Origin of the sequence: Methylobacterium longum (assembly GCF_022179385.1) — a bacterium.
GTDB lineage: Bacteria > Pseudomonadota > Alphaproteobacteria > Rhizobiales > Beijerinckiaceae > Methylobacterium > Methylobacterium longum.
Genome location: NZ_BPQS01000043.1, coordinates 1 through 42,797, shown reverse-complemented (window position 1 = coordinate 42,797; position 42,797 = coordinate 1). Strand labels below are relative to the sequence as shown.

The following is a 42,797-nucleotide window of genomic DNA, read 5'->3' as shown; positions in this document are numbered from 1 at the left end:
TGCCGCCCTCGCCGCGGTTGTCGGCGCGCAGGATCAGCACCGCGTATTTCAGCGACACGATCAGGATCAGCGACCACAGGATCAGCGACACTGCGCCGGTGGCCGCCGCCGGCACCGCGGCGCCGCCCGCCGTCGCCGCCTTCACCGCCTCCTTGAACGCGTAGAGCGGGCTCGTGCCGATGTCGCCGTACACCACGCCCAGCGCGCCGAGCATCAGCGCCGCCCCGGGGCCGTGCCGGACCGCGCCGGGCTTGCGCGCGACCGGCGCGGCCGGAAGATCGACCGCCGGGGCAGCCGCGGAATGCAGGGCTTGGCTCACGGGCAGGTCCGATCGGTCGCTTCGCTGTTGCGCGAAACCCTAGCGCGTCAGTCGCGCGGCGATAGACTCCGGATTTCTCCGATGCGACCACGACGAAGACTTGTCACTCGAACGTGATGACAGTGGAACGACGGTGCCGGTGGACCCCGCCGATCAGGCCGCGTCGAGGCCCAGATCGATGATCGCCGCCGAGTGGGTGATCCAGCCGCAGGAGATCAGGTCGACGCCTGATGCCGCCACCGCCCCCACCGTCTCGCGGGTGATCCGACCGGAGGCCTCGGAGAGCGCGCGGCCGTCGATCATCGCCACCGCGCGGGTGAGCTGATCGGGGCCCATATTGTCGAGGAGCACGGCGTCGATCCCGACCGCGAGCGCCTCCGCCAGCTGCTCCAGGCTGTCGACCTCGCACTCGATCTTCACGAGATGGCCGGCCCTGGCCCGGGCCCGCGCGATCGCCGGGACGATGCCGCCGGCCACCGCCACGTGGTTGTCCTTGATCAGCACCGCGTCGTCGAGGCCGAACCGGTGATTCGAGCCGCCGCCGGCCCGCACCGCGTGCTTCTCCAGGGCGCGCAGGCCCGGCGTGGTCTTGCGGGTGCAGACGATCGAGGCCTTGCCGTGCGGGCGGGCCGCCTCGACGAGGCCGTGGGTTGCGGTGGCGACGCCCGACATGCGGCAGAGCAGGTTGAGCGCGACGCGCTCGGCGGTGAGGATCGCCCGGGCCGGGCCTTCGAGGCGCAGCACCACGTCGCCCGGAGCGACGCGCGCGCCGTCGCCGCGCTCGACCGTGACGGTCACGGCCGGGTCCACCAGCGCGAACGCGATGGCGGCGGCGTCGGTGCCCGAGATGACGCCGTCCTGGCGGGAGGCGATCACGCCGCGCATGTGCACACCCGGGGGTACGATGGCGTCGGTGGTGATGTCGCCGGCCCGGCCGAGATCCTCAAGCAGGGCGGCGCGCACCACCGGCTCCACCAAGAGCCGCGGCAGGTGCAGGATCTCGTCGGAGAGGACCGATCGGGTCATGGCGTCAGGGCCTCCTCGGCGGCCGCCCGGCCGCGCTCCGCCGCCCGGAGATCGGCCAGCGTCGTCTCGGTGTGGGTCGCGGCGCCGAGATGCGGATGGTCGCTGCGCCAGTGGGCGCCGCGGCTTTCCCGGCGCTCCAGCGCGCCATGGGCGATCAGCAGCGCCACCAGCGCCGCGTCGCAGGTTTCCGCCGCGGGCGCCAGGGCGCCCACCGCTCCGGCCAGACCGGCCGCGTCGCGCACGACGCCGACTTGGCGCTCCATCAAGGTGCGGATCACCGGCAGGTCGCCGGCGGCGCGGACGGAAATGACCTGGGGCATGATGGCGGCCGGCGGCGGCGCGTCGAGCCCTTCGGCGATGAAGCGGGCGTAGGCGAGGCCCTCCAGCAGGGAGTTGCTGGCGAGACGGTTGGCGCCGTGCAGGCCCGTGGAGGCGACCTCGCCGCAGGCGTAGAGGCCCGGCACCGAGGTGGCGCCGTGCCCGTCCACCTTCACGCCGCCCATGTGGTAGTGCGCCGCCGGGCGGACCGGGATCGGCTCCACGGCCGGGTCGATGCCGGCCGCGGCGCAGAGGCCCGCCACCGTCGGGAAGCGCGTCGGCATCGCGGCGCCGAGCGTGCCGCGGGCGTCGAGATAGACCCTGCGGCCCCGCTGCAGCGCCTGGAAGATACCGCGGGCGACGACGTCGCGCGGAGCGAGATCGCCGCCCGCGATGCCGGCCATCACGGGGGCGCCGGTCTCGTCGATCAGCCGGGCGCCCTCCCCGCGCAGGGCTTCGGTCGCGAGCGGCATCGGGTCGGCGCCGGCCGCGATGGCGGTCGGGTGGAACTGCACGAACTCCATGTCGCGCAGGACCGCACCGGCCCGGGCGGCGAGGGCCAGCCCGCGGCCGACCGCGCCCGGCGGGTTGGTGGTCGCCGCGTAGAGGGCGCCGACGCCCCCGGTGGCCAGCACCACGGCGCGGGCCGGGATGCGGAACAGGGCGCCGTCGCGCTCGGCGACGATGCCGGCTACCGCGCCGTTCGTGTCGCGGAGCAGGTCGCAGGCGCGCGCCGTGACGATCTCGACGGAGGGTGCGGCCAGCACGGCCCGCACCAGCCCTTCGAGGACCCGCGCCCCGGTGGCGTCGCCACCGGAGCGGACGATGCGGCGGCGGCCGTGCGCGGCCTCCAGCCCCAGGGCGAGCGCGGCATCGCCGGTCCGATCGAACGGCACGCCGATCCGCACCAGCCAGTCGATCAACCCGGGGCCTTCCTGCGCGACCCGGAGCGCCACGTCCGGCTCGGTCAGCCCGGCGCCGGCCGCTTCCGTGTCGGCCGCGTGCAACGCGGCCGCGTCGTCGGCGCCCACCGTGGCGGCGATGCCGCCCTGTGCCCAGCCGGTGGCGGTGCCGGAGCCGAGAAGCGATGCGGTGACGAGCGTCACCGGGCGAGGCGCGAGGCGCAGCGCGACGCTGAGACCCGCGACGCCACCGCCGACCACGACGACGCGGTCGGCGGTGTTGGGGGAGAACGCGTTCATCGCGTCCGCACCTGGAGCATGCGCTCCACCGCAGCGCGGGCCCGGTCGGCAAGCGCCGGATCAACGGTGACCTCGTGGGTCATCGTCTCCAGGGCGCGGCGGATGTTGCCTAAGCTCATCCGCTTCATGTGCGGGCACATGTTGCAGGGCTTGATGAACTCGATATCGGGGTTCTGCGCCGCGATGTTGTCGGCCATGGAGCATTCGGTGACGAGCACCACCTGCTTCGGCCGCTTCTGGACCACGAAATCCATCATCATCGCGGTGGAGCCGGAGAAGTCCGATTCCGCCACCACGTCCGGCGGGCATTCCGGGTGCGCGATCACGGTCACGCCGGGATAGCTCTCGCGGACGTCGCGGATGTCGGCGGGGGTGAAGCGCTCGTGCACCTCGCAGTGCCCGGCCCAGGTCAGGATCTCGACCTCCGGGATCTCGGCCTGGACGTTCTGCGCCAGGAACTCGTCCGGGATCATCAGCACACGGGGGGCGTTCAGCGACTTCACCACCGCGACGGCGTTGCCGGATGTGCAGCACAGGTCCGACTCGGCCTTCACGGCCGCCGAGGTGTTCACGTAGGTCACGATCGGCACGCCCGGGTACTTGGCCCGCAAGCCGCGCACGTCCGCGGCGGTGATCGAATCGGCCAGCGAGCAGCCCGCGCCCATGTCGGGAATCAGCACGGTCTTGGCCGGGTTCAGGAGCTTGGCGGTCTCGGCCATGAAGTGGACGCCCGCCAGCACGATCACGTCGGCATCGACCGTCACCGCCTCGCGGGCCAGCGCGAGGCTATCGCCGACGATGTCGGCCACCGTGTGGAAGATCTCGGGCGCCTGATAGTTATGTGCCAGGATCACGGCGTTGCGCTCGCGCTTCAGGCGCAGGATCGCCTCGATGTCGGGGGCCAGGGCGGGCCATTCGATCGCCGGCACGTGCCGGCTGACACGGGCATAGAGATCGGGCAGCGGCAGCCCCGGGATGGGCCTGCGCGAGACGGGGGCAATGGTCGCCGTCATGGCGTCCTCCATTATGCTCAGTTTGAGCATTGTGCCGTCTAACTTATGGGGGCCCGGGGCGGCTGTCCAGATATGCTAGGTGTGAGCATAAATCTTTTGCGGCGCGATGTTATGCTGCGCTGCCGAAGGCGAATCCCGTCAGCAGAAGGTCGCGGGGTCGGGCCCGATCCGGCCGTCGGTCCGGTTCAGGCAGGCAATCCGCTCCATGTCGTCCGCTCCGAGTTCGAAATCGAACAGCGCACTGTTCTCAAGGATGCGTTCGGGACGTGCGGTCTTGGGGATCGCAACGCAGCCGATCTGAACCTGCCAGCGCAGCACCACCTGGGCCGGCGTCCGTCCGTGCGCCTTCGCGATCGCGAGAATGACCGGGTCGTTCAGCTCCTTGCCCTGCCCCAGCGGACTCCAAGACTCGGTCACGATTCCGTGACGCGCATGGTCGGCGCGCGGATCCACGCGCTGGAAGCGCGGGTGGAGCTCGATCTGGTTCACCGCGGGCGCGACGCCGGTCTCGCCGATCAACGTGGCGATGTGTTCAGGAGTGAAGTTCGAGACGCCGATCGACTTGGCCCGGCCTTCCTCGCGGAGCTGGATCAACGCCTTCCAGGTCTCGACGAACAGGCGCCGCTGCGGGCACGGCCAGTGGATCAGGTAGAGGTCGACATACGGCAGGCCGAGCCGCTTCAGGCTCTCGTCGAAGGCCCGCCGCGCCTCGTCGCGCCCCTGGCGATCATTCCAGAGTTTGGTGGTGAGGAAGATCTCTTCCCGCCCTACCCCGCCGTCACGGATGCCGCGGCCGACGCCCGCCTCGTTGCCGTAGGCGGCCGCGGTGTCGATCAGGCGGTAGCCCGCCTGAAGCGCCCGACCGACAAGGTCCGGCGCCTGCGCGTCCGAGAGCTGCCAGCAGCCGTAGCCGATCTGCGGGATGCGGCGCGCATCGTTGAGCGGGAGTGTCGGGGCGGCGACGGCCATAGGGCGAGGTTCCGGTGACGGTGTCCGATCAACCCAAACGCTCGCAGCGCGACCCGTTCCGGAACATCCCGTCATTGCGAGCGCAGCGAGGCGATCCCGGGCGACGCCGCGCTCACGGTTGCCGGGCTGCGCTGGACCACGATGCTTGATCGGGCTCGCAGGGCGGGCGACGTCTGCCCGGAGGCTTCAGCGGAAACCGGGATGAGGCGTCATCCCGGGCTCGCCCGCAATACCTCGAAATAGCGGCGGTGATCGCACCCGAGGTGCGTCAACACCGTACACATCCAGTCCCTCCTGCGTCGGCTCAAGGCCCGCGGGCGGCAAGCGACCCCTGCCCGCACCACGGTATGCCTGGGGAAGGGGCGGCGCACCGGCCTGGGATGCGCCGCCCCGATCGTGATCGGCCAGCCGATCAGTTCAACGTCGCGTGGACCGGCCGGCGCTCGGTGCCGACCGTGACGTCGCCGATCATCAGGCCCATCGGACCCACGCGGACCGGCACCGTCTCCCCGTCGTGGACCCTGCCGGACAGCACCAGCTCGGCCAGCGGATCCTGGACGTTTTTCTGGATCACCCGCTTCAGCGGCCGCGCCCCGTAGGCCGGGTCGTAGCCCTTGTCGGCGAGCCAGCTCTTGGCGTCCTCATCCACCGTGAGATTGATCTTGCGATCGTCCAGGAGCTTCTGCAGCCGCCCGAGCTGGATCTCGACGATCGCCCCCATCTCCGACCGCGCGAGGCGATGGAACAGGATGATCTCGTCGACCCGGTTCAGGAATTCCGGCCGGAAGTGACCCCGCACCACGCCCATGACCTCGTCGCGGACCGCGTCGGTGTCCTGGCCCGCGGGCTGGTTCACCAGATACTCGGACCCGAGATTCGAGGTCATGATCAGCAGGGTGTTGCGGAAGTCGACCGTCCGCCCCTGGCCGTCGGTGAGCCGCCCGTCGTCGAGAACCTGCAGCAGGACGTTGAACACGTCCGGATGCGCCTTCTCGACCTCGTCGAACAGCACGACCTGATAGGGCCGGCGCCGCACGGCCTCGGTGAGGGCGCCGCCCTCCTCGTAGCCGACATAGCCCGGAGGCGCGCCGATCAGCCGGGCGACCGCGTGCTTCTCCATGTACTCGGACATGTCGATGCGCACCAGCGCCGTGTCGTCGTCGAACAGGAAGCCGGCCAGAGCCTTGGTCAGCTCGGTCTTGCCCACCCCCGTCGGCCCGAGGAACATGAACGAGCCGATCGGCCGGTTCGGATCCTGCAGCCCGGCGCGGGCGCGCCGGACCGCAGTCGAGACCGCCTCGACCGCCTCGCGCTGGCCGACAACGCGCTTGGCGAGCGCCTCCTCCATGGCCAGTAGCTTCTCGCGCTCGCCCTCCAGCATCTTGTCCACCGGCACGCCGGTCCAGCGGGAGACCACCCCGGCGACGTGGGCCGGGGTGACCGCCTCCTCCATCATGGCGTCGCGGCCAGTCTCCGACTTCGCTTCGATCTCGGCGAGCTGCTTCTCCAGACCGGGTATGACTCCGTAGGCGAGCTCCCCCGCGCGCTGGTACTGGCCCTGGCGCTGCGCCGCCGCGAGGTCGTTGCGGGCCTCGTCGAGCTTCTTCTTGAGGCCGGCGGCGGTGCCGAGCTTGTCCTTCTCGGCCTTCCAGCGGGCGGTGATCGCCGCCGAGCGCTCCTCCAGGTCGCCGAGTTCCTTCTCCAGCCGGACCAGCCGGTCGCGGGAGGCGGAATCGGTCTCCTTCTTGAGGGCCTCGGCCTCGATCTTCAGCCGGACGATCTCGCGGTCGACGTTGTCGAGTTCCTCGGGCTTGGAATCGACCTGCATGCGCAGGCGCGAGCCGGCCTCGTCAACGAGGTCGATCGCCTTGTCGGGCAGGAACCGGTCGGTGATGTAGCGGTTCGACAGCGTCGCGGCCGCCACCAGGGCCGCATCCTGGATGCGCACGCCGTGGTGCTGCTCGTACTTCTCCTTCAATCCGCGCAGGATCGAGACCGTGTCCTCCACGGTCGGCTCCGACACGAAGACCGGCTGGAAGCGCCGGGCGAGCGCCGCGTCCTTCTCGACGTGCTTGCGGTACTCGTCCAGCGTGGTCGCGCCGACGCAATGCAGCTCGCCGCGGGCGAGCGCCGGCTTCAGCAGGTTCGAGGCGTCCATCGCCCCGTCGGCCTTCCCGGCGCCGACCAGCGTGTGCATCTCGTCGATGAACAGGATGATCCCGCCCTCGGCCGCCGTGACCTCGGAGAGCACGCCCTTCAGCCGCTCCTCGAACTCGCCGCGATACTTCGCGCCGGCGATCAGCGCGCCCATGTCGAGGGCGAGCAGGCTCTTGTCGCGCAGGCTCTCGGGCACGTCGCCGTTGACGATGCGCAGGGCCAGACCCTCGACGATCGCGGTCTTGCCGACGCCGGGTTCGCCGATGAGGACCGGGTTGTTCTTGGTGCGCCGGGACAGGACCTGGATGGTCCGCCGGATCTCCTCGTCGCGGCCGATCACCGGGTCGAGCTTGCCCTCCCGGGCGGCCTCGGTGAGGTCGCGGGCGTACTTCTTGAGCGCGTCGTAGGCGTTCTCGGCCGAGGCGTTGTCGGCGGTGCGGCCCTTGCGCAGCGCGTTGATGGCGGCGTTCAGCGAGGCGGGGGTGACGCCCGCCGCCTGGAGCGACCGGCCGGCCTCGGAATCCTTCTCCACCGCCAGGGCGAGGAGCAGCCGCTCCACCGTGACGTAGGAATCGCCCGCCTTCTCGGCGGCCTTCTCGGCGGTGTCGAACAGGCGCATCAGCTCGCGCGTGGCCTGCGGGGCCGCGGCGTTGCCGGAGACCTTCGGCTGCTTGGCGAGCCACTGCTCGGTCTGGGCCAGCGCCACGCGCGACTGGCCGCCGGCGCGGTCGATCAGGCCGGCGCACAGGCCCTCCGGATCGTCGAGCAGCACCTTGAGCAGGTGACCCGGCTGAAGCTGGGGATGTCCCTCGCGCGTCGCGAGGTTCTGAGCCGCCTGCACGAAGCCGCGGGCGCGCTCGGTGTACTTTTCGAAATTCATGCACAACCCTCCCGTACCGGCATCCGCCGCCCGATGAGAGGCGCGGCGCCACCGAAACGTCGCCCTCCGGCTATCCGCCGCGCGAGGACCCCGGCGCCGCTGGTGGCCGCCGGTAGACCCGATGTGGTGTTGCAAATGGGCACCACAAGGGGCCGCGAAGCTCTTGCGCGACGGATCAATTCAGGGGCACGCTTTGCGCATGACCGCATTGATTCATGTCAGCGCCCTGTACCGCTATCCCGTGAAGGGCTTGAGCCCCGAGCCCATCGATCGGGCCGACCTCGAGACCAGCGGCTTCTTCCCGGGCGACCGGCTCTACGCCATCGAGAACGGCCCCTCGGGCTTCAACGCCGTGGCGTACCGGCATCAGCCGAAGACCAAGTACCTGATGCTCATGCGCGACGAGGCGCTCGCCCGCCTGCGCACTCGCTACGACGACGCCACGGCGACGCTCACCGTGGACGGGCACGGCGAGCCTCAGGCCTTTCGCCTTGACACCGAGGCCGGCCGCGAGGGACTGGCCGACCTGATGCGGCGGTTCGTCCCCGAGAGCCTGCGGGGGGACCCGAAGGTGCTCGCCGCCCCGCCGCAGCACCGGTTCACGGATTCGCCGACCGGCTACGTGTCGCTGATCAACCGGGCGAGCGTGGCGGCGGTCGAGGATTATCTCGGCGCGCCCGTGGATCCGCTGCGGTTCCGCGGCAACCTGCTGGTCGAGGGGCTCGCGCCCTTCGCCGAGTTGGAGATGGTCGGGCAGGTCGTCGAGGCGCCGAGCGGGCTGCGGCTCAAGATCACCAAGCGTACGGTGCGTTGCGCGGCCACCAACGTCGATCCGGTGAGCGGCGTGCGGGACTGCGACATCCCTTGGACCCTGGATGCCCGGCTCGGCCACCGGGACCTCGGCGTCTACGCCGAGGTGATCGCCGGCGGCGCGCTCTCGAGGGGCGACGCGTTGCGGGTGGTCGGGTGATCGATCAGGGCGATCTGTCGAACCCGATCCCGTCTTCCTGAAGCGCGCACCGGCGGGCCTTCATGCTGCCCTCCAGGATGGCGCGACATCCGGCGGCCTCCTTCGAGGCCTCCGCCGCGTTCGGCCTCTCCGGATGAGGGAGAGACTCTGTTCGCCCGTCGTAACGGCCCTCAGAGCCGCGACACGTAGGCTGCCAGATCCTTGATGTCGGCCTCGCTCAGCCCCTGCGCGACCTCGTTCATCGCCGGATCGTAGCCGGGCCGGGCGTTCGACTTGTAGCCGGCGAGCGCCTTGGCAAGGTACTCCTCCCGCTGCGCCCGGATCCGCGGGATCGCGTCGCGGCCGGCAAGGTCGGAGCCGTGGCAGGAAGTGCACTGGTGCTTGGCGACGAGTGCCTGAGCCCGGTCGGCCAGGGCTGGATCGGCGGGCGTTCCGCTCCGGCTCGGTGGCGGCAGCGTCGCCACCGCGTCGGCATAGGCCCGCAGGTCGTCGTCGGAGAAACCGGCGGCGACGTCGTTCATGGGGGGCGCCTCGCGCTGCTTCTCCCGGAACTGGAAGAGCTGCGTGACCACGTAGTCCGGGAGCTGACCGCCGAGGGAGGGCACCCCCTCGGTTTCGGAGGTGCCGTTTCCGTGGCAGCCGATGCAGGGCGCGAGGCGCTCCTGCATCGCCGCATCGGGCGCGGCGAGCGCCGCGCCGGCCACCAGCGTGCCGAGGGCGGTCGCCGGACCCCGGATCGCCCGCTGAATCCCGCCCATCACTTGCCGTAGCTGACGCGGTAGATCGCGCCGTTGTAGTCGTCCGAGACGAGGAGCGATCCGTCCTTCGCGACGAGGACATCGACCGGACGGCCGACATACTTGTTGTCCTGGAGGAAGCCGGTCAGGAACGGCTCGACCGCGGCGACTCTGCCGTCCGAACCGGGCTTGGCCATGACCACGTCGCCGCCGAGCTTGGTGGTGCGGTTCCAGGAGCCGTGCCGGGCGACGAAGATCGCGTCCCGGTACGCATCCGGGAACTGCGTGCCGGTGTAGAACCGCAGGCCGAGCGAGGCCGTGTGCGCGCCCAGGAGCGCCGCCGGCGCCGTGAATTCCGAGCAGGAATGGCCCCAGCCGTATTCGGGATCGGTGAAGGTGCCCTGGTGGCAGAACGGGTAGCCGAAATGCTGCTTACCCGGCTCGGTGATGACGTTCAGCTCGTCGTTCGGGATGTCCTCCGACACCCAATCGCGGCCGTTGTCGGTGAACCAGAGCTGCTTGGTCTTCGGGTTCCAGTCGAAGCCGACCGTGTTGCGCACGCCGCGGGCGATGACTTCGGCGTTCTTGCCGTCGAGGTCCATGCGCCGGATCTGCGCGTGGGTATCCGGCGGAACCAGGATGTTGCCGGGCGCGCCGATCGGCACGTAGAGCTTGTTGTCCGGCCCGATGGCGATGAACTTCCAGCCGTGCGCCTCGTCCTTGGGAAGGTCGTCGTAGACCAGGACCGGCTTCGCCGCGCCGTCGAGGTGGTTGGCGATGTCGTCGTAGCGCCAGATCTTCGAGAGTTCGGCGACGTAGAGGGCGCCGTCGTGGAACGCAACGCCGTTCGGCCGGTGGAGGCCCGTCGCGATGGTCTTGACCTCGCGCTTCCCGTCCTGGCCCGCCTGGGGCAGCACGGCGTAGACCTTGCCGACCGTGCGGGTACCGACGAACAGCGTCCCGTCCGGCGCCTGGGTCATCTCGCGGGCATTGGCGAGGCCGCTGGCATAGACCTCGACGTGGAAGCCCTCCGGCACCTTGAGCTTGTCCAGCGGCAGCTTGGCGACCGGCGTCGCGAGCGGCGGCCCCGCAACGGGCGCGAGCTTCGCGGCCGCGCCGCCCTCCGGACGGCCGTACAGGGCATCGCCGCGTTCGACCGCCTTCACGCTCGCCGGCGGCGCGGCGGAGGCGGGCGTCTCCTGCGCGTGCGCGGCGTATGATCCTGCGGCGCCCAAGCCAAGACAGGCCAGGGCAGCGGCGAGGGAACGGGTCGCGGTCGGCTTGCGGATCGACGTCATGATGTCTCCCGATGCGGTCGGCTTCTCGGCCCACCGCTTTTGCTGAACTCTTTATTCAACGATCTGTCCGACGACGCGACCCGTCGCATGGAAACGCGCGCGACAGCTCGATGCCGACGTAACCCGGCGCGGGATCGTGGCAGCCTGAGGGACCCTGTCGCTCCCGGACCGGCGGACCGGATCGGCGATCCCGGCGGTTCCAGGCCGTGCAGCCGACGGTGCTCCGGAATCGCGGATCTGGCCCGGTTGTCTCCGGCGGTCCTCAGATCAGCCGGCACGCGATGCACGCCCTCGCCTTGCGTTTTGCCGAACGATCTCCGAAAACGCCCCCCGTCCGGGAAGCTTAGGCTTGGCCGGGGATCACGGCCGCGGGCCGGATCCCGGCCGATACGGCGTTCCGATCCGGTTCGAGGACACGGTTCGATGATCGATTACGCGCAGGCGCGGCGGATGATGGTCGACTGCCAGTTGCGGACCTTCGACGTGAACGACAACTCGGTGCTCGATGCCTTCGACACCGTCGCGCGCGAGGCGTTCGTGCCGAAGGGCCGTGAGGCCTTCGCGTATATCGACCAGACCTTGAACCTCGGCGATGCGACCGGCGAGACTCGCTGCATGCCGGCCCCGATGGTGTTGGCGCGGATGATCCAGGCCCTCCGGATCCGCCCGGGCGTGACCGCGCTCGATGTTGCCAGCGGCACTGGCTACGCGACGGAAATCATGACGCGGCTCGGCGCGCAGGTCACCGCCCTCGAATCGGTGCCGGATCTCGCCGCAGAGGCCCGCGCCCGCCTCGGCGCCACGGCCCAGGTTGCGGAGGGTCCGATCGCCTCCGGCGCGCCCGATCGGGCTCCCTTCGACGTGATCCTGATCAATGGTCGCGTCGAGGTTCGGCCGCAGACCCTCCTGGACCAGCTCAAGGACGAAGGCCGTCTCGTGTGCGTGATGGGTCCCCATCGCAACGCCAAGGTGACGCTGTTCGTGCGCGCCGGCGACGCCTTCGGGGCCCGTCCGCTGTTCGACGCCTCGCTGCCCGGTCTGGAGGCCTTCGCGGCGGAAGCCGGCTTCGCGTTCTGAGGACCGGCCCCGCTCAACTCAGGCGGTAATCGGTCATGCGGGCGCGTCGGGCACTCCGGCGGTAGGCCATCACCGAGTCCGGCCACAGGGTCGTGTTGCGCCCGCTCGCGTCCAGGTACCAGCTGCGGCAGCCGCCGGCCTGCCAGATGCTGTCGGCCATCCGGCTGCGGATCCGGTCGAGGAAGCGCGTCTGCGCCTCCGGGCGGACTTCGATGGCCCGCCTGCCGGTGCGCAGGGCTGTCAGGCAGTCGAGCACGTGCTGCACCTGGATCTCGATCATCGACACGACCGAGTTGTGGCCGAGACCTGAATTCGGCCCGAGCAGCATGAAGTAGTTCGGAAAGCCGGCGACCGAGATGCCCTGATAGGCGCCCATGCCGTCGGACCACGCATCCTTCAGCCGCAGGCCGTCGCGGCCGACGAGGTTCATCCGCGTGAAAGTTCCGGTGACGTCGAAGCCGGTGGCGTAGACGATCACGTCGAGATCGTGGATCCGGCCGGCTTCCGTGGTGAGGCCGGCCTCGGTGATCCGGGCGATGCCGTCCGTCTCCAGGGTGACGTTCGGGCGCTGGAGCGTCGGGTAATACTCGTCCGAGATCAGGACGCGCTTGCAGCCGAGCCGGTAGTCGGGCGTGAGCTTCGCCCGCAGGTCCTTGTCGCGCACGGCCTTAGCGAGATGCCGGCGGGCGAGCGCCTCGGCCTGCCCGGTGAGCTTCGAGACCTTGGTGAAGCCCAGGAAGGCGCGGACCTCGTGGAGCCAGAACAACCGGGCCCGTTCGAGCCGCCGGACCAGCGGCAGGCGCCGGTAGCGCGACCGCGTGATCTCAGGAATGGCGTGGTCGTGCTTGGGCATGATCCAGGGCGGCGTGCGCTGGAACAGCGTCAGGTGGGCGGCGACCTTGGCGAGCTCTGGGACCACTTGGATCGCGCTCGCCCCCGTGCCGATGATGCCGACGCGCTTGCCCGCGAGGTCGACGGAATGGTCCCAGGCCGCCGTGTGGAAGGCCGGGCCCTTGAAGGCGCCGCGGCCCGGAATATCCGGGTAGGCCGGGTGGTGCAGGCCGCCCATGCCGGAGACGATCGCGCGCGTCAGGATCGGCCCGCGGTCGGTCTTCACCCGCCAGAGGGCACGCGCCTCGTCCCAGGCCGCACCCATGAACGTCGTCCCGAGCCGGATCAGCGGCAGCAGCCCGTTTCGTTCGGCGGTCTCCCGCAGGTAGGCCAGGATTTCCGGCTGCGGGGCGTACATCCGGCTCCAGTCGGCCTTCGGAGCGAAGGACAGGGAGTAGAGGTGCGAGGGGATGTCGCAGGCCGCTCCCGGATAGGTGTTGTCGTGCCACGTGCCGCCGAGGCCGTCGCCCTTCTCGATCACCTGAAACGGCCCGATCCCGGCCTGCCGGCACCGGATCGCCATCGCGAGGCCGGAGAAGCCGGCGCCGACGATCAGGACAGCGAGCGGTGCGGAAGCGGGCTCTGTCATCGCACGGGGCTCCCGGTGGGTGCATGGGGTGTCGGCGCGTGCGCGTTCAGGAACGCGGCGGCCTCGTCGAGGGAGGCGCGGGCCTCCGGCAGCATGCCGGCCGCGAACTGCCACGCGTGCGAGACGACGGGAAAGACTTTCAGCGACGTCTCGACACCCGCTGCCCGCGCCCGTTCCGCCATTCGGACGGAATCGTCGCGGAGGACCTCGCGCTCGCCGACATGGAACAGCAGCGGGGGAAAACCGGTGAGATCGCCGTGGACCGGCGAGATCCGCGGATCAGCCGGATCGGCATCGCCGAGATACATCGACCGGATCGCCGTGAGCGCCTTCGGATCGAACATCGCGTCCCGCCACGCGTTCGTGACGCGCGATCCGTCCTCGGAGATGAAATCGGTCGCGGGCGAGAACAGGGCGGCGGCCCAGGGCATCGGCAGGTCCAGGGCGCGGGCCTCGCCCATCAGCACCAGAGCAAGGTTCCCGCCCGCCGATTCGCCCGCCACGCAGGCGGCGCCCTCGGCGCTGAAGGCGCGCCAGACGGCCACGGCATCCTCAACCGCCGCCGGGAACGGATGCTCGGGGGCGAGGCGGTAGTCAGGGGCGAAGATCGTGAAACCGCGGTTCGCCAGGGCTCCCGTCACCGGCCGGTGCGTGCGCGACGAGCAGGCGATGAAGCCACCGCCGTGGATGTACAGCATCCGCCGGCCGTGTCCGGCCTTTGGCCGGACCCACTCGCCGCGCACGCCTCCGACGATGCCCGCCTCGTAGGTGACGCCCTTCGGATCCGGGAAGGTCGGCGCCTCGAAGATCCGGCGGAAGGCGGCGACATCGCGCGCGCGCGCGAGAGGGCCGCGGACCCGGTTCCGGATCATGTAGGCGCCGATATAGGCGCGCAGGCTGGCCATTTCAGAGCGTCCCGCCGGAGAGCCGCACGATCGCGCTCCAGTAGCCGGCCGGCATCAAGCGCTGGATCAGTGCCCCGTTCCGGGCGTCCTTGCCGATGACGAGGCGCGGCGCACGGACCTCGATGCCGCGGATGATCGCGGCCGCGGCGTCGGCAGGGGCCAGCGTCAGGAGCTTGCCGAAGGCCTCCCGGGCCTTCTCGTCCTCGACGGCGGCGCGCTGGGCGGCCTCGGGATCGGTCGGAGGACGCCGGCCGCGGGCGTTGCGCGAGATGGCGGTGGCGACGCCGCCGGGATGGACCACCGTGACCCCGAGCCCGGTGCCGGCATATTCGTGCCGCAGAGCCTCCGAGAAACCCCGCACGCCGAACTTGCTCGTGCAGTAGGCCACCTGTCCGGGCGGCGCGATCAGCCCGAACAGGCTCGACAGGTTGACGATCTGCGCCGCGGACCGTGTACGCAGCATCGGCAGGAACGCGTGGCACATCCGCACGACGGCGCGCAGGTTGATGTCCAGCAACCACTCGAAGTCTTCGAGATCCGTCTCGTCGAAGCGGCCGCCGAGGGCGACGCCCGCGTTGTTGATCAGGACGTCGACGTGGCCGAACCGGTCCGCCGCCCAGGCCGGAAGCGCGCGGATCGCCTCCGCATCCGCGAGATCGACGATTCGGGTCTCGATTGCAGCGCCGCTCTGCCGGGCCTTGGCGGCGACCGCCTCGAGGCCGACGGCGTCCCGATCCACCAGCAGGAGTCGGCAGCCCCGGGTCGCGAGGCCTTCCGCCAGGGCGGCGCCGATGCCGCTTGCGGCGCCGGTGATCAGCGCGACCGCGCCGGCGAGCTGAAATTTCTGCGCCACGTCGCGCCTCCCGAGTGGCAAGTTGGTGCGGACCCAGTCGCCTGGGATAGCCCCGGCATCGCGGATTGTCTAGGGTGAACACCCTAGACGAGGTTTGACACGATGGCGCGCGGCCGCAGGCCTGCAACACCGATGGAATGCGAGAGCCCGCCCGGCCGCGCCGCGCCGCGCACGCGCGACCGGATCCTGACGGTGAGCCTGGCCCTGTTCAACACCCGCGGGCTGGGACGGGTGACGACAGCCGAGATCGCCGCCGCTGCGGGGATCCGCGAAGGCAATCTGCAGTACCACTTTCCGCGCAAGAGCAACTTGGTGGAAGCGATGTTCGCGTCTTTCGAGGTCGAGGCGATCGCAGTTGCCGGCCGGCTGCCGGCGGATCCGGCCGCGCTCCTCGCCTACCAGCGCGCATGGTTCGATCTGATCTGGCGCTATCGCTGCGTCTATCGCGACGGCATAGCCATGGTGGAGATCGCTCCGGCGCTCCGCCCGCGGATCCACGTCCTACGGGCCGAGACCCAGGCGCTGGCCCGCGGCGTCTTCGAGGCGGCCGTGCGGGCGGGGCGGCTGCGGATCGGCCCGGAGGCCCTGGGGCGACTCATCGACAATGCCTGGATCGTGTCCAGTCACTGGATGAGCCATCGCCTTCAGGGCGGAGCCGCACTGACCGAGGCCGACCGCGACTGGGGTTTCGCGCAGGTCCGTGATCTCTTCGCCCCTTATCTGGTCGCACGCGACTCGGATTGACGCGGTCTGGCCCGGACTTTCCATAGGTCGAGGGCACCCTCCAAGCCGAAGGACGTGATGCTCGACCGCCTAGTCCATGCCGGCCTCAGCCTCCTTCTGCTCCTCGCCGTCGCGGTGCTGTTCTCCACGAACCGGCGGGCGATCCGCCCCCGTCTCGTGCTCACCGCGCTGGCGCTGCAGGTGGGGCTCGGCGCCCTGATCCTGTTCCTGCCGGCCGGGCAGGCGGGATTGTCGGCGACGGCCGACGTCGTCGTGACCGTGCTGTCCTACGGCGACCGCGGCACCGCCTTCCTGTTCGGGGGGCTCGTGGAGCCGAAGATGTTCGAGCTGTTCGGTGGCTCGGGCTTCATCCTGGCGCTGCGGGTGCTGCCGCAGATCCTCTACGTCTCCGCGCTGATCGGCGTATTCTACCACCTGGGCCTGATGCAGGCGCTCGCCCGGGGGCTCGGCGCGGTGCTGCGGCGGATCCTCGGCACGTCGCCGATCGAGTCGTTCTCGGCGGTGATCACGATCGCCATCGGCCAGAGCGAGATCGCCGTCGCCCTGCGCCCGTTCCTCGCCCGCCTGACGGGGGCCGAGCTGTTCGCCGTGATGTCGAGCGGCGCCGCGTCCACCGCCGGGTCGATCCTGGCCGGCTACGCGGCGCTGGGCGTGCCGATGACCTACCTGCTCGCCGCCTCCGTGATGGCGGTGCCGGGCGGCCTGCTCTACGCCAAGATCCTGATGCCCTCGACCGAGCCGACGCGGATCATCACCACCCGGGTCGAGTTCGGGGAGGTGCGGGCGGCCAACATCATCGAGGCGGCCGCCGACGGCACGCAGAAGGGCCTGATCGTAGCGGTCTCGGTCGGCGCCATGCTGATCGCCTTCGTCGGGCTGATCGCACTCGCGGACGGTGTCTTCGGCTATCTCGGCAACGCGATCGGCTACCCCGCCGCGTCGTTCGAGGGCGTGCTCGGCTGGGCGCTCGCGCCCCTGGCTTGGCTGTTCGGCGTGCCGTGGGAGAACGCGACCCTGGTGGGCGGGGCGATCGGCCAGAAACTCGTGTTCAACGAGTTCCTGGCCTACGCCAACCTGTCCCCGACGCTGAAGGCCGGCACCCTCGATCCGCGAACGCAGGCGATCCTCTGCTTCGCGCTCTGCGGATTCGCCAACTTCGCCTCGATCGCAATCCAGCTCGCGAGCTTCTCCAGTCTCGTGCCGGAGCGGCGGTCGGAAGTCGCCCGCTACGGAGTGCGGGCGATCCTGGCGGGAACACTCTCGAACCTGACGAGCGCGGTGATCGCGGGCCTGTTCGTGGCGTGAGGTATCGGGCAGGCGGTATGGTCGCGTCGGCCGCCTGCGCGCTGTCCGCCAAGTCCGTGTCCGCTCGTCCGGCAGGCGGTGCGCGCCTGCACGCGGATCAACGGTTCAGGTTTTTGAACGGAGCGTCAAACCGGGATGTGACGGCACGGACGGGGATTCGGGTGATCGAATCGCGGCCGAAGATCGATGCCCCGCGGAACCCAGACCGCCCTACGGCGGCGCCCGCGGCGGGTCCGGAAACCGGTGTCGCACGCGGCGCCATCTCGAGCACCAGGCTCGATCTCGGACCGCAAGTTTTCGGCGCGCCCTTCCGGGTCAGAGACGTGCGGGGCGACCACATCGGTCCGACAGTCAGGGTTCCGTCCCGGAACACGCGCATAAAAAAAGCGCCGCTTCGAATGAAGCGGCGCCGCGAAACGTCCTGTCGGAGACTTAGTTGAAGGTGTCGATCTCAGCCGACTCGTAGCTGGTGACTTCCATGCCGACGCAGATCTCGGACACGATCGGGGCAGACCAAGCCATGATATTCTCCACTTAAGGTTTAAAGGTTGAGAACGAAGTCGCTAAGGCCGAGGAGCGATGCGCGCCGCGGCCCGGTGGCGACTCAGTTGAAGGTGTCGATCTCGGCCGACTCGTAGCTGGTGACTTCCATGCCGACGCAGATCTCGGACACGATCGGGGCAGACCAAGCCATGGCGTCTCTCCTCGCTGTTGCTGGACGTCATATAGGCAATATCTTGGACGCAATACAAGCGAGCACAACACTTATATTTCTCATAGGGAGCCCCGCGCGAAAGCCGGAGAAAGCCCTGGTGCGGCCGTGCGACACCGGGCGCGGACCGGTCCGGCAAGGCCCCGGAAAGCCCCCGGTAGGAACGCTTTCGGCTTGACGGACAATCCACGCGGGCGCACGACGCACCCGCGCGTCGCCGTCCTCGGCGTCGCCGCCCCCTTTCAGCAGCGACCAGCGAAGCGACGTGCCCGACCGATCGTGCCTGCCGTGCCCGGCCACGCGCCGTCATCCCGCCTGAGCCGCTGAGAGGCCTGGCCGCGGGGCGACCGACGCGGCGGCCGGCCACGGCCTTGACCAGGAAGACCGGCGGCACGTCGCCTCGTAACTTACGAGGCGAGGCCATGAACGAGATCGCGCCCTTCGATACGCGAGTCGATCCCTCGGTACTGGCCGCGCGCCTCTCGGATGAGCGCGCTCCCGACATCGTCGAGGCCCTGAACGAGGAAGCCCCGGAGGTCGCCGCCGCCATCCTGCTCGGACTGCCGATGGAGCGGGCGGTCGAGGTGCTCGACCAGCCCGAACTCGACTGCGCCGCCGACATCATCGAGATGCTGCCCCGCGACCGGGTGGCGGGCTACCTGTCGGGCATGTCGGCCGACAGGGTCACGGACGTGTTCCGCGAGATCGAGGAACCGGGCCGCTCCGACCTGCGCGCCCGACTCGACGCCGAGACCCGCGGCGCCGTCGACCGGCTCTCGGCCTACGGCGAGGAGACGGTGGGCTCGCTGATGACCACCGAATTCGTCACCGTGCCGGGCACCTGGACGGTAGGCCAGACCCTCGAACACATCCGGCACGTCGAGAAGACCCGCGAGACCATCTACGCGATCTTCGTGCTCGACCCGCGCACCCGCGCGCTCACCAAGGCGGTGCCTCTGCGGCGGCTGATCTCGGGGGATCCGAGTGACAACGTCCTCAGCGTCGCCCCGGGCCGGCGGCCGCTCGCCGTCTCGCCCACCGCGAGCCGCGAGGAGGCGGCCCGGCTGATCTCCAAGTACGACCTCCTGGCCCTGCCGGTGGTCGACGCGGTCGGCCACGTGATCGGCATCGTCACGGTCGACGACATGATCGACGCGATGATCGAGAAGCAGACGCAGGACGTGCAGCGGTTCGGCGGCATGGAGGCGCTGCCCGAGCCCTACATGGATATCGGCTTCTTCACGATGATCCGGAAGCGGGCCGGCTGGCTGTGCGCGCTGTTCCTGTCGGAGATGCTCACCGCCTCGGCCATGCAGGGCTTCGAGGGGGAGCTGGAGAAGGCGATCGTCCTGACGCTGTTCATCCCGCTGATCATGAGTTCGGGCGGCAATTCCGGCTCGCAGGCGACCTCGCTGCTGATCCGGGCCCTTGCCCTACACCAGATCCGCCTGCGCGACTGGTGGCGGGTTGCGCTGCGGGAGCTGCCCACCGGCATCGTCCTCGGCGGCATCCTCGGCGTGATCGCGGTCGTCCGGATCGTCGCGTGGCAGAAGTTCGGTCTCTACGATTACGGCGAGCACTGGCCGCTGGTCGCAGCGACGGTGGGCGCGGCGCTCGTCGGGATCGTGACCTTCGGCTCGCTCGCCGGCTCGATGCTGCCCTTCCTGCTCCAGCGGATCGGCTTCGATCCGGCCACCGCCTCCGCGCCGTTCGTGGCGACGCTGGTCGATGTCACCGGGCTCGTCATCTACTTCTCGGTGGCGCTGCTGATCCTGCGCGGGACCCTGCTGTAGGGATGTCCGTCGCAGCGCGGGCGCGCGCTCCCGTTGCAGCCGTACGCCGCCCGGGTTGGCCGCCGGCGCTGATGGCGCAGCGCGGGTCGATACGCCGGGGCAGCCGATCGCCGTTGCCGGGAGGATGGTGTCGTCCGTGCCACGCCTTCACCGGAGAAACCCGGCCTCAGCCCGCCACCGCCGCTGCCAATCGCTTCCGCTGCACCTTGCCGTTCGCCGTACGCGGGAGGGCGTCGAGGAAACGGATCTCGCGCGGGCGCTTGTAGGCGGCGAGCCGATCGGCGCACCACGCGAGCAGGGCCGCCGCGTCGGGCTCGGCATCGGGCTGCAGCACCACGAAGCCGCAGATGACCGAAACATCCGCCCGCACCGGCAACTCCGCGACGCCGACCTCCGCCACGGAGGGATGGGCCGACAGGACCACCTCCACCTCGTTGGGCGACACGCGGTAGCCCATGGCCTTCATCAGGTCGTTGTTGCGGCCCGCGAACCAGAGGTAGCCGTCATCGTCGAGCCGGGCGAGGTCGCCGCCCGTGAACCAGTCGCCCCGCATCACCTCCGCCTCCTCCTCGGGGCGATTCCAGTAGCCGAGCATCAGCGCCGGCTCCGAACGGTGGACGGCGAGCAGGCCGGTCTCGCCGGAGGCGAGCGGCACGGGCTCGCCCTCCCTCGGCAGGATCGCCACCCGCCGGCCGAGCTGCGGCTTGCCGGGCGAGCCGGGTCGTACCGGGACGGTCGGGCCGCTGGAGATGTAGGTCGAGATCTCGCTCATCCCGAGCGCCTCGTAGAGGGGCTTGCCGGTGGCCTGCGTCCAGGCGTCGAGCAGTTCCACCGGGAGCGGTTCGCCGGCTGTGCAGCCGTGGCGTAGGCTCGACAGGTCGTGCGCGCTGAGATCGCCGTATTTGAGAATCTGGCGGTAGAGCGTCGGGACGGCGGCGAACAGGGTGGCGCGGTACTGCGCGATCAGGCGCGGCCAGACGGCGGGATCGCGCGGACCGTTGTAGAGCACCGCGGTGGCGCCCACGGACCAGGGGTCGCTCAGGCCCACACCCAGCGTGTAGGTCCAGTTCATGGTTCCGGCATGCAGCATCACGTCGGCTTCAGTGAGCCCGAGCCAGTGGTCGAGCATCGGCCGCCGGCCGTAGGCGGCGCGGTGGGCGTGGAGCACGCCCTTCGGCCGGCTGGTCGTGCCGGATGTGTAGATCAGCATCGCCGGATCGTCGGCGGCGGTATCGGCGTAGTCGGGCAGCTTCGGGCCGGCCTTCAGGGCGGCGATCGCGGCGGCATCGAGGAGCAGGCGGCCGTCCAGAGCCTCGGGCGCGACGGTGCAGCCGCCTCCGACCACCACGGCGGCCGCACCGGAATTCTCCAGCAGGAACGCCGCCTCGTCCTCGGTGAGGAGCGGCGAGGACGGGAGGGCCACGAGCCCGGCAGCCAGTGCGCCGAAATAGACGAGGACGTAATCGGCCTCGTTGCCCATCCGGATCATCACCCGGTCGCCGGGCTTGAGTCCAAGACCGAGCAGGCCCGCCGCGATGGCGCGCACCGAACGCTCGACCGTGCCGAAGCTGAGGCTGTCTTCCGTGCCGTCCCCGACCAGGATCAGGGCGGTCTTGTCGGGACGCAGACGCGCGTTCTCGGCGAGACAATACCGCGCGGCGTTGAAGCGCGCGGGCGGACGGCGGTCTTCGGACAGGCTCTCGGGCACCGGGCGCTCCCCCGCGTTCGGGCTTTTGGCCGGGTGTCCCGCCTGGGCGTGTTTCCGTCAACCTTCGACGTCTGGCCAGCGCGCGGCGAGCCCCGTGTCGGGTCCGGGGTCGCCTTCCGCGGGCGCTGCACGCGTCGGCACGAGGGGCCGGCGTCCCATCCTGCGCCGCCTGCCCCGGACGGGTGGAGCGATCCGGGACCTCGCGCAGAACGCGCGGCGTGAAGCGGCTCCGGATCTACGTCCGCCGCTGGGCCTGCGCCTCCTGCTCCTCGAACCCCTTCAGCATCTTGTCGAGCGTCAGCGGGTACTCGCGGACCCGGATCCCGGTGGCGTTGTGGATGGCATTGGCGAGGGCGGCGCCGGCCCCGCAGATGCCGAGCTCGCCGAGACCCTTGCTCTTGAGCGGGTTCGCCTTGTCGTCGAGTTCCGGCAGGAACACCGCGTCGATCTCCGGAAGGTCGGCGTGGACCGGCACATGGTACTCGGCCATGTCGTGGTTGACGAAGTAGCTGTAGCGGGGATCGACCACCGCATCCTCCATCAGCGCCGCGCCGACCCCGAAGGTCATGCCGCCGATCGCTTGGCTGCGGGCGGTCTTGGCATTGAGGATGCGCCCGCCGGTGAAGACCCCGAGCATCCGCCGCAGCCGAATCTCGCCGGTATCGGCATCGACGCCGACCTCCGCGAAGTGGGCGCCGTAGGAATACTGCGAGAACTTCTGCTTCATCTCGCCGGGCTTGATCTCGCCGGAGGCCTCCAGCCCGGACTTGGCGAGGTCGGTGAGCGCCTCCGTGCGGTTGCCGGACGTGACCGCGCCGTCGCGGAATACGGCACCGTCCGGGTTGAGATCGCCGGCCTTGAGCAGGGCCTGGCGGAGGTTGTCGCAGGCGACGTACAGCGCCGAGCCCGCCGAGGCGGCACCGAACGAGCCGCCCGAGCCCGCCGCGAAGGGAAAGTCGGTATCGCCCAACTCGACCCGCACGCGCTCGGGCGGCAGCCCCAGCATCTCGCCGGCGATCTGGGTGAGGATCGTGTACGTGCCGGTGCCGGGATCGGTCATGGCCATCCGCACCACCAGCACGCCGTCCGGTCCGAGCCGCACCTTCGCGGAGGACGGCATCAGCGGGTTGAGGCGGGCGGCGGCCGACATGCCCAGTCCGACGAGCCAATTGCCTTCGCGGCGGCTGCCCGCCGCCTGCCGCTTGTCCCAGCCGAACAGGCGGGCGCCCTCGCGCATGCAGGGGACGAGCTGGCGGGTTGAGAACGGCACCTTCTTCTCGGGATCCTCGGCCGGCTCGTTGCGCACCCGCAGCTCGATCGGGTCGACCTTCAGCTGCTCGGCGAGCTCGTCCATGGCGCACTCGAAGGCGAGCTGGCCGACAGCCTCGCCGGGGGCGCGCATCGCCGAGGCGATCGGCATGTTGAGGTTCACGAGCCGGTGGCGGGTCACCCGGTTCTGGGCCGCGTAGAGCGAGCGGGTGACGTTGGCGGAGGTCTCGAAGAAGCCGTCGCCCTCGGCGGTGTCGGACCACGATTCGTGGCTGATCGCCGACAGGCGCCCGTTCTGGTCGGCGCCCAGCCGGATCCGCTGGATCGTGTCGGTGCGGTGGGTGGCGACGTGGAATTCCTGCTGCCGGGTCAGCGCCACCTTGACGGGCCGTCGGATGACTTTCGAGGCCAAGATCGCCAGCGTCGCCTCCGGCTGGACCTGCAGCTTCGAACCGAAACCGCCGCCGATATAGGGGCTGACGATCCGGACCTTCTCGGGCGGCAGCTTCAGCACGGAACCCAGCGCCTTCTGGCCCCGGTTCGGCATCTGATTGGACGTGTGCAGCACGACGCCGTCACCCTCCCACGACGCGATGGTGGCGTGCGGCTCCATCTGCGTGTGGATCTGGTTCGGCGTGACGTATTCCACGTCGAGCTTCACCGGCGCGGACGCGAAGGCCGTATCGAAGTCGCCGAGCTTGGAATCCGGCGGCGAGTTGACCGGCTTCGGCTCGTAGGCCGCCGCGAGGTTGTCCTTGAGGAGGCCCTTGGGCTTGCTCGCATCGTACTGGACCTTGACCAGCATGGCGGCCGCCCGGGCCTGCTCGAAGGTCTCGGCCACCACGAAGGCGACGGGCTGCCCGTAGAACCGAACGTCCCGGCCCTGGAGTTGCGGCGTGACCTGCTCCTTCTTCTCGCCCTGCTCCGGCACGTTCTCGTGGGTCAGGACCAGGATCGTGCCCGGCGCCTTGCGGGCGGCCTCGGCGTCGATCGACCGGATCGTGCCGGACGCGATGGTCGCCGGCACGATGAAGCCGTAGGCCGGGTCCTTCAGCGCCCGGATCTCGTAGGCGTAGGGCGCGTGACCCGTGACCTTGAGCTTGCCCTCGACCCGGCTCAGCGGCTTGCCGACAAGACCGTCGGGACGGTCGTCGAGCGGGGTCCGGCCGATCGGCTGGTTCATTTCCATGGGAATGGTCCTTGCCGAGATTCTACGCGCGGGTCGCCTGCGCCACGACGGCGCGCAGGGTCCGCCGGGTCAGCGGGATCTTGAAGTCGTTGCTGCCGTAACCGCGGGCGCCCTTCAGCACGGCGTCGGCGGCGGCATCCGCCGAGCCGGTCTGCACGAGGGCGGCCTCGGCCTCGGCGACCCGCCACGGCTTGTGCGCCAACCCGCCGAAGGCGAGCCGCGCCGCGCCGGGTCGGCCGTTCTCGCCGCCCACGATCACGGCCGCCACCGACACGGTCGCGAAGGCGTAGGAGGCTCGGTCGCGGACCTTGCGGTAGATGTGCATCCCCGCCACGGGCTTCGGCAGCGTCACGGCGGTGATGATCTCACCCTTGCGGAGATCCGTCTCGATCTGCGGCGTGTCGCCGGGGAGCCGGTGGAAGTCAGCGATCGGGATGGCGCGCGGCTGCCCGTCCGGATTCATGGTCTCGACGGTGGCGTCGAGCGCCCGCATGGCCACCGCCATGTCGGACGGATTGGTGGCGATGCAGGACTCGCTCGCGCCGACCACCGCCATGATGCGGTTGAACCCGCCGATCGCCGAGCAGCCGGAGCCGGGCTCGCGCTTGTTGCAGGGCATGGCCGTGTCGTAGAAATAGTAGCAGCGCGTCCGCTGAAGCAGGTTCCCGGCGGTGGTCGCCTTGTTGCGCAGCTGGCCCGATGCGCCGGCCAGCAGCGCCTTCGCCAACACGGCGTAGTCCTTCCGGACCCGCGTGTCCGCGGCGAGGTCGGAGTTGCGCACCAGCGCGCCGACGCGCAGGCCGCCCTCCGGCGTGGCCTCGACGGTGTTCAACGGCAACCGATTGACGTCGATCAGGGTCGCCGGTGTCTCGACCTGAAGCTTCATCAGGTCGAGGAGGTTGGTGCCGCCCGCGATGAACTTGGCATTCGGCCGCTCGGCCGCGAGCTTGGCGGCGTCCTGAACCGTAGCCGGACGTTCGTAGGTGAAAGCCTTCATGTCCGCCCCTTCAGAGGTTGCTGGCGGCGGTGTCGCGGATGGCCGCGACGATGTTGGGATAGGCGCTGCAGCGGCAGATGTTGCCGCTCATCCGCTCGCGGATCTCCGCGTCGCTGAGCGTCGGGGTCGCGGCCATATCCTCGGTGACGTGGCTCGGCCAGCCGGCCTTGGCCTCATTCAGCATGCCGACCGACGAGCAGATCTGGCCCGGCGTGCAGTATCCGCACTGGAAGCCGTCGTGCTCCAGGAAGGCCGCCTGCATCGGGTGAAGCTTGTCGCCGTCCGCGAGGCCCTCGATCGTGGTGATCTGATCGCCCTCGTGCATCGCCGCGAGGGTCAGGCAGGAATTGATCCGCCGGCCGTCCACCAGCACCGTGCAGGCGCCGCACTGGCCGTGGTCGCAGCCCTTCTTGGTGCCGGTGAGAGCCAGATGCTCGCGCAGGGCATCGAGCAGCGTCGTGCGCGTGTCGAGGACGAGATCCTGCGGCGTGCCGTTGACGGTGAGCCGCACCGGCATCGTCTGCGGAGCCGGATCGCCGGGTGCGGCGAGGGCGGGCGCCGGCCGATAACCGAGAGCGCCCAGCACACCGGCTGCCGCGCAGCCCTCCACCACGGCACGCCGCGTCAGGGCGAACGGCTTCTTCGGAGTCGCGTCTGTCATGCTGCTGTCCCGCCCATGCGTGACGCAACCGGGCGCGACGCAATCTGGAATCCGGTGTGCCAACGTCGGGTCGATGGATTAGATCCGCTCCAGACTGCGCCCCTTCACCGCGGCCACGTCGCGTTCCGGGGGCTGCCAGTCGCGATCCTGCGGCCTTCGTCATCGCGAGCGCAGCGACCCGGCGGAGCGCCATCTCGATCGGGGTGGCGCGGCCGGGTGGCTTCGCGTCGCTGGCAAAACGATGAGGCCGAACTGGTTGGCCGCCCCGTGCGCGACCCGTCAGGGCCTCAGGCCCGCGTCGATGCCGGCTCGGCCAGCCGGATCGCCGCGGCCAGATCGGCCGCCTGCGCCCGGTCCCGGCAGACCATCCACAGGTCGTCGTGAGCGGAGAGTGAAGCGTCGAACAGGTCGACGAGGGCGGCCGGTGGATCGGCGAGATCGGGCCAGTGATAGAGGTGGAAGCCCAGAGCCTCGAAGAGCGGGAGGAGCGGCGCCAGATCCCAGAGCCTGTGGTTGCTCAAGGTTGCGTCGAGCCGGCCGGTTGCGAGAAGCGCGGCGTCGGCGATGGCGCCGCCCTCCCCCCAGGGAAACCAGCCTCGACCGTAATCCAGGGTGAAACGCTGGGCCGCCACGGCGAGCCAGCCCACGTGGCCGGTGCGGCCGATCCTTCGTTCGAGCGGCCGCAAGCCCTCGGCCTGGCGTCCGCCCCGGGTCGGCGCCCAAAAGGCTTGGCCCTCGGACGCGGCCAGCAGGATGCCCTGCGCCGCCTCGGCCGGCTCGGCGCGAACGGGGTGCGAACGGTCCTCGTTCCAGGCGGGCAGGCTCATCACGCAGGCCCGGGGCCAGCTGGCCCGGCAGGCCGCCACCATCACGCCCCAGCCCGGAAGGCCGCCCGCGAAGGGACGTGTCCCGTCGATCGGGTCGCCCACGAAGGTCCAGGCGTCCCGGGCCAGCAGCGCCCGCGCCGCCGATTGCCCCAGTTCCCCGGCCGTCTCCTCCTCGATGAGATCCGGTCCGAAGCGGTCGTGCAGCAATCGGCTGACGGCGAGGTCGGCTTCGGTCAGGGCCTGGCCGAGATCCGGGCCCTTGTTCGTCATGTCCAGGCCGCGCGCGCGCATGGCAAGCGCCAGCGGTGCCGCCTCCTCGGCGAAAGCGAGCATCCGCGCGAGGACGTCCTGCGCGGGCGTGTCGGTTCGAGCGGTCATGCGGCGAAGAGTTCGGGTACGCGGAGCATCAGGGCCTGGACCAGGACCAGCGTCTTAAGATCCGGCAGGCGACCGGTCCGGGCTTGGTCCGCCAGCTCGACGAGCGGGACCTCAAGGGCGAGCACCTGCTCGCCCTCCTCGTGCAGGCCGCCCCCGGCGCCGACACGGTCGGCGGGTCCGTAGGGCGCGAGGTAGAGCCAGAGGCGCTCGGAAGACACGCTGGGCATCGTGTAGGCGTGCGCCACCGGCTCCAGCCGGCTCAGGCGCACGCCCGCCTCCTCCATCGCCTCGCGGATCGCGGTCGCCTCGGGCGCGCCGCCGTCGAGTCCGCCCGCCGGGGCCTCGTCGAAATCCGCCGGCTCACCCCAGAAGGCCGGGCCGACCCGGGCCTGCCGGACCAGCAGGGCCACGCGACGGCCGGGATCGTAGGGCAGCACGCAGGCTGCCTGGCCGTGATCCTCCAGGGCCCGCCGCACCGTGCTGCCGTCCGTCAGCGTGAGCGTGGCGATGCCGAAGGTGTTCCACCCCCGGTGGAGCACCTCCAGCGGCAGGACGGGCGCGGGATCGGTCACGGGCGGGTCAGCGTTGCGTGCTGGCGGCGGTCTGGCCGAACATCACCTTCTTGGCGTCCTCGCTCATGGTCTTGCCGAAATCGGGATTGACCTCCGGAGCGCGGGCGTAGGCCGCCTTCGTGGCGGGCCGCTCGGCGATGGCCGTGAACCAGCGCTTGAGGTTCGGGTGGTCGTCGAGGTTCTGACCCTGCTTCTCGTACGGCACGATCCAGGGATAGCAGGCCATGTCGGCGATGGAGTAATCCGGGCCGGCGATGAAGGCTCGGTCGGCCAACCGCCGGTCGAGGACGCCGTAGAGCCGGTTGGTCTCATTGGCGTAGCGCTTGATCGCGTAGTCGATCTTCTCCGGTGCGTATTGCGAGAAGTGGTGGTTCTGGCCCAACATCGGACCGAGCCCGCCCATCTGCCAGAACAGCCATTGCAGAACCTCGGCCCGGCCGCGCAGGTCGGCCGGGATGAAGCGCCCCGTCTTCTCGGCGAGGTAGAGCAGAATCGCGCCCGATTCGAACAGCGAGACCGGCGCACCGCCCCCCGCCGGCTCGTCGTCGACGATCGCCGGCATGCGGTTGTTGGGAGCAATCTTCAGAAATTCCGGATTAAATTGATCACCCTTACCAATATTTACAGGTTGAATTTGGTATGGGAGGGCGACCTCTTCGAGGAACATCGTGATCTTATGGCCGTTCGGCGTCGGCCAGTAGTGGAGATTGATCATCCGTCCGCGTCCCGCTGCGCCCCCCGGCGAACGTGAAGTGGGCCGTCGCGAGCCCCTGGTCAAGCATGAGACCGGCGCGGGTTGAGATTGCGTGCGACCGGATCACATCGCCCCGGCGTCTCGATCGCGGCGTCCCGCCCACGCTGCACGTCCGGCTCGCCGACGGCGCCATGCTGAGGGCGCGCCGCGGCTGCGGATTCCGAACGCCGCTGCGCGGTCCCGGTATCACGGGGTGGTCGACAGAGCCGCGGTGGCATCTCCAGCGGCTGACCGAGCCTGCGAGAACACCGTCGAACCGGAGAAGATCGGTTCCGGAGCGCGTGCCCGAAGAGGGGGTCCATTCACGTCGACCCAAGTTCACAGTCCGGCCGGAAGGGGCCGCGTCGCCCGAGCGGCGGTGGTGAGCTCATGTCGAGGGGGCGGCCCGGCGGACCGAGACGCAAGTCGCCCTGCGTGAAACGCGTCTTGTCGACGGCGGATGACCGCGCCACAGTCGCGGCGTGGCGGCCTACGCCCGTCACGACCCGCCCTCGTCCGACGGCGGGATGCTCGGCGGCCTGGGCATCTGCCCTCCATCCCATCGAGAGGTCGCGGTGACGGTATCGCAGCTTACGCCCTGCCAGGATCGAGACCGGGGGACCCGCGCTCGGGTAGCGCGATGAAGCCTGTTCTGCTGACCGGGGCGGCCGGGTTCATCGGCTACCATGTCGCCCAGCGCTATCTGGCCGAGGGCCGCACAGTCCTCGGGATCGACGACCTCAACGACTATTACGACGTCGCGCTCAAGGAGAGCCGTCTCGAACGCCTGTCCGCGCACGGGAACTTCGCGTTCCGGAAGGTCGATCTGGCCGATCGCCCGGCCATGGACGATGTTTTCCGGACACACGCTTTCGGGACGGTCATCCATCTCGGGGCGCAGGCGGGCGTGCGCTACTCCCTGGAGAACCCGCACGTCTACGTGAAGAGCAACGTCGAAGGCTTCCTGCACATCCTCGAAGGCTGCCGCCACAGCCCGGTCGAGCACCTGCTCTACGCGTCATCGAGTTCGGTCTACGGCGCGGTGACGCAGATGCCGTTCTCGGTGCACCAGAACGTCGATCATCCCGTCAGCCTGTACGCGGCCACCAAGAAGTCGAACGAGCTGTTCGCCCATTGCTACAGCCATCTCTACCGCATCCCGTGCACCGGACTGCGCTTCTTCACGGTCTACGGACCGTGGGGCCGCCCCGACATGGCGCTGTTCCTGTTCACGCGCGCCATCCTGGCCGGCGAGCCGATCAAGGTGTTCGCCAACGGGCAGATGATGCGTGACTTCACCTACATCGACGACGTCGTGGAAGGCATCGTGCGCCTCGCCGGCAACCCCGCGCAGGGCGATCCAGCCTGGGACTCGAACGCCCCCGATCCCGGCACGAGCGCGGCACCCTACCGGGTCTACAACATCGGCAATCACCGACCGGTGCAGCTCCTGCACCTGATCGAGGTTCTGGAGGAGTGCCTGGGCCGGAAGGCCGTCAAGGAGTTCCTGCCGTTCCAGCCCGGCGACGTTCCGGAAACCTACGCCGATGTCGACGACCTCGCCGCGGCGACCGGATACGTGCCGAGCACCCCCATCGAGGTCGGCGTGGACCGGTTCGTCCGCTGGTATCGGGATTACCACCGCGTCTGATTGGGACGCGGCTTGCCGGATTCCTCTGGGGATCGACCCGGACGACACGTCGCAAGCCATTCCGGCGCCGCCGCAGAACCCCATATCGAGATGCGGGCCGTCCTCGGGCCTCGGAACCGGCATGGCCCTCACCCGCGACCTCCTCGATATCCGGACGATCTACCATGAGCCGGCGGTGGAAGGTTTCCCCCTCGGCCAGGAGATCCTGGGGCGCTTCCCCGATGCCGAGCGCATCGCCGTGCCGTCACACTGGAACATCCCGGAGTTGCACGGGAATGCGGGCTCGGTGGCGGACTGGGTGCGGATCAAGCGCTCGACCCTGGTCCTGGGCGTGAAGAAGAGCCTCACGATGCGGCCGAACGGCCGCAGCGCGCATTTCATCGCGCCCTCGACCTCCAATGGCTGCGCCATGGCCTGCGCCTACTGCTACGTCCCGCGGCGCAAGGGGTTCTCGAACCCGATCTCCCTGTTCGTCAACATCGACCAAGCCTGCGCGGCGATCCGCCGGCACGCCGCCCGGCAGGGTCCCCTCCCCGAGCCGGATGCGATCGACCCGGCCGCCTGGGTCTACGACATCGGCGAGAACGGCGACCTCTCGGTGGATGCCGCCGTGAGCAGCGGGGTGCGCAGTTTCGTCGAGCTGTTCCGCACCCTGCCGAACGCGAAGGCGTCCTTCGCGACCAAGGCGGTGAACCGCGATCTCTTGGACTACGATCCGCAGGGCAAGACGCGGATCCGCTTCTCGCTCATGCCCGCGCGGATCGCCAAGGTGGTCGACGTGCGCACCGCCCCGATCCCCGAACGGATCGCCGCCATCGACGACTTCGTGGCCGCAGGATACGAGGTCCACGCCAACTTCTCGCCGGTGATCCTGTACGAAGGCTGGGAGGACGATTGGCGCGCGCTCTTCGCCGAGCTCGACGGGACGCTGTCGGACGCCGCCAAGGCGCAGCTCAAGTGCGAGATCATCATGCTGACCCACAACGCGGATCTCCATGACGTGAATCTCGGGTGGCATCCGCGGGCCGAGGAACTCCTCTGGCGGCCGGATATCCAGGAGGCGAAGGTCTCGCAGGGCGGCGGCACCAACCTGCGCTACCGGACCGGCTGGAAGGGCCGATGGCTCGGGCGGTTCAAGGCCCTGCTCGCGGACACGATGCCGTACTGCACGGTGCGCTACGCGTTCTGAACTCCCCGTCCCGTGCGGCGTTGGAGCGCCAGCGGAGGAAGAGCGTCGTCATGGCCACGCACGAGACCTACATCCACGAAGCGGTGGCGCTCGCCGAGGCGAACATCGAGGCCGGAGGATCCCCCTACGGCGCGGTGATCGTGCGCGACGGCGCGATCCTGGTCCGCGCGGCCAACACCGTTCACGCCACGAACGATCCCAGCGCCCATGCCGAGATGGTGGCCCTGCGGGAGGCGAGCCGGATCCTGGGGCGCCGGGATCTCTCGGATTGCGTGATGTACGCGAGCGGGCGCCCCTGCCCCATGTGCCACGCCGCGATGCGGCTCGCCGGCTTCAAGCAGGGCTACTTCGCCTTCTCGGCTGAGGAGGCGGAGGCGCACGATGTCGGGAGCGCCGCGATCTACGCCGAACTCTGCCAGCCCCTGGAGACTCAGCCAATGCGACTGAGCCAGGTCCGGCCGGCGGGCGAGGCGCCCTACGCCGCCTGGGCGGCCCGCCGGAGACGCTGACGGATCAATGCGTCCAGGGCGCCGTACGGTTGAACTTGAAATTGTCCGAGTACGAGAGCCCCTTGCGGGCGGCGGGCTTGGCCGGCTGCTCGACCCGGTAGGCGACCCCCTCGCGCTTGGCGTAGGCCACCGCCTCCTCCTCCGTGTCGAACTCCAGCCGCACCTGCTGCATCATGTCGGAGGAGCCGTTCCAGCCCATCAGCGGATCGATCTCGCGCGGGCTCGTCTGGTCGAATTCTAGGATCCACTGCTTGGTCCGGGCGAGGCCCGACTGCGTGGCGTCGCGGGACGGACGAAAGATGCGGGCGCTCGGCATCTGCGGTCGACATGCTCCTGAACGAATGGTCGGGGCGATAGGATTCGAACCTACGACCCCCTGGTCCCAAACCAGGTGCGCTACCAGACTGCGCCACACCCCGACACCCCCGATGGGGCTCAGATCCCTACCGGTTCGGCCGGCGCGCCGCAAGGCGACCGTGGGCCGCGATGGCGCCGATCCCCACCCCGGGCACTCGAATGCCCCGCGCCGGCGATCGGACGTCCGCGCGACGAGGACGGGGCTTCGGATCACGCCGGCGGAGGATGGCGGGCCCTCCGCAGTCCGGAACCGGTCGGTCACGCCGGACGGGGCGCATCGAGCTGGAGCGCCTTCAGCGGATGCAGGCGACGGGTCGCGAGATCGCGCAGACCGATGAGATTGCCGATGAGCCTGCCCCGGCGGTCGATGTAGGCTTCCGGCCGCGCCGAACGGACCAAGTTCGCCGCGAAGTTCTGAACGATGCTCACCACCGCTTCGCGGCGGTCGTATGTACCCTTCTTGTGCAGATAGATCGGGTTTGCGATCTGCGAGTAGCCCAGGAACTTGCCACTCGAGCGTCCGAGCTTCGTGCCGAGATGGACCCCGCGCGCCGACGTGCACTGCACGGCGCGACCATGGCGCGCCAGGCGGCGCATGAGGTCGACGTCCTCGTACCAGCCGTATCGCGGGAGATTCTCGTCGAAATCGAGCCCGTGCTCGACGAGTGTCCGGTAGCGCAGCGCCATATTGCACCCGTAGCCGTGCCGCACCTCCTTCATCCCACGGGGCCGGGGATGCGCGTCGTCGCGCGCGATGATCTGCTCGGCCGCCTCGGGCGACAGGCCCGGTCCCTTGATCCCGTCCGCGACCACCGTTCCGGTCGCGACGACGATCGAGGTATCGCCGAAGGCCTCGATCATCTCGGCGATGTAGGTTCGCCCCAGGAAGAAATCGTCGTCGATGAAGAGCAGCACGTCACTGCGCTCCATCGAGCGCATGATCGTGTTGCGCTGCTTCGTGAGCCCGAGTTCGGAGACGACGTGGCGGATCGGAAAGGGCGCCGACCGGTACCGCGCCGCGGTGAGATCGAGCGCCGCCGGTGAGCAGAGGATCACCTCGTCGGGCAGACGCGTCTGCACCAGCAGACGATCCATCGTGCGCTCGAGGATCTGCGTTCTGTCGCGCGTCGCGATCCCGACACATAACCGCATCGCTGTGAACCGCTCGACGAGACGCCACTCAGGAAAGACGGACGGGTGATCGCTCGGATCGACCGAGAGATCCATGTCCATCCGGCTCATGATGCCGGATATTGGGAGTTCCAGCCGTCGAAGCGGCCCTTGGCCCTTGCGGCGCGGAAGAGCGCCAAGCTCAGATTGCCGGTCAGGACGGCCACCACGGCCCCGAGGATCGGCCGTATGCAGTGGATGGCGACCTCGCGCTTCCGGTACGCGTGCCGCCGGAGAACGAGCCCCTTGCCCAACCCGTACGCGTAGGACCGCTTGATGTGATACCACGTTATCTTCGATGAGCCGCGGTCATGATAGACGTTGAGGCCCGGGTCGTAGTAGAGTTTGTGCCCTCGCGAGAGCAGATTCAACAACAGATCCGTTTCTTCGCCCGACAGGTATGGGGTATTGCTCCCGAGGCCGATACGTTCATCGAACCCGCCGATCTCCCGGATCCGCTCCGTGCGCAGGAATATGCCCACCGAGACGGCTCGGCTCCAGACATTGGTCTTGCTGATCCATCCGCTCGTGCGGTCTGAACGGCCCGCACTGTCCTGCCCGTCGTGATCGCAGCAACGGACGCAGACGCCCGATGCGCTGCCGTGCCGGACGAAGTGCTCCTTCAAGCTCGCCAGCAGCGTCGGCGGATATTCGCAGTCATCGTCGGGGAAGCCGACGATCCGCCCGCTCGCCATCGCGAGACCGGCGTTTCGGCCCTTCGAGAGCCCCACGCCGCTCCGCGTGTAGTGGACCTTACCGGACCGACTGAATTCAGCGACGATCCGGCGGACGTGGTCGGTCTCGTTCTGATCGACGACGATGACCTCGAAGGATTCGTACGACTGAGCGACGAGACTCTGCAAGGCAGACCTCAATCGAGGAGCAGGCCCGATCGTCGAGATGATCAGGCTGAATTCGGGTCGCGTGCCGGGATCATCCATGGGACCGGACTCCGAGCGTCTTGATCAGTTCTGTCAGGCCGGACAGGTAGGCATCGATGGCCGCCGTATTCTGTGTTTGTTGCGTCAGCATGATCCGGGGCAGCCGGAAGCGATCGGCGCCGCTTCTCAGAGTGGTCGCCTGGGTCGTGAAGGCTGCCGAAAAGCCAGCCTGCGCGACGACGCGAGGAGCCAAAGGACCCGTCTCGTGGGGCTGGCCGAACGGGTAGGCGAAGTAGCGGGGCTCACGCCCGACCCTCGCTGCGCAGCGATCCCGGGAGACGCCGACCTCCTCGATCAGATCGGACTCGGAGAGGTGCGCCATGACCGGATGCGACACCGTATGGGCACCGAAGGTGATGAGCCCCGAGCGCGCCATCTCGTCGACCATGTCCCAACTCAGCGCACTCTCGAAGGCGTCCGATCGCCGGAAATGCGGGTTGGCTTCGGCCAGATCCTCCACGAGCCGCACCTTCCCAGCCGGATCCAGCCGGCGGAAGCGATCGGCCCATTCGGCATAGACGTGCCGACGGTCGGTCTCTGATCTGATCGCGTGGCGGCTGGCTCCAAGCCCGAAGTTCTCACCGACGGCGAGCGCGCGCTCCAGGGGATGCCACCACATCGGGCTCGTGCGGTCGAGCAGACCCGTCGCCAGGAAGATCGCCGCCGGCGCCGCATGGCTGCGGAGAACCGGATAGGCGACATCGTAATTGTCACGGTAGCCGTCGTCGAATGTCAGGCACACGAACGGGCTATGATCATTTGAATCGAGGCGGGCGACGCATTCGTCGAGACTGACAACCGGGATGCCTCTGCCCTTGATGTGGTGCAGCAATCTGTCGAGGAAGACGTCCGTAACGGCCATAGCGCCCTTCAAGCGACTAGGATCGTCTTGCCTCTCGACCGAATGGAGGCAGAATATCGTTGCCCGCTTGAGTCCCAACGCGGAAGATAACTTTCCAATACGTGGAACAGAGTCTCGATAGATACTCGCAAACCTCTCACGCATAATTGCCGTGCGTACCGCGACCCGAGTTTCTGCTTCCAGCGCCTTTCATCAGAGATTCGGCATCCGTAGTCAAGAAACATCTCGCAACAATCAGTATCGAGCGCCGTGCAACTTTCGGTTTTGACTGCCGGGCCGTCCATTCGGCCGATCAGAAGGACGTCAGATTTGCATTAAAAATTTTCCATAAAAATTCAGGCCCGCAGAGCAACGCCGGACATTGAGAACGGTCGCGCGGCATCTGCGCCATATCAAGATACGTGAATTAACCAGCCTTATGCCGCGGAGTGTTAGCGAAGCGCTGAAAGTCGAGATCACGCCGAATACGCAGACGGAGATTGTTGGCTCCGCGGGCGCCGCTCGCGCGGTTCGGTGCTGAGCCTGATCTGCGGATGGCGTAAGCTGCGGTGAGTGCGACGGTTTCCGCGCGCGGTTGGCGGCGGCGTCACGGCGACCAGGCTGTCGGCGGCACCCGTCGCGGACGGCAGCCTGGTCTCTCCGGCGCGTCTGGCCGGGCTCTCCGGCGTCCTGCCCGGGAAGGGCGGCGAGTTACGGCCGCGCGGGAGTCGGCGGCGGCCATGGCCGACCCCCGTCGTGCGAGACCGCGACCGATCGCTCGCCCCGGATCCGCCCGTTCAGATGCCCTGGAAGGTGTCCGCGTCCAGCAGCGGCCAGTTCGCGTCCTTGTCCGAGATGACGCTCACGGGCAAGGGCCAATCGATGTTGAACAGCGGATCGCTGTAGCGCACGCCGCCTTCACTGGCGGGCGTGTAGGGTGCCGAAACCAGGTAGCTGACTTCCACCTCGTCCGAGAGTGTCTGGAAACCGTGCGCGAAGCCCTTCGGCACATAGAGCATGCGGCGGTTCTCGGCGGAGAGTTCGAACCCCTGGTGGCGCAGGAAGGTCGGCGAATCCCGCCGCAGATCGATGATCACGTCGAGGATCGCTCCGTGCAGGCAGCGCAGCAGCTTCACCTCGCCGTGGGGCGCGCGCTGGAAATGCATGCCGCGCAACGTTCCCTTCTGAGCGGAAACCGAGGCGTTCTGCTGAACGAAGACGGTTTCGAGGCCGTTCGCCCCGAACTCCGTCGTGCAGAAGGTGCGCCCGAACCAGCCCCGCTCGTCGCCGCGGGGCTCGACCTCGATCAGCCGCGCATCGCTCAGTTCGGTTTCCTGGAAGATCATGCCACCCGTCCCGTCTCAGGCTGCGCGGAGAAGTGCGCGCGCTGTTCCGCATACAAGCGATCCACCAGGCGCCCCGGCGGCAGATCGACATCGGAGAAACGGATCGGCTGGTCCTTGGGAACGGCGTGCTTCAACGCGGCACCGAGGGCGAGCCCGAGCGGCAGGAGATCCTCGCGGTCGATGACCGCGCTGTTCTCCGCGACCCCGTAGGCTTCGTATCCACCGAATTCCTGGATGATCTCGCCGGGCGCCAGATCCTTCTTGGCCACTGAGATCACGCCGACGCGGGGCGCGCCGGCCGGGGCGAGCACCGCGTCGCGGAACAGAACCGCGCGCGCGAGCGACGTCGGCACCTCGAAGTGGCAGAGGTGGTAGGGCGTCGAGAAACAATAATATGGGCCGGCGCCCAGCTTGTAGAGATTGAGGAAATGCTGCTGGACGGGATCGTCATGCGTCCCGATCACGAAGACGCCGGGGCCGGGCCGGGCGCCGACGACGTAGTCGACAAGGCCGGTGCGGCTCTGATCGAGCGCCTCGGTGAAAGCCGACAGGGTGGCCTCCAGCGGAACCAGTGGCGCCGTGGGATCGCCCCCCGAGAAATCCGGACCGAGCATTCCCCTGCGCGCGACGCCGAAACCGGTGCCATTCGCGACGATCGCCTGCTCGTAGGAAATCTTCGTGCCGTCCGCGAAGGACGCGACCATGGCCGGCTTCTGGCCCCACTTCTCGGCAAACGATCGCTGCGTGGTCGGATTGCGGTAGGGATCGTGCAACCCTTTGATGTTGCCGCAGAGAACCGGCTTCACGCCCAGGCCGGCCACGAAGCGATAGAGGTTCATCTGGACGCCAGGCTGATCCCCGTCGGCGAACGTGTAGATGACGTTCGCCCGATCCGCCTTGGCCTTCAGGATCGGCCCCACCGTGCCGTCCATCTCGGCGTTCATCTGGACGACATGTTTGCCGGCCTCGATCGCGGCCAGCACGATCTGCGCCGCGTATTCGATGGAGCCCGTAACCTCCACGACGACATCCACGCCGTCGGCCTGAACGAGTGCGACCGCGTCCTCCGTCGCGACCGGCCTGCCCGCCGCGATCGCGGACTCGATGGCCGCCCGTCCCTCCGCTTCGATCGGCTCTATCCCGAGGTCGGCGAAGGCGCGCCGGGCCTGTTCGCCATGGCGGTTGGCCACGCCGACGACGCGCATACCCGTGGTCGAACGCACGATCTGCCGGACGATTCCCTTGCCTTGGAACCCCGCTCCGACGAGGGCGACACGGATCGGTTCGCCGTCAGCTTCCCGCCGAGCGAGGGCGGAGTCTACGAGGATCATCGTCGTCTCATTCCCATCTTTGCCTCGACGGCGGCCGGTTGAACGGCGTGTCGGACGAGGCGCGATGACGGAGCGGGTGTGAAGGTTAGGCCGATCGAACCCTGCTTAAAGAGACCATCATACCCCCATTGTCTACTCTCTTTGTCGAGACGAACTGCGTATTCGTGCCCCTGTTCATGCATTGCTCAAGGCCGCAAAAGCGGGTGGTGCTGGCCGGTCATCCCCAGCGCCGTCGCGCGCCGGATCGAAGCCGCGTGGATCACAATGATCCGATGGTGCGCTATTCAGATCCGGTTTACGTAATTTGACGTGCTTTGATATGGGTGTATTGTTAAAATAACTGCCAAACCGCTCCAATCGTAACTAGACACCGGCCACCAGGACCATATCCATGCGAGTGCTGATCACGGGCAATCTAGGTTATGTTGGCCCGGCCGTGGTTCAGCAATTACGGCGCGCGCATCCCGGGATTTTTCTCCACGGGTATGATCAAGCCTTCTTCGCCCATTGTCTCACGGGCGCGTCTGATCTGCCGGAGCGGCGGCTGGATCAGCAGAGCTACGGCGACGTCCGGAGCATCGATCCCGAAATATTGCGCGGATACGATGCAGTGATCCACCTCGCGGCCGTATCCAACGATCCGATGGGGAATCGGTTCGCTGACGTCACGCGAGCCATCAATCAGGATGCTTCCGTCGCTCTCGCGCGCGCCGCCAGCGAGGCCGGCGTGCGCAGCTTTGTCTTCGCCTCCAGCTGCAGCGTGTACGGCGTCGCGCAAGGCGGACCTCGCCGCGAGGACGATGCCGTCAATCCCGTCACCGCCTATGCCGCCTCCAAGATAGGAACCGAGCAGGGCCTGTCAGAGCTTGACAGCGCCATGACCATCACTTGCCTGCGCTTCGCGACGGCTTGCGGCATGTCGAGCCGGCTGCGACTGGATCTGGTGCTCAACGATTTCGTCGCCTGCGCGCTGTCGACCGGTGAGATCAGCGTCCTGAGCGATGGGACTCCGTGGCGTCCCCTGATCGATACGACCGATATGGCGCGCGCCCTGGATTGGGCCGCGTGCCGCTCCTCCAGCGGCAACGACCGGTTCCTGATCCTGAACGCCGGAACCAACGCGGCCAATTATCAGGTGCGGGATCTCGCCGAGGCTGTGGCCGCAGCGGTGCCGGGGACGCGGGTCAACATCAACACCGACGCGCCGGCCGACAGCCGCTCGTACCAGGTCGATTTCAGCCGCTATGCCGCGCTTGCGCCCGACCACCAGCCGCAGATGAGCTTGGCAGACTCGATCCACGCCCTGGTGGATGGGCTGCGCCGCATGGGATTCAACGATCCCGACTTTCGATCCTCGACGCTGATGCGCCTGCGCGTGCTGCAGGATCACATCCAGGCGAACCGCCTCTCTGAGAATCTCCGCTGGCTCTGAATCAATCCGTCGAGGAGTACCGTGAGATGAAGGTCGTCCTATTCGCGGGTGGCTTCGGCACACGCCTGAGCGAGGAAACCAGCGTCCGCCCCAAGCCCATGGTCGAGATCGGCGGGCGGCCGCTCATCTGGCATATCATGAGCTACTACGCTCATTTCGGCTTCCGCGACTTCGTCATCCTGGGTGGCTACAAGGTCGGGTTCATCCGCGACTATTTCCTGAATTTCCGCGGCCACCACGCGGATTTTCAGATCGATCTGGCCTCGGGCGAAACGAAATGGCTGAACAATCCCATTGAGGATTGGAAGGTCACCGTCCTGGATACCGGGATCGAGACGATGACCGGCGGCCGTCTGCGTCGAGCGCAGCACCTGCTCCGCGGCGAGCGCTTTCTCCTCACCTACGGCGACGGCCTGAGCAATGTCGATCTGCATCGCCTCATCGCGACGCACGACGCCTCCAAGGCGTGGTGCACCCTGACGGCGGTGATGCAGCCGGGGCGCTACGGCGCATTGAAGCTGAGCCGGGACGTCAATCAGGTCACCGGCTTCCGCGAGAAGGGCGCGTCGGATGGCGGCCTGATCAATGGCGGCTTCTTCGTCTGCGAGCCGGAGGTGTTCGAATTCATCGACGGCGACGACACCGTGTTCGAGGACACGCCGATGGCCCGTCTGATCAAGCACGGGAAACTCGCGAGCTACCGGCATGACGGTTACTGGCAGAGCATGGACTCGTTGCGCGACAAGCACGTCATCGAGCAGCAATGGGCCGCGGGCGCGCCCTGGAAGGTGTGGCCGGACCCGCAACGCTGAGGGGGTTCGCTCCGTCGCGGGCGCGCGACGGCGCCGGCCTGCCCTGAGCCGGGCCGGACCCGGTGCCTTGACGAGCACGGGGCGTCGGCCCGGTGAGGTTCGGCCCGGGAGGTGGCACGGCCGTGCGGATCTCCGAGGGCCGGGCGCCTATAAGACGATCAGGTCGGCATAGGCCTGCGCCGTCGTTCTCCACGAGAACTGGTTTATCCTCTGTCGACCGGCGGCCGTCAGTTCGCTTCTCAGTTGCTGGGACTGCCGCAGCGCCTCCACATGCCCGATCCAGGCTGACGGGTCATCGGGGGCGGCCATCAGCGCGGCGTCGCCGCAGACTTCCGGCATGCTCGCGCGATCCGAGGAGATCACCGGGCAGCCCCGCGCCATCGCCTCGACAATCGGGAGCCCGAACCCCTCCGTCCAGGAGGGGAACAGCAAGCAGAGCGCGCGCTCCAGCAAGAAGGCCAGGTCATCGTCGTCGATCCGCCCGGTGAACAGCACGTTGTCACCGCCCGACAGGCCGTCGTCGGAGTATATCTTGGCGGATCCGCCGACGACGATGACGTCGATGCCGCTCTCACCGAGCCTCGGGGCGATGTCCATGATGAGCTGCAGGTTCTTGTGCGGTGCGCGGGAGCCGAGCGCCAGGACGAAGGGGCGCTCCGGACCGCCGCGCCGGCCGCTCACGATCGCTGGCGCCGCCTTGGCACGATCTGGCTGCCATGCCAGCGCGTGCTCGTGGCCGTTGGGCAGGACGATGATCTGGGAGGCCTTCAGGGGAAGATGCCGCGCGATCTGGGCTGCCGAATCGGCCGAGACACTGGTGACCTGAAGCGATCTCCGAACGATGACCGTCTGCAGGAACCGGTAATACAGTCGGAAGGAGGTGCTGTAACTCTCCGGCCGGATGAAGACATTGGCATCGTGGATGCACACCACCTGTCGCGCCTTGATGGCCGGGGCCGTGTTGCACAGGTTGAGCAGGTTTCCGCGCCAGCGTGCGGGCAAGGCGAACTGCTCCCAGGCATGTCCACCGACGCGACCGAAGTCGACGAGGGGCATCGCCGACAGGTGCGGATCGGCGGCGTGGCTTGGCGCCAGGATCGGGGCCGAGGTGTTCAGCCGCTCGAGCCGGTCATTGAGATGACGCGCGACGTTCCAGGCGTATCTCTGAACGCCCGTGAGATCCTGCGTGAGGAAACGCCCGTTCATGGCGAACCCATGTCTCGGTTCCATCGAGTCGTTCCTGGAAATGCGTGTTCTGAACGGAGAGGGAGGTTGCCGGTGCGGACGACCGGCGCGGTGCCGGCGGCCTCGCCACTCTGTCCTGAGCATGGACCGGAAAGGCAATCGCCAAACGTATCTGGGTCGATATCCGCCGATGGCCAGCGCGCAGCCCTCCGGCGCCAGCCGGCCCCGGAGCGGCGGCGAGGGCTGGCCCGATCGCTCGGTGGATCGTCCGTCGCCCGGGACGGGGCGGCGGTCCGGCCCAATCGCCTCTTCTCTCACAAGGCCCGGAGGCGGCTCCGCCCGAGCGGCCTGCCGCTCGGGTCGGGAGGGGCGCCCGCAGTTCAGAGAAGTGGGAAAGCCGCGATAATGGTCTATAGCAGCCCATGAGACCGCTCGGCCGTGGCCGATCAAGCGTCTTGCCAGGGGCTTGATCGGCCAGGGGATCGGGACCCGGATCCGTCAAAATGGGTCGCTCGCCGCCGGGTTCGTCCGGTGCCCGCCGGGTCTGCGCACGCGGCGCTGCAGAAACATTTCGCTTGAAGGGGCGCGGTTAATGAAGGTTGCGATCGTCCATTATTGGCTCGTCGGAATGCGAGGTGGGGAAAAGGTCGTCGAGGCGCTCTGCAACTTGTATCCGGAAGCCGACATCTTCACGCACGCGTACGCACCGGAAGCCATATCGCCGGCCATCAACGCGCACCGGGTCCACACATCCTTCATCAGCAAGCTGCCCCGCGCCACGACGAAGTATAAATCATATCTGCCCCTGATGCCGATGGCGCTGGAGCAGCTGGATCTGCGCGGATACGACCTGATCATCAGCAGCGAATCGGGCCCGGCGAAGGGAATCATCCCGCCCTCCGACGCGGTTCACATCTGTTACTGTCACTCGCCGATGCGCTACATCTGGAATATGTACCACGATTACCGGGAGCGGACGGGTCTTCTCACCCGCATGCTGATGCCGCCCCTGGCGCACTACGTCAGGAACTGGGACGCGATCTCGGCGGGCCGCGTGCAGGAATTCGTCGCCAATTCGGCCACCGTCGCCCGGCGGATCGAGACGTATTATCACCGACCCGCGGCGGTCATCCATCCGCCGGTCGACACGGCGGCCTTCGAGCGGGTCTCCAGCGAGGAGATCGGCGATTACCACCTGATGGTCGGTGAACTCGTCCGCTACAAGCGACCGGAATTGGCGATCGACGCGTTCAACCGCCTGCGCAAGCCGCTCGTCGTCATCGGCGGCGGAGAGATGCTGCGGGAATTGCGCGATCGCGCCGGCCCGCACGTGACGATGCTCGGTCCGCAGCCCTTCGACGTCCTGAAGCATCATTACGCCCGATGCCGGGGCTTGATCTTCCCCGGGGAGGAGGATTTCGGCATCGTTCCCGTGGAGGCCATGGCGAGCGGGCGGCCCGTCATCGCTTACGGCAAGGGCGGCGTCACCGAGACGGTCATCGACGGTGTGACTGGAAGCTTCTTCCACGAGCAATCCGTCGATGCGCTGATCGACGCCATCCACCGCTGCGAAGCCTTGGCGCCGGATCCGGCCCGGATGGTGCGCCGCGCCGCCGAATTCGGCGTCGACCGCTTCTCGGACGAGATCGGTCAGTTCATCGACTCGGTTCTGAAGGGCCGAGGTCTTTCGCCCGATCGGATCCAGCGCGAGCCGGGCCGTGCCTATCTGGTCCAATGATCGCGTCCGATCACCGTGGCCCGGCCGATCGTCCGGTGCCAGCGCACGCCCCGTCACTCGAGAGATCCGACGCGATGTCTGAAGGTTTTCCGCTCATTCACCCGATGATTTTGTGTGGTGGGACGGGCACGCGCCTGTGGCCGGCCTCGCGGGAGAGCATGCCCAAGCAGTTCGCCCGGCTTGTGGATGCGCAGGCCTCGACC

39 protein-coding genes and 1 tRNA gene are annotated in these 42,797 nt (G+C 68.7%); 12 read left to right on the top strand and 28 right to left on the bottom strand.

What is annotated here, in order from left to right:
- The 6 genes from MFF58_RS24760 to clpB all read right to left on the bottom strand — a co-directional run.
- The coding region (locus tag MFF58_RS24760) for a KUP/HAK/KT family potassium transporter (RefSeq protein WP_238291690.1) at positions 1-214 on the bottom strand (214 nt) is incomplete at its 3' end.
- Positions 215-472: 258 nt separating this feature from the next.
- Positions 473-1,345 carry a carboxylating nicotinate-nucleotide diphosphorylase gene (nadC, locus tag MFF58_RS24755; RefSeq protein ID WP_238291689.1) on the bottom strand — a complete coding sequence of 291 codons (873 nt, stop codon included), beginning with the start codon at positions 1,343-1,345 and terminating at the stop codon, positions 473-475.
- Positions 1,342-2,865: an L-aspartate oxidase gene (locus tag MFF58_RS24750; protein WP_238291688.1), complete on the bottom strand. Its 1,524-nt coding sequence runs from the start codon at positions 2,863-2,865 to the stop codon at positions 1,342-1,344. Before MFF58_RS24750 ends, nadC begins: the two co-directional genes overlap by 4 nt.
- Complete coding sequence (gene nadA, locus MFF58_RS24745; RefSeq protein WP_238291687.1) at positions 2,862-3,878, bottom strand: quinolinate synthase NadA; 1,017 nt, start codon at positions 3,876-3,878, stop codon at positions 2,862-2,864. Before nadA ends, MFF58_RS24750 begins: the two co-directional genes overlap by 4 nt.
- A gap of 138 nt (positions 3,879-4,016) precedes the next feature.
- Positions 4,017-4,847 (bottom strand): aldo/keto reductase, encoded by an 831-nt coding sequence (locus tag MFF58_RS24740; RefSeq protein WP_238291686.1) that lies wholly within the window; start codon positions 4,845-4,847, stop codon positions 4,017-4,019.
- 412 nt (positions 4,848-5,259) lie between these two features.
- A complete protein-coding gene (gene clpB / locus MFF58_RS24735; RefSeq protein ID WP_238291685.1) occupies positions 5,260-7,884 on the bottom strand; it encodes an ATP-dependent chaperone ClpB in 2,625 nt (874 codons plus the stop codon).
- 199 nt (positions 7,885-8,083) lie between these two features.
- On the opposite strand from clpB, the gene MFF58_RS24730 reads away from it, so the two are divergent.
- Complete coding sequence (locus tag MFF58_RS24730; RefSeq protein ID WP_238291683.1) at positions 8,084-8,854, top strand: MOSC domain-containing protein; 771 nt, start codon at positions 8,084-8,086, stop codon at positions 8,852-8,854.
- 170 nt (positions 8,855-9,024) lie between these two features.
- Here MFF58_RS24730 and MFF58_RS24725 read toward each other — a convergent pair whose 3' ends face one another.
- Together MFF58_RS24725 and MFF58_RS24720 are read right to left on the bottom strand one after the other, a co-directional pair.
- Complete coding sequence (locus MFF58_RS24725) at positions 9,025-9,612, bottom strand: c-type cytochrome (protein ID WP_238291682.1); 588 nt, start codon at positions 9,610-9,612, stop codon at positions 9,025-9,027.
- Positions 9,612-10,889 (bottom strand): PQQ-dependent sugar dehydrogenase, encoded by a 1,278-nt coding sequence (locus tag MFF58_RS24720; protein WP_238291681.1) that lies wholly within the window; start codon positions 10,887-10,889, stop codon positions 9,612-9,614. The genes MFF58_RS24725 and MFF58_RS24720 overlap by 1 nt, the downstream gene beginning before the upstream one ends.
- Before the next feature lie 423 nt (positions 10,890-11,312).
- On the opposite strand from MFF58_RS24720, the gene MFF58_RS24715 reads away from it, so the two are divergent.
- On the top strand, positions 11,313-11,966 hold the full coding sequence (locus MFF58_RS24715; RefSeq protein WP_238291680.1) for a protein-L-isoaspartate O-methyltransferase family protein: 654 nt from the start codon (positions 11,313-11,315) through the stop codon (positions 11,964-11,966).
- Positions 11,967-11,979: 13 nt separating this feature from the next.
- On the opposite strand, the gene MFF58_RS24710 is transcribed toward MFF58_RS24715, so the two are convergent.
- From MFF58_RS24710 to MFF58_RS24700, 3 genes are read right to left on the bottom strand one after another with little or no spacing between them, the layout of a single operon-like run.
- On the bottom strand, positions 11,980-13,446 hold the full coding sequence (locus MFF58_RS24710) for a flavin-containing monooxygenase (protein ID WP_238291679.1): 1,467 nt from the start codon (positions 13,444-13,446) through the stop codon (positions 11,980-11,982).
- On the bottom strand, positions 13,443-14,351 hold the full coding sequence (locus MFF58_RS24705) for an alpha/beta hydrolase (RefSeq protein ID WP_238291678.1): 909 nt from the start codon (positions 14,349-14,351) through the stop codon (positions 13,443-13,445). Before MFF58_RS24705 ends, MFF58_RS24710 begins: the two co-directional genes overlap by 4 nt.
- 1 nt (position 14,352) lies before the next feature.
- Positions 14,353-15,204, bottom strand: a complete 852-nt coding sequence (locus MFF58_RS24700; protein ID WP_238291677.1) for an SDR family NAD(P)-dependent oxidoreductase — start codon at positions 15,202-15,204, stop codon at positions 14,353-14,355.
- A gap of 102 nt (positions 15,205-15,306) precedes the next feature.
- Here MFF58_RS24700 and MFF58_RS24695 point away from each other — a divergent pair, with 102 nt between their 5' ends.
- Together MFF58_RS24695 and MFF58_RS24690 are read left to right on the top strand one after the other, a co-directional pair.
- Positions 15,307-15,948 (top strand): TetR/AcrR family transcriptional regulator, encoded by a 642-nt coding sequence (locus tag MFF58_RS24695; RefSeq protein ID WP_238291676.1) that lies wholly within the window; start codon positions 15,307-15,309, stop codon positions 15,946-15,948.
- A 57-nt stretch (positions 15,949-16,005) separates the two neighbouring features.
- Positions 16,006-17,253, top strand: a complete 1,248-nt coding sequence (locus MFF58_RS24690) for a NupC/NupG family nucleoside CNT transporter (protein ID WP_238291675.1) — start codon at positions 16,006-16,008, stop codon at positions 17,251-17,253.
- A 432-nt stretch (positions 17,254-17,685) separates the two neighbouring features.
- On the opposite strand, the gene pqqA (MFF58_RS24685) is transcribed toward MFF58_RS24690, so the two are convergent.
- Both pqqA (MFF58_RS24685) and pqqA (MFF58_RS24680) read right to left on the bottom strand, forming a co-directional pair.
- Positions 17,686-17,775, bottom strand: a complete 90-nt coding sequence (gene pqqA / locus MFF58_RS24685; RefSeq protein WP_007559223.1) for a pyrroloquinoline quinone precursor peptide PqqA — start codon at positions 17,773-17,775, stop codon at positions 17,686-17,688.
- A gap of 82 nt (positions 17,776-17,857) precedes the next feature.
- Positions 17,858-17,947, bottom strand: a complete 90-nt coding sequence (pqqA, locus tag MFF58_RS24680) for a pyrroloquinoline quinone precursor peptide PqqA (protein WP_007559223.1) — start codon at positions 17,945-17,947, stop codon at positions 17,858-17,860.
- 440 nt (positions 17,948-18,387) lie between these two features.
- Between pqqA (MFF58_RS24680) and mgtE the strand changes: the two genes are divergently transcribed.
- Positions 18,388-19,758, top strand: a complete 1,371-nt coding sequence (mgtE, locus tag MFF58_RS24675) for a magnesium transporter (protein ID WP_238291674.1) — start codon at positions 18,388-18,390, stop codon at positions 19,756-19,758.
- A 166-nt stretch (positions 19,759-19,924) separates the two neighbouring features.
- On the opposite strand, the gene MFF58_RS24670 is transcribed toward mgtE, so the two are convergent.
- The 7 genes from MFF58_RS24670 to MFF58_RS24640 form a co-directional block, all read right to left on the bottom strand.
- Positions 19,925-21,466 (bottom strand): acetate--CoA ligase, encoded by a 1,542-nt coding sequence (locus MFF58_RS24670; protein ID WP_238291673.1) that lies wholly within the window; start codon positions 21,464-21,466, stop codon positions 19,925-19,927.
- A 235-nt stretch (positions 21,467-21,701) separates the two neighbouring features.
- Positions 21,702-23,924: a xanthine dehydrogenase family protein molybdopterin-binding subunit gene (locus tag MFF58_RS24665; protein WP_238291672.1), complete on the bottom strand. Its 2,223-nt coding sequence runs from the start codon at positions 23,922-23,924 to the stop codon at positions 21,702-21,704.
- Positions 23,925-23,946: 22 nt separating this feature from the next.
- Positions 23,947-24,921 carry an FAD binding domain-containing protein gene (locus tag MFF58_RS24660; protein ID WP_238291671.1) on the bottom strand — a complete coding sequence of 325 codons (975 nt, stop codon included), beginning with the start codon at positions 24,919-24,921 and terminating at the stop codon, positions 23,947-23,949.
- A gap of 10 nt (positions 24,922-24,931) precedes the next feature.
- Positions 24,932-25,582, bottom strand: a complete 651-nt coding sequence (gene paoA / locus MFF58_RS24655; RefSeq protein WP_238291670.1) for an aldehyde dehydrogenase iron-sulfur subunit PaoA — start codon at positions 25,580-25,582, stop codon at positions 24,932-24,934.
- Positions 25,583-25,869: 287 nt separating this feature from the next.
- Positions 25,870-26,787 carry an inositol monophosphatase family protein gene (locus MFF58_RS24650; RefSeq protein WP_238291669.1) on the bottom strand — a complete coding sequence of 306 codons (918 nt, stop codon included), beginning with the start codon at positions 26,785-26,787 and terminating at the stop codon, positions 25,870-25,872.
- Complete coding sequence (locus tag MFF58_RS24645; protein WP_238291668.1) at positions 26,784-27,359, bottom strand: NUDIX domain-containing protein; 576 nt, start codon at positions 27,357-27,359, stop codon at positions 26,784-26,786. Before MFF58_RS24645 ends, MFF58_RS24650 begins: the two co-directional genes overlap by 4 nt.
- Before the next feature lie 7 nt (positions 27,360-27,366).
- Complete coding sequence (locus MFF58_RS24640; protein ID WP_238291666.1) at positions 27,367-28,074, bottom strand: glutathione binding-like protein; 708 nt, start codon at positions 28,072-28,074, stop codon at positions 27,367-27,369.
- Between the two features lie 658 nt (positions 28,075-28,732).
- Here MFF58_RS24640 and MFF58_RS24635 point away from each other — a divergent pair.
- The 3 genes from MFF58_RS24635 to MFF58_RS24625 all read left to right on the top strand — a co-directional run bounded on the left by MFF58_RS24635 (position 28,733) and on the right by MFF58_RS24625 (position 31,441).
- On the top strand, positions 28,733-29,743 hold the full coding sequence (locus MFF58_RS24635) for an NAD-dependent epimerase (RefSeq protein ID WP_238291665.1): 1,011 nt from the start codon (positions 28,733-28,735) through the stop codon (positions 29,741-29,743).
- Between the two features lie 121 nt (positions 29,744-29,864).
- A complete protein-coding gene (locus MFF58_RS24630) occupies positions 29,865-30,932 on the top strand; it encodes a spore photoproduct lyase family protein (protein WP_238291664.1) in 1,068 nt (355 codons plus the stop codon).
- Between the two features lie 50 nt (positions 30,933-30,982).
- Positions 30,983-31,441 carry a nucleoside deaminase gene (locus tag MFF58_RS24625; RefSeq protein ID WP_238291663.1) on the top strand — a complete coding sequence of 153 codons (459 nt, stop codon included), beginning with the start codon at positions 30,983-30,985 and terminating at the stop codon, positions 31,439-31,441.
- A gap of 4 nt (positions 31,442-31,445) precedes the next feature.
- On the opposite strand, the gene MFF58_RS24620 is transcribed toward MFF58_RS24625, so the two are convergent.
- The 7 genes from MFF58_RS24620 to MFF58_RS24590 form a co-directional block, all read right to left on the bottom strand.
- Positions 31,446-31,757 (bottom strand): ETC complex I subunit, encoded by a 312-nt coding sequence (locus MFF58_RS24620; RefSeq protein WP_238291662.1) that lies wholly within the window; start codon positions 31,755-31,757, stop codon positions 31,446-31,448.
- A 26-nt stretch (positions 31,758-31,783) separates the two neighbouring features.
- Positions 31,784-31,860 (bottom strand) — tRNA-Pro (locus tag MFF58_RS24615).
- Between the two features lie 196 nt (positions 31,861-32,056).
- Positions 32,057-33,040 carry a glycosyltransferase family 2 protein gene (locus MFF58_RS24610; RefSeq protein ID WP_238291661.1) on the bottom strand — a complete coding sequence of 328 codons (984 nt, stop codon included), beginning with the start codon at positions 33,038-33,040 and terminating at the stop codon, positions 32,057-32,059.
- Positions 33,037-33,909, bottom strand: coding sequence for a glycosyltransferase family 2 protein (locus MFF58_RS24605; protein WP_238291660.1), 873 nt, complete (start codon positions 33,907-33,909; stop codon positions 33,037-33,039). The genes MFF58_RS24610 and MFF58_RS24605 overlap by 4 nt, the downstream gene beginning before the upstream one ends.
- Positions 33,902-34,741 carry a polysaccharide deacetylase family protein gene (locus MFF58_RS24600; RefSeq protein ID WP_238291659.1) on the bottom strand — a complete coding sequence of 280 codons (840 nt, stop codon included), beginning with the start codon at positions 34,739-34,741 and terminating at the stop codon, positions 33,902-33,904. The genes MFF58_RS24605 and MFF58_RS24600 overlap by 8 nt, the downstream gene beginning before the upstream one ends.
- Positions 34,742-35,547: 806 nt before the next feature.
- A complete protein-coding gene (gene rfbC / locus MFF58_RS24595) occupies positions 35,548-36,096 on the bottom strand; it encodes a dTDP-4-dehydrorhamnose 3,5-epimerase (RefSeq protein WP_238291657.1) in 549 nt (182 codons plus the stop codon).
- Positions 36,093-37,427, bottom strand: a complete 1,335-nt coding sequence (locus MFF58_RS24590; RefSeq protein WP_238291656.1) for an NAD(P)H-dependent oxidoreductase — start codon at positions 37,425-37,427, stop codon at positions 36,093-36,095. The genes rfbC and MFF58_RS24590 overlap by 4 nt, the downstream gene beginning before the upstream one ends.
- Before the next feature lie 391 nt (positions 37,428-37,818).
- Between MFF58_RS24590 and MFF58_RS24585 the strand changes: the two genes are divergently transcribed.
- Positions 37,819-38,859 carry an NAD-dependent epimerase/dehydratase family protein gene (locus MFF58_RS24585; protein WP_238291655.1) on the top strand — a complete coding sequence of 347 codons (1,041 nt, stop codon included), beginning with the start codon at positions 37,819-37,821 and terminating at the stop codon, positions 38,857-38,859.
- A 26-nt stretch (positions 38,860-38,885) separates the two neighbouring features.
- Positions 38,886-39,671, top strand: coding sequence for a glucose-1-phosphate cytidylyltransferase (gene rfbF / locus MFF58_RS24580; protein ID WP_238291654.1), 786 nt, complete (start codon positions 38,886-38,888; stop codon positions 39,669-39,671).
- A 147-nt stretch (positions 39,672-39,818) separates the two neighbouring features.
- Here rfbF and MFF58_RS24575 read toward each other — a convergent pair whose 3' ends face one another.
- Positions 39,819-41,000 carry a glycosyltransferase family 4 protein gene (locus MFF58_RS24575; RefSeq protein ID WP_238291653.1) on the bottom strand — a complete coding sequence of 394 codons (1,182 nt, stop codon included), beginning with the start codon at positions 40,998-41,000 and terminating at the stop codon, positions 39,819-39,821.
- A gap of 448 nt (positions 41,001-41,448) precedes the next feature.
- Between MFF58_RS24575 and MFF58_RS24570 the strand changes: the two genes are divergently transcribed.
- Positions 41,449-42,594, top strand: a complete 1,146-nt coding sequence (locus MFF58_RS24570) for a glycosyltransferase (RefSeq protein WP_238291652.1) — start codon at positions 41,449-41,451, stop codon at positions 42,592-42,594.
- Between the two features lie 74 nt (positions 42,595-42,668).
- Positions 42,669-42,797: sugar phosphate nucleotidyltransferase (locus MFF58_RS32360; protein WP_283206467.1), on the top strand; the 129-nt coding region annotated here is incomplete at its 3' end.

Excerpts from the sequence above, each read along its gene's own strand:
- nadC (WP_238291689.1), bottom strand. The coding sequence starts at position 1,345 with ATGACCCGATCGGTCCTCTCCGACGAGATCCTGCACCTGCCGCGGCTC.
- MFF58_RS24750 (WP_238291688.1), bottom strand. The coding sequence starts at position 2,865 with ATGAACGCGTTCTCCCCCAACACCGCCGACCGCGTCGTCGTGGTCGGC.
- nadA (WP_238291687.1), bottom strand. The coding sequence starts at position 3,878 with ATGACGGCGACCATTGCCCCCGTCTCGCGCAGGCCCATCCCGGGGCTG.
- MFF58_RS24740 (WP_238291686.1), bottom strand. The coding sequence starts at position 4,847 with ATGGCCGTCGCCGCCCCGACACTCCCGCTCAACGATGCGCGCCGCATC.
- clpB (WP_238291685.1), bottom strand. The coding sequence starts at position 7,884 with ATGAATTTCGAAAAGTACACCGAGCGCGCCCGCGGCTTCGTGCAGGCG.
- MFF58_RS24730 (WP_238291683.1), top strand. The coding sequence starts at position 8,084 with ATGACCGCATTGATTCATGTCAGCGCCCTGTACCGCTATCCCGTGAAG.
- MFF58_RS24725 (WP_238291682.1), bottom strand. The coding sequence starts at position 9,612 with ATGGGCGGGATTCAGCGGGCGATCCGGGGTCCGGCGACCGCCCTCGGC.
- MFF58_RS24720 (WP_238291681.1), bottom strand. The coding sequence starts at position 10,889 with ATGACGTCGATCCGCAAGCCGACCGCGACCCGTTCCCTCGCCGCTGCC.
- MFF58_RS24715 (WP_238291680.1), top strand. The coding sequence starts at position 11,313 with ATGATCGATTACGCGCAGGCGCGGCGGATGATGGTCGACTGCCAGTTG.
- MFF58_RS24710 (WP_238291679.1), bottom strand. The coding sequence starts at position 13,446 with ATGACAGAGCCCGCTTCCGCACCGCTCGCTGTCCTGATCGTCGGCGCC.
- MFF58_RS24705 (WP_238291678.1), bottom strand. The coding sequence starts at position 14,351 with ATGGCCAGCCTGCGCGCCTATATCGGCGCCTACATGATCCGGAACCGG.
- MFF58_RS24695 (WP_238291676.1), top strand. The coding sequence starts at position 15,307 with ATGGCGCGCGGCCGCAGGCCTGCAACACCGATGGAATGCGAGAGCCCG.
- MFF58_RS24690 (WP_238291675.1), top strand. The coding sequence starts at position 16,006 with ATGCTCGACCGCCTAGTCCATGCCGGCCTCAGCCTCCTTCTGCTCCTC.
- pqqA (WP_007559223.1), bottom strand. The coding sequence starts at position 17,775 with ATGGCTTGGTCTGCCCCGATCGTGTCCGAGATCTGCGTCGGCATGGAA.
- pqqA (WP_007559223.1), bottom strand. The coding sequence starts at position 17,947 with ATGGCTTGGTCTGCCCCGATCGTGTCCGAGATCTGCGTCGGCATGGAA.
- mgtE (WP_238291674.1), top strand. The coding sequence starts at position 18,388 with ATGAACGAGATCGCGCCCTTCGATACGCGAGTCGATCCCTCGGTACTG.
- MFF58_RS24665 (WP_238291672.1), bottom strand. The coding sequence starts at position 23,924 with ATGGAAATGAACCAGCCGATCGGCCGGACCCCGCTCGACGACCGTCCC.
- MFF58_RS24660 (WP_238291671.1), bottom strand. The coding sequence starts at position 24,921 with ATGAAGGCTTTCACCTACGAACGTCCGGCTACGGTTCAGGACGCCGCC.
- paoA (WP_238291670.1), bottom strand. The coding sequence starts at position 25,582 with ATGACAGACGCGACTCCGAAGAAGCCGTTCGCCCTGACGCGGCGTGCC.
- MFF58_RS24650 (WP_238291669.1), bottom strand. The coding sequence starts at position 26,787 with ATGACCGCTCGAACCGACACGCCCGCGCAGGACGTCCTCGCGCGGATG.
- MFF58_RS24640 (WP_238291666.1), bottom strand. The coding sequence starts at position 28,074 with ATGATCAATCTCCACTACTGGCCGACGCCGAACGGCCATAAGATCACG.
- MFF58_RS24635 (WP_238291665.1), top strand. The coding sequence starts at position 28,733 with ATGAAGCCTGTTCTGCTGACCGGGGCGGCCGGGTTCATCGGCTACCAT.
- MFF58_RS24630 (WP_238291664.1), top strand. The coding sequence starts at position 29,865 with ATGGCCCTCACCCGCGACCTCCTCGATATCCGGACGATCTACCATGAG.
- MFF58_RS24625 (WP_238291663.1), top strand. The coding sequence starts at position 30,983 with ATGGCCACGCACGAGACCTACATCCACGAAGCGGTGGCGCTCGCCGAG.
- MFF58_RS24620 (WP_238291662.1), bottom strand. The coding sequence starts at position 31,757 with ATGCCGAGCGCCCGCATCTTTCGTCCGTCCCGCGACGCCACGCAGTCG.
- MFF58_RS24610 (WP_238291661.1), bottom strand. The coding sequence starts at position 33,040 with ATGAGCCGGATGGACATGGATCTCTCGGTCGATCCGAGCGATCACCCG.
- MFF58_RS24605 (WP_238291660.1), bottom strand. The coding sequence starts at position 33,909 with ATGGATGATCCCGGCACGCGACCCGAATTCAGCCTGATCATCTCGACG.
- rfbC (WP_238291657.1), bottom strand. The coding sequence starts at position 36,096 with ATGATCTTCCAGGAAACCGAACTGAGCGATGCGCGGCTGATCGAGGTC.
- MFF58_RS24590 (WP_238291656.1), bottom strand. The coding sequence starts at position 37,427 with ATGATCCTCGTAGACTCCGCCCTCGCTCGGCGGGAAGCTGACGGCGAA.
- MFF58_RS24585 (WP_238291655.1), top strand. The coding sequence starts at position 37,819 with ATGCGAGTGCTGATCACGGGCAATCTAGGTTATGTTGGCCCGGCCGTG.
- rfbF (WP_238291654.1), top strand. The coding sequence starts at position 38,886 with ATGAAGGTCGTCCTATTCGCGGGTGGCTTCGGCACACGCCTGAGCGAG.
- MFF58_RS24575 (WP_238291653.1), bottom strand. The coding sequence starts at position 41,000 with ATGCTCAGGACAGAGTGGCGAGGCCGCCGGCACCGCGCCGGTCGTCCG.
- MFF58_RS24570 (WP_238291652.1), top strand. The coding sequence starts at position 41,449 with ATGAAGGTTGCGATCGTCCATTATTGGCTCGTCGGAATGCGAGGTGGG.